Below are 56,161 nucleotides of genomic sequence, written 5' to 3' on the forward strand. Positions count from 1 at the left end.
ATCGCGAAGATCGCCTTCACCGGTGAGACCACGACCGGACGCCTGATCATGCAGTACGCGAGCCAGAACCTGATCCCGGTGACGCTGGAGCTCGGCGGGAAAAGCCCGAACATCTTCTTCAGGGACGTCCTCGCCGAGCATGACGACTTCCAGGACAAGTGCCTGGAGGGATTCACCATGTTCGCCCTCAACCAGGGCGAGGTCTGCACCTGCCCGTCCCGCGCGCTCATCGACCGGTCGATCTTCGACGACTTCCTGGACGCGGCCGCCGTCCGCACGAAGGCGGTGCGCCAGGGCGACCCGCTCGACACCGACACGATGATCGGCGCGCAGGCCAGCTCCGACCAGCTCGAGAAGATCCTTTCCTACATCGACATCGGGAAGAAGGAGGGCGCCCGCCTCGTCCTGGGTGGCGAGCGCGCCGAGCTGGGCGGCGACCTTTCGGGCGGCTACTACGTCCAGCCGACGATCTTCCAGGGCACCAACCGGATGCGGATCTTCCAGGAGGAGATCTTCGGGCCGGTGGTGTCGGTGACCTCCTTCGACGGCTACGACGACGCGATCGCCCAGGCCAACGACTCCCTCTACGGCCTCGGCGCCGGCGTGTGGACCCGTAACGGCAACCTCGCCTACCGGGCCGGGCGGGACATCCAGGCGGGCCGGGTCTGGACGAACTGCTACCACCTCTACCCGGCGCACGCGGCGTTCGGCGGGTACAAGCAGTCCGGGATCGGCCGGGAGAACCACAGCATGATGCTCGACCATTACCAGCAGACGAAGAACCTGCTGGTCAGCTACTCCCCCAAGGCGATGGGCTTCTTCTAGGCCGCCAGCCGCCGGGGCTCCTCGGAGCGCCCGGGGCTGCCATCCCATCCGCAGCCGACAGGAGACTGCGATGCACCAGGAGAGCACAGAAAGCGCACAGGTGACCCGGGTCGACGCCACGCCTGCCGCGCTCGCCATGCTGCGCCGCCTCGCCCAGGAGCACGGGCCGTTGATGATCCACCAGTCCGGTGGGTGCTGCGACGGCTCGTCGCCGATGTGCTTTCCGCGCGGGGAGTTCCTGGTCGGTGACAGCGACGTCCTCCTCGGCGTGATCGGCGCCGCGGAGGACGTCGCCGCGGAGGACGCTGTGCCAGGCGAGGGCGAGGGTGTGCCTGTCTACATCGGCGCGGCCCAGTTCGAGTACTGGTCGCACACCCATCTGACCATCGACCTTGTGCCCGGCCGCGGCGCCGGCTTCAGCCTGGAGGCACCCGAGGGCTACCGCTTCCTCACCCGCTCCCGCCTGCTCACCGACGAGGAAACCGCCCAGCTGGCAAGGCCAGCGCCGGGCCCATCCGCGACGACCCATCGGCGGCCCCGGGCCGGCAACGGCAACCTTGACGTCAACTCCTCCATAATCAAGGTTGTGACATAACCTGGACTATGGAGGATGGTCGAAATGGCTGAGCTCCTACGGCAGCGCTGGGAGAGCGATCTCGGTGCGGGCCTGTCCCGGCGAGACCGACTCGGTTGCGACTACGACGCCTACCTGCCGGACCGCCTGGGCAGCCGGAAGTGGCGTCTCGATGCCGCGACAGCGGCAGACGTCGCGGAGGCCGAGGTCGCGATCAGCCGGCTCGACCGCGAGGCCTCCGCACTACGAGGTACCGAGGTGCTGGCGCGCATCCTCCTGCGGGCCGAGTCGGTCGCCTCGTCTCGGATCGAAGGCCTCGAGGTCGGCGGCCGGCGCCTCCTTCGGGCCGAGGCAGCGCGCGGGTTCGGTGAGCCCGCCACAGACGTCACCGCAGCCGAGGTGCTGGCCAACATCGACGCGATGGTGCGTGCGACCGAACTGGTCGGTGTCGGTGATCCCATCACGGTCGCGTCTCTGCTCGACGTCCACCGGCGCCTGCTCGCCGCCAGTCGCCTGGAGCAGCATGGCGGCAGGCTTCGAACCGAACAGAACTGGATCGGAGGAAGCGGCTACAACCCATGTTCGGCCGCCTTTGTCCCACCGCCCCCGGAGGCCGTACCCGACCTGCTCGAAGACCTCTGCGCGTTCTGCGCCGACGATGCCCTTCCGGCCGTCGCCCAGGCAGCCATCGCGCACGCACAGTTCGAAACGATTCACCCGTTTGTCGACGGGAACGGCCGGACCGGCCGCGCACTGATCCACATGGTGCTGCGGCGCCGCGGTCTCGCCGCAGGCGTCCTGCCCCCTGTCTCCCTGATTCTCGCGACCTGGTCCCGGGAATACCTCGCGGCGCTTGCCGCAACTCACTACTTGGGTCCTGCCACCTCCGACGAGGCGCAGCAGGCAACCGACTCCTGGGTCGCGCTGTTCGCCGCCGCCTGCACCCGGGCGTGTGCAGATGCCGTCGACTTCGAGCAGCGCGTCGAGACGCTTCGCGACAACTGGCTCCGCAGGGCCGGCCCCGTGCGCGCCGACTCCACGCTGGAACGCATCCTGCACCTGCTACCCGCGGCGCCGGTGCTCACCGTCGGCTCGGCTGCCGCCCTGTCCGGTCGAAGCCTGCAGGCAACAAACCAGGCAATCAACCGCCTCGTCGACGTCGGCGTTCTCCGCCAGATCACAGTTGGACGCCGCAATCGTGCGTTCGAGGCCCCCGAGGCCATCGAGGCGTTCGTCTACCTTGAACGACGCCTCGCCAGCCCAGCCGGCGACACCATCGTCAGCCCGCCCAACCGCCGCGTGCCCCGCAGACCTTGATCGGCAGCTCGCCAGGTTCATCGAACCTGCAGGTCCGGAGCGTGGCGAGCCCGCCCGACGCCGGATCGTCAGGCAGCCGACTATTGGCCGTCGCCACCGCCGACGGGCAATAGGTTCGTCGCGTTCGCCCAGGATGGGGCGTTGCGTCGGCGGAGGCCGGCAGGTGGGGGGCTCGGGGATTCTTATGGCTCGTTCTGCGATGGATCGGATTCGCCGCGCGGCTCGCGGGATGCTGCCCGCGCTCGCGGTCGTCATGACGATCAGCCTGTCAGGATGCGGCTCCTCGGACGAGTCCTCGACTCCCCCAGCGAACGGCAGCCAGCCGGCGACGGCGGCGACGACCACAGGGGGAACCGGCAGCGAGAAATCGGCGGGGCCGGAGGGAAACGCGGCGGGAGTCCCGGATCCCTGCAAACTCGTGTCCCGGCAGGAGGCCGAGCAACTCGCCGGCACCGCGCTGGGCAGCCCCGAGTCCACTCCGGAGAGGTGCGTCTACACAGCACCGCCCGACGGGCCGACCGGCCAGGTGGAGATCTTCTCCGGGCAAACGGCGCAGGACTATCTCACCGCCGAGCGCGGCATCGGCCACACGCTCACCCCGTTGCCGGGTATCGGCAAGGAGGCCTACATCGAGGACTACGCGGTCTTCGTCAACGTGAACGACTTCTGGGTGTCGATCGTGCTGGCCCGCAACAACGATCCCGCCGAGAACCGCGGGCCCCTGGAGAATCTGGCGCGAACGGTGGCCGGCCGGATCTGACCACCCGCACGCCGGATCACTCCGCCGCGCGAAGGCGACCGCAGGTCAACCTGCCCCGTCTTCCGCCACGACGACGACAACCTTCCCACGGGTGTGCTCGTTCAGGAACTCGACGCAGGCACGGATGCCGTCCGCGAGCGGGTACCGCCTGCTGATCGCGGCGGGCAGCGATCCGTCCAGCGCCTGCGCGGCATGCCGGCCAGGTCGCGCCGTCCACGCCCTACGTCGCGACGGTGTCGGCGGGGGCCGGTTCGCCGGCGGGGGCGCCGCCACCCGCCGGTCTGGCCATCGCCTTCGCCACCGCCCGGGCCGGCCCCAGCAGGACGGTCAGCACGGTCAGCAGACCGACCACCACGCAGCCGGCACCGATCAGATAGCCCAGCTGATAGCCGCTCACCACCGCGCTCGCGGCGGAATGCCCGTCCTGGACCAGGCTCTTCGTCCGGCTGGCGGCCACCGAGGAGACCACAGCGAGGCCGACCGACGAGCTGAGCCAGATCGAGACATTGACGAGCCCGGAGGCGAGCCCGGCGTCGGCCGCCGGGACGTCGGCCATGGCCAGCGACAGCAGCGGGACGGTGGCGCAGGCGATGCCGACCGCGAGGATCAGCAGCGGCGGCAGCAGGCCGGTGGCGTAACTGGTGTGCTCGTCCGCCCGGGCCAGCATGAGCAGCCCGGCCAGGGCCGCGAGCAGGCCTGGGACGACAACCGGCAGCGGCCCGAACCGAAGGAGCAGCCGGCTCACGATGCCCATCGACAGAGCCGCGACGACGATCGTCGTGGGCAGGAACGCGAGGCCGGTGCGCAGTGGGCTGTAGCCACGGATCTGCTGTAGATAGAGCGCCCCGAAGAAGAACAGGACCTGCATCCCGATGAACAGGCAGCCGCGCACGACGCTGGAGCCGACCAGGCTACGGATCCGCAGGATGCGCAGCGGCATGATCGGGTTGCTCCGCCGCGCCTGGACGACGAAGAACATCACCAGCAGGATCACGGCGGCCCCGCCGTAGCCGACGGTGTGGACCGAGGCCCAGCCGTGGGTGGCCGCGGTGACGATGGCGTAGATCCCGACCAGCAGCGAGCTGGTTACGAGCAGTGACCCGGTGACGTCCACACCCCGGCCGAGGCCAAGACCGGCGTTCTCCTCGATCAGAAACACTCCGAGGCCGAACGTGAGAATCCCGATCGGGAGATTGATCAGGAAGATCCAGTGCCAGCTGACAGCCTGGGTGAGGACCCCGCCGGCCAGCAGGCCCAGCGACCCGCCACCCACGGTCACCAGGATGTACGCGCTCATCGCCCGGGCCCGCTCGGCCGGGTCCGGGAACTCGGTGACGATGATCGCGATGATGACCGACGACGAGACCGCGCCGCCGAGCCCCTGGGCGAAACGCGCGGCGATCAGCGTGCCCTGGTCGGGCGAGACGGCGCACAGCACGGAGGCGACGGTGAACAGAAGCACTCCCGCCAGGAACACCTTCTTGCGGCCGACCAGATCGCCGAGCCGCCCGGCGAGCAGCAGGAAGCTCCCGAAGGAGATCAGATAAGCGTCGACGACCCAGGTGAGGCCGGACTGGGTGAAGTCGAGATCTTTCTGGATCGACGGCAACGCCACGTTGACGATCGACCCGTCGAGCGCGTTCATCAGCATCGCCATACACACGACCACCAGCGCGATCCAGCGGCGGCGGTCGGCCCCGCCGGGAGCGGGGGCCGCCACGGGAGCCGTCGTGGGGTCAGACATCGGCTGCGTGGGCCATCTGAGGATCTCCTCCGGGCCGGTCGAGGTCGCGATCGTGGATCCATCGCGACAATCAAGATTTGTCAATCATCACGAGAGAGTGATGGTCTCGCTCACGCTACTCTAGAACGGTGTCGGACACAGCCACCACCTCGGGTCCGATCGTGTTGCTCACCCGCCTGTCCCGGCTGGTCCACCGGGCCAGCACGCCGGAGCTGCTGGGCATCAGCCTCAAGGAGCTGGCAGCGCTGGCCTACCTGCGCGATCACGACCCGACCACGCAGCGGGCCCTGACCCAGGGCCTCTGCGTCGACGCCAACTACTGCGTCCTGCTCCTGAACGAGCTGGAGGCCGCCGGTCTGGCCGAGCGGCGCCGAGACCCGGCCGACCGCCGCCGCCACATCGTGACCATGACCGAGGCCGGCCGCCGTGCCCTCGAGCAGGCCGAGCAGGCCCAGGAAACGATCGAGGACGAGATCCTCACCGGGCTCTCCCCGCAGGAACGGGCCACCCTGACCCAGCTCCTGAGGCAGGCGCTCGACAGCGCCGTGCGCCGACCCGCAGCACAGGAACACACACCGCGCTGACCGGCCCCGGTCGTCGGGCTGGCAACTACCTGTCGTGGGCCGACTGGCTGGATGGGACGGAACGGGCCACGTCAGCCGGCAGTGGCAGGCTTCTCGAAGACGAGTGACGGGGTGCTGATCCGGTCCGACCGCGGCTCGGTGGGGTTCGGGAGGCCGCGCAGCGCTTCCAGTGCCGGCTCGACGACCGACGTCCACCGGGCCGGGGGGACGGCCCATAGATGCGACCAGGTCCGCAGCTCGATCTGGCGGGCGGACTCCAGCGGGGTCGAGGGATGTCCCGAGTCGACGAGGGTGAGGCCCGCCGCGTGGCGCAGGCCGGCGTGCTCGGCGAGGCGGGTGACGGCCTCGGGGTCGTCCCGGCGCGGCGCCCCGCCGCTCAGCTCGGCCTGCATCGCGCCGACGATCTCGGCCACGTCGGATCCGCCGTGCTTCCCGCCCCCGACGAACGCGAACCGGCCGCCGGGACGCAACACCCGGGCCACCTCGGCCAGCGCCGCGCCCGGATCACCGACCAGGTGGATCACGTGCACGGCCACACAGGCGTCGACGGCTCCGGCCCGGAAGGGGATCGCGGTCGCGTCGGCGCGCAGCACCCGGCCGGGCAGCCGCCGGGCGGCGTGGGCGAGCATCCGCTCGGAAACGTCCACGCCGGCCACGGACCATCCGAGCCCGGCGAACCCGGCGGAGATCAGGCCGGTACCCACGCCGATCTCCAGCAGTGTGCCGCCGCCCAGGTGCGGCGCGAGCGCACCGGCCACCCGGCGCCCGCGTTCCTCACCGCCGCGCGTCTGGTCGTAACGGTCCGCCATACGGTCAAAGTTCACAGACTCGGACACGCCGTGAGGCTACGCGGTCGGCACCCGCACCGGGACCTGGAGTGACACGCCGGCCGAATACTTTGCCCTTGCACTAAGTATCTCGACACGGCAATACTTAGCTTCATGGCACAGTATTCGGCGGAGCTCGACGGCGTCTTCGTCGCCCTCGCCGACCCGACCCGGCGCGGCGTCATCCGGCGCCTCGGCCAGGGACCGACGAGCGTCGGCGACCTCGCCCGCGAGTTCCCGATGACCCTTCCCTCGTTCATGAAGCACGTACGCACCCTCGAGTCGAACGGGCTGATCCACACGGTCAAGTCGGGCCGGGTGCGCACCTGCGTGCTCAACCGTGAGCGCCTCGCGCTCGTCGACGACTGGCTCGGCGAGCAGCGCCGGCTCTGGGAGGCACGCACCGATCGCCTCGAACGCCTCGTCACCGAACACCTCGTCGCCGAACACCTCGTCACTGAACCCCCTGTTCCCGAACAGCCCGTCACCGAACGCCTCATCGACGACCCGGAGGAGAACCGATGAACCCCGACCTGGACCTCACCCTGGAGCGGGTCATCCGCGCCCCCCGTGCCGCCGTGTGGGGCGCGTGGACGGACCCGGCCCGCTTCGAGAAGTGGTGGCTGCCCGCGCCGACCCTGTGCCGGGTCGAGCGTCTGGACGTCCGGCCCGGCGGTGGGCTCGTGACCCTGCTCAGCGACGACGGGGTGGAGTTCGTCCCGCATATGGACGCGACCTTCCTCGTCGTCGACGAGCTCGAGCGCATCGTCTTCACGAACGCGATCGACAGCGCCTGGCGGCCCACAAACCCGGCACCGGTCGCCATGACCGCGGAGATCATCCTGGCGGACCATCCAGACGGCACGACCTACCGGGCCGTCGTCCGCCACGGCGACCCGGCCGCCCGAGCCCATCACGAGGAGCTCGGTTTCTTCGACGGCTGGGGCACCGTCACCAAGCAGCTCGCCGCGGTCGCCGAAAGCCAGGCTGCCCGGTAAGGATCGTGCGCCCGACCGCCCCGCCACACCCGCAAATCGCCCCAAATGGGCAAAGAGCCCGCCGATTCACCTGGCAACCCGCAAGAGTGAAGAATTCTGGTCGTCGGAACGACCGAAATCATTCACTCTTGCGATTCGCCAAACCGGGCTGCCGGGCCCCGGGCCACCGGGCGCGCCCGGGCCGAGGCGGCGCTCACCGCCGCAGCTGTTGCCGTACCCGCGCGGCCTCGCGGATGAGATGGTCACGCTCCGGCACACTGACGGCGGTGCGGGACGCCTCGGCGTACCGCTCGGCGGCGGTGGCGAGGTCGCCGGCGCGTTCGTGCAGGTAGGCCGTCACCGCGGCGTAGCGGGGCAGGTCCGGGCGCACGTCGGCCAGCGCTGCCAGCCCGGCCCGCGCCCCGTCCGCCTCGCCGACGGCCACCGCGCGGTTGAGCCGCACCACCGGGCTGCCGGTGAGGCGCAGCAGTTCGTCGTACCACTCGACGATCTGCACCCAGTCCGTCTCGGCGGTGCTGGGCGCGTCCGCGTGCAGGGCGGCGATCGCGGCCTGCGCCTGGTACTCACCCAGCTGGTCGCCGGCCAGCGCGGCCTGCAGGATCCGCACCCCCTCAGCGATCATGCCGGTGTCCCAGCGTGACCGGTCCTGTTCGGCGAGCGGCACCAGGCGGCCTCCCGGGCCGGTGCGCGACGCCCGGCGCGCGTGATGCAGCAACATCAGCGCGAGCAGCCCCGCGACCTCGGGATCGGCCGCCCGGGTCCGGGCCGGGCTCGGGGCCGGGGCCGGGGCCGGGGCCGGAGGCAAGGTCGGGGTCGGAGGCAAGGTCGGGGTCGGGGTCGGGGTCCGGCGCACGGTCAGGGCGGCGAGCTGGCGGGTCAGCCGGATCGCTTCGGCCGCGAGGTCCACATCACCGCCGTATCCCTCGTTGAAGACCAGGTAGAGCACCCGCAGCACGGTGGCGAGATCGCCGGGCCGGTCGAGCGGCAGCCCGGCGATCCGCCGCTTGGCCCGGCTGATTCGCTGCGCCATGGTCGATTCCGGGATGAGGTATGCCGCCGCGATCTGCCGGGTGGTCAGGCCACCGACCGCACGCAGCGTCAGGGCGACGGCCGCAGCGGGCGGCAGGGTGGGGTGCGCGCACAGGAAGAAGAGCCGCAGCGTGTCGTCCTCGGCGGGCACCGGGCCGGCGGGTGGTTCGGCGTCGACGACAAGCTCGCGGCCTCGCCGCGACGCCTCGGCGCGGGCGGCGTCGAGGAACCTGTGCCAGGCGACCGTGACCAGCCAGGCCAACGGATCGCGCGGCGGATCGTCCGGCCAGGTTCCGAGCGCCCTGATCAGGGCCTCCTGCACGGCGTCCTCGGCCGACGCGAAGTCCGCTCCGCGCCGGACGAGGACACCGATCACCGCGGGCACGAGCTCCCGCACCAGCTGCTCGTTCACCCAATGCCTGCCGTTACTCGACGCCTGCCGTTACTCGACGCCTGCCGTTACTCGACGCCTGCCGTTATTCGGTGACGGTCTTCGGCGGCTCGGTGAGGAACGGGCGGACCTCGAGCCACTCGTGGATCGGCTTCCCGCCTGGCCCGGGAGCGGCGGAGAGCTCCCCGGCCAGCTGGAGCGCGCGGTCCCTGGAATCGACGTCGATGATCATCCAGCCGGCGATGAGATCCTTGGTCTCGGCGAACGGTCCGTCGGTCACCGGCGGTCGCCCCTCACCGTCGTACCGGACGAAGGTGCCTTCGGGTGCCAGCGCCGCCTCGCCGACGAACTCGCCCGACTCCTTCAGCCGGTCCGCGAAGTCGCGCATGTACTGGATGTGCGCATCGACCTCCTGCGGCGTCCACTGGTCCATCGGTGCCCAGTCCCAGGTGGGGGCCGGGCCGCCACGGTAGTGCTTGAGCAGCAGGTACTTCACTCTCGTCCTCCTGGTACGTCGCGTGGCCTGCCCTGGCCACTCATGCCCCTGGGACGGAGCCGGCACCGGTTTCTCGACACCCCGGCGAAAAAATTCCGCCGTTCGATCACAGGGCTGTGGGCGGAACCGACGCCCCTCCCACAGCCCCGGCGAGGCTACGAGACCGGCGCTCCCCGGCTCAGGACGCGAAGCCGTAGGGGCGGGTGATGATCTCCATGCCGTGCCCGGACGGATCGAGGAAGTACAGACCGCGCCCACCGTGATGATGGTTGATCTCACCCACCTGCTTCATATGCGGATCCGCATAGTAGGTGATACCGGCCCGCCGGATCCGGGCGAAGGCTGCGTCGAACTCCTCGTCCGAGATGAGGAAGGCGTAGTGCTGCATCGTGATGGAGCCGTCGGGAACGGTGGCGAAATCGAGAGTCACGCCGTTACTGGTGGAAACCGGGATGAACGGACCCCATTCGGCTCCGACCGCAAGCCCCAGAATTTGCGCGAGGAATTCCGCTGACTCGCGCTTGTCCCGTGCATGGACAATGGTGTGGTTCAGCTCGACTGACATGACTGGAGTGCCTCCAGAGGCATCTCAGCACCTCCATGCCTCACCCTGCCGGTGACCGACACGCGATGCGTCCCTCGATCTTAGCCGACCACCTCCGGCTTTCCTGGCGTCGCACCGCCGCACCACCACGCGGGAGCGCGGAGCGTCAGGCTGTGAGCATCGCGGAGATCATGCCGCGGGCGTGTTCGAGCTGTGCGGCCTGCTTGTCGAGCCGAGCCAGCTCGCGGCGCAGTGTCGCCGAAAGCTCGGCGCACGGGACGACTCTCGGCGTCGCGTCAAGGGTGCAGGGAAGCACCCGGCGGATCGTCGCCACCGACAACCCGGCGCCGAGCAGCGCCTGGATCCGCGCAACTGTCTCCACCGCGGACTCCGGGAAATGCCGATAACCGTTCGTGCCACGGTCGGCTACGAGCAGGCCGTGCTGCTCATAGTGGCGCAGCGAGCGGACGCTCGCGCCGGATCGCTGTGACAGCTCACCGATCCGCATCCGGCACCGCCTTCACCGTCGCACTTGACCCTCACATTGGTGTCAGACTTTACGGTACGAGCCATGGACATCGGGATCTTCACCGGAATCACGGACGAGCAGATCAGGCCGGCACCGCTGGCCCGGGCGGTCGAGGAGCGGGGCTTCGAGTCACTGTTCGTCGCCGAGCACACCCATATCCCGGCCCGGCGGGATACGCCGTACCCGGACGGGGCGGAGATCCCCCGCGACTACTACCGCAACCTCGATCCGTTCGTGAGCCTGGCAGCCGCCGCGGCCGTGACGACCCGACTGCGACTGGGCACCGCGGTCGCGCTGGTGGCCCAGCGCGACCCGATCCTGCTCGCGAAGGAGGCCGCCAGCCTCGACCTGATCAGCGACGGCCGGTTCGAGCTGGGTGTGGGCGCCGGCTGGCTACGCGAGGAGATGCTCAACCACGGCACCAGCCCGGCGACCCGGGTGCCACTGCTGCGGGAACGGCTGGCCGCGGCGAAAGCCATCTGGACCACCGAGCAGGCGGAGTTCCACGGGCGTTTCGTCGACTTCGATCCGATCTTCCAATGGCCGAAGCCGGTGCAGCGACCGCACCCACCAGTGTGGATCGGAGGTTGGGGCCCGACCACCTTCGACCGGATCGTCGCTGACGGCGACGGCTGGCTCGCTCCCGGCATCGCGGTCGATCTGCTGACCCGAGGGGTCACGGAGCTGGCCGAGGTGGCAGACCGGGCCGGAGTGCCCGCACCGCCGGTGATCGCGACCCTGGCCGATCCCGACGAGGCGACCATCGAGAAGGTCGCGGCCCTCGGGGTCCGCCGCATCCTGTTCAGCCTGCTTCCGGTCACCGACGCCGAGACAACGATGCGCGCCCTGGACCGCCTGGGCACTCTGGCCCGGCGGGCCGACCCGGCCTGGTTCCAGCCCAGTTCCGGCCCAGTTCCGGTCCGGCCTAGGGGCTGACCGAGTCGGGGCGAATACTGGCCAGCAGGGCGGGGAGCTGCCCCAGCGCGGCGGCCATACCGAGGACATTCTGGTATTCGCGAAGGTGGACAATCCGCCCGTCGCGGACCCTGAGTACGAGAAGAAACGACTGCGAAGCGCGCTGGCCGGTGGTGGTCACCGTCCCGGCCAGGTCGTACTCGACAATTATCACCTCCGGGTCGGCGGTGTCGTGGATGACAACGTTGCGGAACCCCTCGAAACGCACCGGCAATGGCACGCTCTGCGCCGAGGTGAACGCCTTGAACGACTCACGCCCCTCGAAGCGATTCGGCATGCCCGGACGGGCGAACGGGAACTCGATGACCACATCATCGACATACAGCTCGTCGGCGATTTCAGGGGCGCCGCCGAGCAGCATCTCCTGAAATCGAGCAAAAGCGTCACGCGGACCGGGGTTTCGGACAACGGAAGGCGACACCACGTGCGATCCCTCCAGCTCGGTGGTGGGCGACCGCCGGCAGCACAGGGCAGCCGCCGAGCTAACATGAGTAGAGACTCAGAATATAGTGAGTCACGACTCATGTTGTCAACGCGAACCCGGGACGTCACCCATGAGCACAGACAGGCCCTCGTCGGCCCCCCGAGACGGCCGGCCGGCGAGCCAGGGCCTGCGTGCGGACGCCCGGCGTAACCGAGCACGCATCCTGGATGCCGCCGAGGCCGTCTTCGCCGAGAAGGGCGCCTCGGCGTCGACCGAGGAGGTGGCCCGACGCGCCGGGGTCGCCATCGGCACCGTCTTCCGGCACTTCCCGACCAAGGAAGCCCTGCTGGGGGCGCTCGTCGGCGACCTCGTGGAGCGGCTGGGAGCCGAAGTCGAGGTCCTGGTCGCCGAAGGTGACCCCACCACCAGTCTGTTCACCTTCTTCACGGGCATGGTCGAGCAGGCGGCGGCGAAGAAGACCGTCGTCGACCTTCTCGCCACCTCCGGAATCGACCTGCCGGTGGCCAAGCCCGTCCACGCGCTGCGGCAGCCGATCGAGGCGCTCCTCACCCGCGCCCAGCAGGTCGGCGCCGTGCGGGACGACGTCCGCATACCGGAGGTGCTTGCGCTCCTCACCGCCGTCTGTCAGGCGGCCCTACGCGGTGACTGGGACCAGGACCTGCGCACTCGAACGCTCACCGTCGTGTTCGACGGTCTACGTCCGCCCGGGATCCGATGACGCGGGCCCGATGACGCGGATCCGTCGACCTTCGGGCACGAAGAGCCACGAGAGGCCCGGTGGCGAAATTCGTTTGAGCGATCGAGACCGGTCGGCGATCGTCTCGGGCGGAGGTGGTGCATGGTGACCGCGGCGCCGACGCTTGCGGAGGAAGAGATTCAGAGCTTCGTGGACGACGGGTTCGTCCGGGTGCCCGAGGCGTTCCCACGAACGTCGGCCGACGAGGGCCGGTCGATGCTGTGGCGGATGACCGGCCTTGACCCCGACGACCCGGCGACCTGGACGAGCCCCGTCATCCGCCTCGGCGGAAGCGCCGAAGCGCCGTTCCACGAGGCAGCCAACACGACACGGCTTCGCGGCGCCTACGACCAGCTCGTGGGGCCCGGGCGGTGGCTGCCCCGCACCGGCCTGGGTACCTTCCCGATCCGGTTCCCCCACCCCGACGACCCTGGTGACGCCGGCTGGCACATGGACGGCGGCTATCTTCCACACGGTGCGACCTGGCCCTGGCTGAACATCAGATCACGTGGCCGCGCGCTGCTGATGCTGTTCCTGTTCTCCGACGTCGGCCCTGACGACGCCCCGACCCGCATCAAGGCCGGATCCCATCTCGACGTCCCGCCCTTCCTCGCACCCGCCGGCGACCAGGGCCGGGACGGCCTGGAGCTGTGCCGGGAGATGGACGCGGCCGGCAGGCTCGACAGCCCTGACCGCCCGACGGCTCTCGCGACAGGTCAGGCTGGCGACGTCTACCTGTGCCATCCGTTCCTCATCCATGCTGCGCAACGGCACCGCGGGGCCGTTCCGCGTTTCCTCGCCCAGCCGCCGCTCGACCCGGCAGGCCTGCTCGACCTGGACCGCGCCGACGGCGCCTACTCCCCGGTGGAGCTCGCCGTCCGCCGCGGCCTCGGCACCGGCGTCTGACACGTCGCACCGGTGGCGGTGGCGAGCCGGTCACAGAATGACACCGGTCAAGATCGGTAATCGACGGGCGGACCTCCGAGAGCCCGCTGGTTCGACGACCCGGTTTGACGAGTCGCAAACGTGAAGGATTTTTGTCGTTCCGACGACCAAAATTCCTCAGTCCTGGGCCGAGAGCTGGCGTCAGCTTCCGCTGGGTCGCAGTTCGGCCGTGCCTTCCTGAGCCTCCAGCAACTGGTCGCCGTGTTCGGTTATCCAGGCCGCCAGCGCCCGCATAGGTCCGTCCACGAGGCTGCGCCCCAGCGGTGTCAACGCGTATTCGACCCGCGGCGGGGCCTGCGCGAAGGCGCGGCGCTCCACCAGGCCGTGCGCGCACAGCCGACGCAATGCCTCGGTCAGGACCTTGTCGCTGATCCCACCGATCGCGGCGCGCAGCTCGCGGCGCCGGCAGGCGCCCGACTGCAGCGCCGCGAGCACGACCGGGTCCCAGGTGTGGGCGAAAAGCTCGGTCGCGGCCCGCAGCCGGCAATCCACGATCAGCCGCTCGCAGTGGTTCCCGGGCTCGCTCATCCTCTACATCGTCGCAGGATTCGCACGCACCGATCGGTGCGTGACGGATGCCTAGCGTTCGTTTTCGACGCGCGTTTCCGCGCAGAGCGCAGAGCGCGGAACGCAGAACGCAGAACTCAGAGCGCGGACGAGAGGGGACCGGAGAGCATGCGAATCGGGATTCTGGGAACGGGCGGTCTGGCCGAGGGCCTGGGGCGAGGCTGGGTCCAGGCCGGGCACGAACTGGTGATCGGCGGCCGGTCCCGCGCGAAGGCGGACGCGCTCGCCGAGCGCCTGGGCGGGCCGACCCGGGCGGGCACCCCGCGGGAGGCCGCCGCGGGCCGTGACGCGGTGCTGCTCGCCGTGCTGTGGGAGGGCGTCGAGGACATCCTGCGCAGCGCCGGCGCCGCCGACGGCCAGCTTGCGGGAACCCCACTGATCGACCCGACCAACGCGGTCGAGCACGGTGTCGGTGTGCTGCTTCCCGAACACCCTGGCGGCGCGGCCGGCCAGATCGCCGCGGCGGCCCCCGGAGCGCACGTCGTGAAGGCGTTCCATCTCTTCCCGGCCGACCAGTGGACGCGCGCTCCCGGCAACGGCGACAACAGCGGCGGCGCCCCGGGGCCGACGGTGGCGATCTGCGGCGACGACGAGACGGCACTGCGGATCACCAGCGATCTCGTCCGGGATGTCGGTGGCGTGCCGGCGGTGCTGGGGCCGCTCAGCCGGGCGCGTCAGCTCGAGGAGGTCGCCGGTTTCGTCATCGGGCTGGCGTTCGCGGGTGTTGATCCCGCCTCGGCCATCCCCCACGTCCCGTCGGGTGCCGTGGCTGCCTGATCAGGTACCCGCCTGGCCAGGTACCCGCCTGACGACGGCGGCGTTCACAGGCTCAGGAAGGCGTTCACAGGCTCAGGAAGAAGTCCCGGATGTCGGCCGCGAGCAGTTCAGGCACCTCGAGCCCGGGGAAGTGACCGCCGCGGTCGGCCTCCGTCCAGTGGGTGATCGGCAGCCGGCGCTCGGCGTACGGCCGGACCGAGCGGGTGATGTCCTCGGGCAGGACGAGGACACCCACCGGCTGGACGGTCCGCCACGACGGCGGGCCGCTGGTTTCCCGGTGCAGGCGCGGCGCGGTGCCGCCGGTGCCGGTCAGCCAGAACAGCGTCACGTTGGTGAGCACCCGGTCATCACTGATCGGGAAATCCTCCGCCGCCCACATCGTCATCACGTCGAGCAGCCAGGCGAGCAGACCGACCGGCGAGTCGTTGATCGCGTAGGCCACGGTCTGCGGCCGGGTGCCGTTGATCTGCCGGACGCCGGGCTGGGCCTGCAGGTAGGCCTCGGTCTGCCTGAGCCGCTCCTGGTCCTGTGCGGTGAGCTCGGCACGGTCCGGGTCGCCGGGAACCGCCGGGGTCGGCAGGTAGTTGAGGTGGATACCGACGACGTGCTCGGCGTCGTGGGCGGACAGCGCCCGGGAGATCGCCGAGCCCCAGTCACCACCGTGAGCGCCGTAGCGCTGATATCCCAGCCGGCGCATCAGCTCCGCCCAGGCCCGCGCCACCCGGTCGACATCCCAGCCGCGCTCGTGGGTGGGGCCGGAGAAGCCCCAGCCTGGAATCGACGGGACGACCACGTGGAAGTCGGCCGACAGCGGCCCGATCACGTCGAGGAACTCCACGATCGACCCGGGCCAGCCGTGCGTGAGCACCAGGCCGAGCGCGTCCGGCCGCGGGCTGCGCACGTGCAGGAAGTGGATTCGCTGGCCATCGATCTCGGTGACGAACTGCGGGTAGCTGTTCAGCTCGGCTTCCGCGGCACGCCAGTCGTACCGGTGGCGCCAGTGGTCGGCCAGCTCCCGGACCCTGCCCAGCGCCACGCCGAACTCGTCACCGACGCCTGGCAGCTCGTCGGGCCAGCGGGTGCGGTCGAGGCGGGCGTGCAGGTCGTCGAGGTCGCTCTGGGGTATGTCGATCCGAAAAGGCTCGATCGTCATCGTCCGCTCGATCATCATCGTCCACATCCGTTCGCCTGACTAACGTTGGTGTTCCCAACGGTAAATCGTTGGGAACACCAACGCAAGCGCCTAGGATGCAGTCCATGCCGGAGCACGACCACCACGCGCCGATCAACCCCGCCGCCGTCCCCGCGCGCCTGCGGTCACTGACCAGCCGACTCCTCGGCCGCGGCGCACTGCACGCGGAGCGGATCTCGAACGCCCATCTCGCCACCGCCGGCGCGACCCGTTGGCACTACTCGGCGCTGGTCACGCTGCGCGACAGCGGCCCGGCGAGCCAGGCGGCACTGAGCGAACGCACCGGCATCCACCGCAGCGACATGGTCGCGGTGCTCGGCGGCCTGGCTGACGCCCGATATGTCGAACGGACCCTCGACCCCGCCGACCGCCGCCGCAACATCGTCACGATCACCCCCGCCGGACGCGACCACCTGAGCGCCCTGGACCGACTCGTCGACGAGTCCCAGGAGGAGCTGCTCGCGCCACTCACCTCAGCCGAACGCGCGGAGCTTGTCCGCCTCCTACAGCAGCTGGACGATCACCACTCGGCCCGCTGAGCACCCCGACCCGTCACAACCAATCGCGACACACCCCGCCAGATCATTGAAATTAATTTCGTTTTGTGTTAGCCTGAAAAGTTGTCGGTAGGTTCATTCGCATGCCTACGGATGATCGACCCAGCCAGACCGCGCTCACCGCTGCCGCTGCCCGGGCAGCCCATCTGCTCGTCGATTCCGAACCATTTCTGTTCTCGGACCCGCTCGCATCGACGATGCTGGGCGAGGGCGCCGATGACCTTATCGGTTATCACCGCCTGTACGGCTCGCATCTGGTACTCGCGAACGCCCGTGCCATGGTGACCACCCGCGCCGGCTACACCGAACACCGACTTCGCCAGGCGATCGAACGCGGAACGACCCAGTACCTTCTGCTCGGTGCGGGCCTCGACTCGTTCGCCTACCGATCGCCGCTGGCCGCAGGCATCACCGTATTCGAGGCCGACCAGGCCGCCACCCACCGCTGGAAAATCGCGCGACTGGCCGAGGCCGGAATTCCGGTGCCGGAAAATGTCAGGTTCCTGCCGATCGACCTCGGTTCCGAGCCACTGGACGCCCTGCTCCGCGACGTCGGGTTCAGCTTCAGCCGGCCCGTCTTCGTGAGTTGGCTCGGCGTCACCTTCTATCTCACGCGCGCCGCGGTGGAGGAGGTGCTCCGAGTCGTCGGCACGCTCGCGCCGGGAAGCGAGATCGTGCTGGAATACATGCTTCCCGATGGCGTGCGCGATACCGATGGCCAGGCCTATGTGGAAGCGGTTGCACCGATGGCTGCCCAGCAGGGCGAGCCGTGGCTGACATTCCTGCACCCCGAGGAGGTCCACGCCCTGCTGGCACGCCACGGCCTCGCGATGGTCGAGGACGTCGGACCGGTCGAAGCGCTCGGGAGCAGGCTGTGGGCGAACCGGCAGGACCCGCTGCGGGTCACCGGCCTCTCCAGACTCGCATACGCGGCCGTCGGGTCCGCTACGACGGCTTCGGTCGACCGGCCGGGCAGCCATCCGGAATAGTTGCACCACGAACAGTTGTCGGCCGTTGCCTTCCCTGCGCCCCGTCGTTGGTATTTCGGCGCCGGAGACCTCCAGCGGCTCATAGCGGACCCCGCCACACCCACCGGCCATTTCGGGGAATACAGTTCCTTCGGGCCTGACCGGGATCCACCCGGCAGCGAGTGTGCCCGAAGGTCGCCGTGGCGACCCCGACAGGTGCGCCGTGAGATTCACGCGGCCCACTGACCGGGGGGCCAGCTGTGGAAGACGCATTGCCGGGAACTCTGCGGCGGATCCAGCCCCGGATTGCGTTTCGCGTCGTCGGGATCGCGCTCGGACTCGTCTTCACCAGCGCTTTCCTCTACTTCGCCGTGACAAGCAGGCTGGTGGACCTCGCGGTCTACCGCCTGGGCGGCGCCGCGGTCCTCGACGGCGCGGATCCCTATGCGCGGCTGCAGCCCGATTCCGGGCTCCCGTTCACCTACACGCCTTTCGCCGCCGCGCTCTTCGCGCCGATCTCGCTTCCGCCGCCGTGGGTCGCCCAGACTCTGTGGACCACCGCCCTGCTGGTCAGCCTCTACTTCTTCGGCGCGGTGTCGATGGACGCGCTGTCGAACGAGGCGGTGCGGCCCCGGCCCAGGTCGGATCGGCGCGGACGGATCCTGACCCACGGGGCTGTCGCCGGTTTCGCGCTACTGCTCGAACCTGTTCGCAACACCTTCAGCTTCGGCCAGATCAACACGATCCTCGCACTCATGATCATGGTTGATCTCTTCGGTCGGCTCCGGCTCCTCCCGCGCGGCACCCTGGTGGGCATCGCTGCCGGGATCAAACTGACGCCCCTCATCTTCCTTCTGTACCTGCTGTGCGTCGGCAGGTGGCGTGACGCCATGACGGGCACGGCCGCGTTCTGCGTCACCGTGGCGGTCGGGTTCGCGGTAAGCGCCGGCCCCTCGACCACGTTCTGGACGCACACCATGCTGGACGCGGACCACGTGGGCGGCGTCCCGTACGTCGGGAACCAGTCGCTGCTGGGTGTGCTGTCACGCCTGCTGGCAGGCCAGGACCAGGCACAGCCCCTCTACCTGCCGATCGCGGGGCTGTTGCTCGTCACCGGGCTGGCCGCCGCGGTGTTCCTGTGCCGCACCGGTCAGCCGTTGCTGGGCGCCTCGACCTGCGCCCTGACCGGGCTGCTCGTCTCACCGGTCTCCTGGAGCCATCACTGGGTCTGGCTGGTGCCGCTCCTGCTCTGCCTGTTCGCCGACCCGGCCAGACCGCCCTGGGGCCGGGCCGCGGCGCTGACCGGCTACTCCCTGGCTGCCCTTGCGCCGATCTGGTGGGTGCCTCGGGGCGACAACGTCGAGTTCACGCACAATGCCTGGCAGACCGCCTGCGCGAACAGCTACTTCGCGGCGGCGCTCGGCCTGTTGGCGGCGCTGCTCCTGTTCTGCTGGCGGCGCCTGTCCCGCTCACGGCGTGGCTGGGGCGATCCGCACTGCGCGGATCCGTACGGCGTTGATCCGTACGGCGTTGATCCGAACGACGGCGCCCCGCTCGGCGGTGCTCAGGAGGCCGTGACCTGCCGGCGCAGCCGGTTACGCGGACGTGGGCTGACCGTGCCCGGGGGCGGCGCCGACGGTGGCACGAAGGTCGACGGCGGTACCGGTGCCGGCGAGGGCGGTAGGCAGTAACCGTACTCGACCTGGCGCCGCCAGACCGTCAGCCGGCAGTGGTCCGCGCTCACCGTCCAGGTGCGGCGCTCGGCACGGTCCTCCACCTGGATCGGGCCGACGGTCGCCGATTCGGCGGACCGCAGGTGCGCCCAGGTATGAGCGTCCTCCCAGCCGGCGAAGGTGCCGACGAGCTCGCCGTCTCCGTCAAAAACCAGGAATCGTCGGATCATCATTGATCATCCTCGCTTCTCCCCGCCGTTCGGGCGGTTTCACCACGCATTTCACCGAGGCCCACGGACACCGGTCGGCGACAGGAAGGACAACGGCGCGACCAGGTAGTCCACGTAGTGGTTCTCGACCGCGAACGCATCCGCTTCGGATGCGGAGTCAAAGGCCAGGACGATTCGCCGTGCGCGACGCGCGCCCCCGGAGAGGAGGATCACCCCGAACATCGACGACGGGTCGAAATCTCCGCCCTCCACCGGCCGTGGCATCGCTGGCCGGACTCGTCTGCCACAGCCGGATGCGGTACGCGAATAACGATTCAACGGGACTCCAGTTCTGCTGGGATGCCCGCACCGGCGGACACACGCCGCGATCGCTGAGACGATCAGAGTGGCGGACCCCTGCACCAGCCCACCCGGAGGGCTGCACCGGCCCATCGGGGCAGCCGAAGCGCACGAGGTACCCGGGGCGCCCGGGGCCGCGTCGAGCCGTGGCTACCCAAGCCGTCCCGACCAGCACCGACGCTCCCCTTGGTAGGTCTATTCATCGACAACATCTCACCCAGGAGCTGGATTTCGCCACTCAAGGTGAGCACCGCTTCTGCAGCATGGAGCTTGCACCACGCATATGCAAGGTCTTGTGTGATGGTTTCGCTACAGATTGCGCACTATCTATGCGATCAGTTTGTGGATGCGTGACGAAATGCGTCCCCACGATCGCCACTCAGTGGGCATCGCGGACGAGTACCCCAGGAGGGCGCGGTGACAGCGAGGAACAGCGGTCCGACCGTGCGCCGTCGTCGACTCGGCGCGGAACTGCGCCGGCTGCGGGAGACCGCGGGCATCGAGGTCGAACAGGCCTGCGAAGCACTGCGCTGCTCCACGTCCAAGATCAGCCGACTGGAGAACGGGCGAATACCCGTACGCACCAGGGATGTCGCCGACCTGCTGGCGCTGTACGGGGTTCCTGACGGCGAGCACCGCGCCGCGTTGCTCGCTCTTGCCCGCGAGTCCCGGCGGCACGGCTGGTGGCAGGCCTACCAGGATGTCGTCCCCGCCTGGTTCGAGGTCTACATCGGCCTGGAGGCCGATGCCTCCTCGATCAGCGTCTACGAGCCGCAGCTCGTCCACGGCCTGCTCCAGACCGCAGACTATGCACGGGCGGTGATGCGGGCAAGCCTGCCGGAGGCCTCCGACGACGAGATCGCACGCCGGGTGGCACTCAGGCTTGACCGGCAGTCACGGCTGCGCGACGAGAACCCACCCCGACTCTGGGTCATTCTCGACGAAGCCGTGCTCCGGCGACCGGTGGGCGGGACCACCACCATGAACCGCCAGCTTCAGCAGGTCGCCCAGGCGGCCGAGCTCCCGAATGTCACCGTTCAGGTACTTCCCTTCGCTGTCGGGGCACATGCCGGGCTGGGCAGCACGTTCTCCGTTCTGAGCTTTGCGGATGAGACGGATCACGATGTGGTCTATATAGAGAAAGGGGCTGGAAGCCTCTACCTAGAACGCCCTTCCGAAATTCGCCGCTATAGAGTCAGGCTCGATCATCTGATGGCGTCCGCACTGAGCCCGGCGGACTCCCTGGTCCTGATTTCTGACGCTTCGGAGGATTTTCGGTGAATACGTCCAGAAAACCGACAGTGGCGGACCCGGCGACGCTGGAATGGATCAGGAGCCGCCACAGCGGAGGCGAGGGCGGGATGTGCGTGGAGGTGGCGCACATCGACGGCGGCGTCGCCGTCCGCGACTCGAAGGCTCCCCTCGGCGCGATGCTCCTCTTCAGCGGCGCCGAGTGGGGCGCCTTCCTCGCCGGCGTTCGGGACGGCCAGTTCGACGACCCGCCGGCCCTACGCACAGTCACGGCCATCGACCGCCCCTGAGGAGCGCTCGCCCGACGCCCGACCGGTGACGGGCACACCGGCCGGTACCTCGACGGCCCCGGCGGTTCGCGGCTGCCGACGGCCCGCCGGCAGCCGGCCCCGCGGAAACCGCCGCTTCGACCTGCACCGCACGCGGGTGCCCGGGCTGGCGGAGTCCGGAGCGTCCCGCACCGGGCAGCACCGCCACGAGGACGCAGGTGGTCGTTCATCGCCTCTTGCGTAACCGGCCACCGTCACGCACTCTGTAGATGTTCACCCGGTCATCATTGACTGAAGGTGACAAATGTTGCGGCTATGTAGCGTTGAGGATGGGCTCCGCTCGATGGGCTCAGCTCCACCACGGCGCCCATCTCGTAGCGGAGGAGCGATCCCGTGAAGGCCACCGAACGCGCACCGGCCCGACTGCGGCGCTAGCCAGACCGTCACGCCCTTTTCCTCGTAGCGGCGCGCGGTCCGGGCTGTCCGCCCACCGCCTCGCACCGCCGTAGTCGCGTCTCCACCGGGTTCCGGCGAGTCCGGGTCCGGTCGAGTCGGGGTGTCCACTCCGCCGCGGTTTTCGTAGTAGTCCGCCTGTTCCCCTGGTACCGGGAGGTGATTGCCGTGGCCACCGCCACGACCAACCTGCTGAACACTCCTCTGCCCGATCCACGTGTGGAGCGGGTACGGCGCACAGCCCTCGCCGCCTACGTCGACGGGAAGATCAGCTTCGCGCAGGCCAACTCCCGGGTCCGCAAGGCCATCGATCGCTTCACGCCCACCGCCGGCGCCCACCAGGGCAGCACGGCACTGGGCTCCGAAGCGCTGGGGCTCTGAGGCGCGGGAGCTCTGGGGCGCTCAGGTTCTGGGGCGCTCAGGTTCTGAGGCGCGGGAGCCCTTCGCGTGTCGCCGCACACCGGGTGCCGGTTCCTGAAGGCCAACAGCGCAGGAGCCGGCACCGCGGAACCATCGCAGCGGCATACCAGATCAGAAGGGGCGAGCCGCCGCGAATACAGCTCTATCCGTAGAGCCGCTCACGCGATGCGCACTTTCAGAAACTCTTGGTAACTCTCCAGATGCCGTGCGTGAGATAGTCGTCGTGGCCGGCCGCCCGGGTTCACCCCCCGATCGCCCGGGCGCCCGGCCGTCCACGCCACTGCGGTGGCAGCGAGTCAGTGCAGGGCAGGCGGCTCGGCCCGAGCCTGATCCTGCTCCAGCGCCACTCGGCTGAGCGCCGCGGTCCAGCGGTGGAAATCGATCAGAGATGCCCGCGGCTCCTGCCGCCACAGGGCCTGCGTGACATACGCCGACAGCCCGTTCGGACCCACCCGGCGCAACACGACGTCCAGCAGGTCGCTCGGCAGGCTGACGGAGACGACCTGATATCCCTGCTCCTGGTGGCCAGGATTGCCGAACCCCGAGCCGTCCGCATACATGCGACCCACCAATCCCGGCCGAGTGCGGCTCTCACCGACCGACAGAACCGCCAGACACGACAGAACCACCAGACACGACCGAGTCACCAGACACGACCGAGCCGCCGAACATTTCAGACACAAAATCCATCTTTACTCAGCCCTGCGCACTCCGCAATGGGTCGCGAACAAGTCCGAACCGGTCACCGGAACCTGCTTCGGGACCCCGTCCCTGGGCGCCCCGCGGTACCGAACCACTGCCGCCCAGGCGGGGGCCGCCCGGCGACGCCGATCCCGGCCAGCCCTCGTCGTCCTCATCGGTGCCGTCGAAACGCCGGTAGCCGCCCTCGCCCCCCATCGAGCCGTAGTTGGCACCGGCTCCCACGACGGTGTCGGCCGAGTGCCGGCCCCCGGAGCGCGCGTCGCCGCCCGGGTACGTGCCACCTGAGTGCGTGCCCCCCGAATGCGTCTCGTCCGTCGGCGCGTCTGCCGGCGCCTCCTCGTCCTCGATCGACCGGTTGGCAGCCGAGCGGTCCCGGCCGAGCGCGGCGATACCAGCCGCGACCAGAACCAGCGAGATGACGAACGCGATCAGGCGCGGGCCGTCCGGCGCGGGCTCGTCGAACAGGGTCAGCCCGAGTGTCACGGGTAGAAAGGCCGAGACCCCGCTGGTCACCGGAAAGGCGATCACCGCGGCACGCCCCTGCAGGCCTCGTTGCTCCAGCCCGAGCGCCAGCACAGAAAAGAGCACCAGGAGATACGGCGTGGGCGTCGACAGCAGGTCGATCAACGTGGAGTCACCGTTGCGGCGTTCGTTCACCGCCAGGCCGATCTGCCGGGTGGCCAACGTCGCGATGGCGTAGCTGACCCCGGCCGCCAGCCCGAAGCCCAGCGCCGCGCCCGCGATCTGTTGTCGGGCGGAGGCCAGGTTCGCACCGAAGGCACACAGCAGCGAGAAGATCAACCCCAGCACCAGGAACGCGAGCAGTACGTCGTTGCCCGCGGGACTTCCGACCTCGGCGTGATGCTGGAACGCATAGGCCAGCAGCACGACGCCGACCACCATGAGGCCCACCCCGCTCCAGCCGCCCCGGCTGATGTGCTCCCCCAGGAGCCGGCGGGCCAGCAGGGTGAACACGATCATGTCGAGCGCCATGACCGGCGCCACCAGGGCGACCGGTGCCACGGACAGCGCGTAGACCTCCAGCAGGAACGACCCTGCCTCGACGGCAAGGCCGACCAGCCACAGCGGACGGGTCGCGAGACGCGCAAGAAGCCCCAGGCCAAGCCCGGTTCCGGCCTCCTCCCTGCGCGCGGCCATCGCCTGGATCAGCGGAGCGACCCCATACAGGGCCGCGGAGACGACGGTTGTGGGCAGCCCGACAACGAGCGCCGTGTTCATGCTCGGCTCACCCCCGCAGCGTCCCATCCGCCTATGACGGCATCCGAGCCGGGGTAGGTCACCCCGACCCGGGTAACTCGCTGCCTCACCAGTTGGCGCCCAGGCCCACCTGTGCAAGAGCCGCACCGAATGCCTGCTCCCACGCCTGGGGGGTGCCGACAACGCGCTCCGAGGGCGGCTTGACCCGATCCAGGCAGGCCAACGCCGACCGGGTCAGGGACAGCGAATCCGTACTCGTCACCTCGGCGTGACCGCGGTCGAGCTCCTTCTGGAGGTTGTCCCGCCCATGCCCGGGCACGACGTCCATCAGCAGCAGATCGCGCCCGATCACACGGGCCTCACTGCAAGTGTCTCCCGAAGAGGTGACCACAAGATTACTGGCAGCCATCAGCTCAGGAATCCGGTTGGTAAATCCAAACGGGATCACCCGGTGGTCTCGTTCCGCGAGCGCGGCGAGCTGGCCGGCGAGCTTCTCGTTACGCCCGGCGACCGCGAGGACCCACACACCGGCGGCGGCAAGCGCCTCGGCCGCCTCCACCAGCGGGCCCAGGCCCCAGGAACCGGACATGAGCAGCACGCACCGGCTCTCCAGCGGAATACCGAGACTGCCCCGGGCCTCCTCCTGGGTCGGCGGGTCGTAGAAGGGCGTCCGCACCGGTGTCGGCACCACGGCGACCCGTGCCTGCGGCGAGAACCTGCGCACGTAGCGGGCAGCGGTCTGGGATGTCACGAGGAACAGGTCGGTGTTCTCCTGAACCCAGATCCGGTGCACACAGCAGTCGGAGGAGAACACGGCGGTAACCAGGCCCGGGAACTCCGGCTTGAGCCGGCTGACCGCCGCCGCCGCGGAGGCGAAAATCGAGATGACCATGTCCACCGGCTGGGCCTGCAGGTCCTCCCGCAGGCGCGGCACCAGAAACCTGCTGGACGTCTGCTCGATCGCGCGGGCGACGCGGCCCCCGGTGCGGAGCTGGGAGAAATGTAGCGCGTCGTAGACACCGGGAATGGCGATCAGGCCACGGAAGACGTTCTGCCCCAGCGCACCGTTACGACCATCCGTCATCCGCAGGCTGTCCGCCGTGCGGGTGGTGAACCCGCGGCGTTCCAGCGAGGTCGTGCAGGCCTCCGCCATCACGTCGTGGCCCATTCCAAGTGAGCCGGAGAGCAACAGCACGTTGCCTCTCCGCGACTCGGCCCCGCTTTCCGCAAGGGTCTCGCTCACAGTTCCACTGATCTCGTCCATCTTCGTCACGCTCACTCCGATGAGGCCGCGGAGACGCCGAGATCCCCGACGGATGGCGCAGCCGCCGCAGGTGGCTGCCGGTTTGCCTGATACCACTCGATGTACTGCCGAACCCCGTCCCGGAACGGCGTTGTCGGCCGCCAGCCGAGAAGGTCCGCCGCACGTTGCGCGGAGATCTCCCGGCCACGGAAGTCCCCCGGCCGGGCGGGAATGCGCTCGATCGCCACCGACGGGAAGTACGCCTGGACAGCCTGCGCCATCTCCAGCACACTCACCCGCTCGTTGCCCTCGAGCGCGATGGTCGTGTTCTCCGCGGCATCCGCGAGCGCGAGCACGTGCGCATCCGCGAGATCACGAACGTAGACGTACTTCCGGAACTGCCTGCCGTCACCCGCGACGGTCAGCGGGCGGCCGGCCATCGCGTTGTTGACGAATCTGGCAAGCACCAGCTCGTCGCGCATACCGGGGCCGTAGGGGATGCCGTACCGCAGGATCGTGAACGTGAGCCCGTAGGTCTGCAGATAGCTCTGCAGCAGCAGTTCGGCCGCCAGCTTGGTCGAGGTGTAGACATGCCCGGCGCGGGCGAGCACGATCTGGGCGTCCTCGGTGAGCGGGTCGGGTTCCGGGCCGTCGGCATGCGGCGAGGGCGGCGGGATCCGGCCGCCTGACGGGTCCGAGAGGTCGGTCAGGTCGGCGGGGTCGGCCGCGGCTCCGTAGACCCAGACAGTGCTGGCGAAGATGACGCGCCTGACACCGGCGTGCCGGGCCGCCTCGCAGACCTTGCCGGTGCCCTCGACATTGAGGCGGACCGTGCGCACCGGGTCCGCGAAGGCGAAGTCGACGTTGGACATGCCGGCGATGTGAAAGACGACCTCGACACCGGCGAACGCGTCGGTCAGCGCCTCGAGGTCCAGCACGTCGATCTCGCGGTAGACCGCGCGCGGATCCGGCCGGGAGCAGGTGGCCAGGTCAAGGGACAGGACCTCGTGGCCGGCGTCGAGCAGACGATCGACGACGTGACCGCCGATGAAGCCGGAGCCTCCGGTGACGGCGATCCTCATCGCGCCGCCCCGTCCAGTTCCAGAGCGCGCACAACCGCACGGAAAGACGCGATGACGTGCTCGACCTCCGCCTCGGTCATGTCGGAATGCAACGGGAGGCACACGTGCCGGGCACAGATGTCCTCCGCCACCGGCAGACCGGACCGCGCGAACTTTTCGAAGACCGGTTGCCGATGTAGCGGAACCTCGTACACCTCGCCTGCAAGCGAAACTCCGTGACCATCTCGCAGCTCCAACTTCACCCGGGCACGATCAGCACCCGGCGGAAGAAGGACCGGATACTTGTAGTAGTTAGTCACTCCGCCCTCGACCGCACGTGGCCGGTCCACCCCCATCTCGTCGATCGCCAGGTCGTAGCAGGCAGCGACGCCACGCCGGTGGTCCAGGAACCGGTCGAGGTGACGCAGATGCACCCGACCGGTCGCCGCGTGTACCTCACTCATCCGCCAGGCGTATCCCTGCCTGATATGGATGTTGCCGAGAAATCCAGCCTTGCCCTGGTCCCGATAGACGAGAGCCTCGTCACGCAGGCGCTCGTCCGCGGTGACGACCATTCCACCCTCACCGCTTGTAATCAGCTTGGTCGGATAGAAGGAGAACGATCCGGCGACTCCGAAGGAACCGGCGCACCGGCCGGCGAGGCTTGATCCGTGCGCGTGCGCCGCATCCTCGACGAGCACGATCCCACGCTCATCGAGAACAGCTCGCAGTTCGTCAATGTCCGGCGGAATCAGCCCACCGATGTGCACGACGACCACCGCCTTCGTTCGCGGGGTCACCGCGGCCAGGACGGTCTGGGGGCTCAACGCGAACGTGTCCGCACTCACATCGGCGAAGATGGGGGTTCCGCCCGCCCGCAGGACGGCGAAAGCAGTGGCCGCAAAGGTGTTCGTCGGCACGACGACGTCGAATCCGTCCACGTCGACACTTCTGAGGATGATCTCAAGCGCGGCCGTTCCACTGTTCACTGCAACGGCGTACGGAGCACCGTGTGCCGCGGCGAAGGCCGCCTCGAATTGTTGGGTCTGCCTGCCAAGAGTCATTGCGCCGGTCGTGAGTACCTCGGCCGCGACTGACGCGACCTCCGCACGGTCTTCCTGCGAGAACACGATGCGCGCCGCGGGGACCTGCACCAGTTCACCCCCTAGGTCAACAAGGCCAGCTGCCTGTAACCGACCGCATACGCAATGCGATCGGCTCTGCACGCTACCGGCTCGCCCCCAGGCCGGCTCGCAACGTCGCGAAACCAGACCATCCGACTGATCAAAACCAAAGGTCCGACCCGCCCGGATCGCGTGTATTTGCCCCCACCTTGCTGTTGGAAGGCTACAGACCCCGTGAGCGGCACCCGCCACGACTTTCATAGCCCGGCCGAGTGACCCTCGACCACGCCTCGCAGGTGAGCTCCACCCCCGACGCAATTCCAACCCAAAGCGACGACACATATTGCCTATGCGACGAACGAAGGCCAACGCCAGCCGAGTGCTGCCCAACCGGGGTCGACCGCATTCGTATCGTCATCATCATGATGATGGTAGGTCACCGAATGGGTTCGCCCGATCGGTGTCGTACACACGACGATCGTCACCGTTCCGACCTCCCCGCAGCGGCGATACCGAGCTGATACCGACTCGATCCTGCAAGCGGAACGGGCGACCGAACCAGTGCACATGTCGTACTGGCCGCAGCGATCGGCATGCCCGCTATCGCCGTCCGCAGCTATCACAGCCGACAGCGGTCATCCGTGTCAGGAAAAGAGCACCCTCACGTGAAGGCTGGGATCAGTGCGGCAGCTCACCATGGGCGAACCGGATGAACTCGACCAGGAGAATCGACCCGCGCGCCAGATGGCCACTCGGCGGTTCTCGCACCACCAGCCCACCGGATGTGCCATTCATCGGCACGTTTCAGCGATGTTGTGGGCTTGTTTCGGTTCCAAGGCGGGCGCAGGTCACGCGTCGGAGCCGGAAAAAGAAGAAGCCCCGGCGGGCCGAGCAACTCCTGACGTACGGGGGGAACGTAGGGTTTGCGCGGGTCTCGCCGGGACGTATATCCACCTTACGACCCCCAGATGTCAGACGCGACAGGACCAAAGTCCCCACCCTGTGGGACCAACGACATGGAGGGGTGATCCTGTGCAACTGGACACCGTGTCAGGGCCTCGTCGAGCCGTCGAGCCATCGAGTCGTCCAGCCGGAGCCTTCGGCCTGGCCCCCAGGGGCCTGGGCCTTGGTCAGGCCTCCTCGAAAACGATCTCGCCGCGATCCGCGTCGAAGAAGAGCCAGTTGCTGGGGCGGCCGATCGCCGGGCCCACGTTGACGACCGTTGTCACCAGCCCACGCCCGCCGACCGCCCGCGTGGGAACCGGTACCGGTACACCGGAGACCACCGGGACGGACCTGACCGACCCGACCCGCTCATCCGGCTCGGGCTCGTCCTCCCCCCGAGCCCCGGGCGCGGGCGCGTGGGTGCCGCCGTCACCCGGCTCGACGCCCCAGCGGATCTCGAACACCGCTCGCCGGTGCGTGTGCCCGACCAGGATGAGCGGAACCGCCGGCACGTCCTCGACGCGGGGCAGGTAGGAATCCGAGACCTCGTCGTGACTCCAGCCGATCTGGTGCCCGTGCATCCCCAGCGCGCAGTCGATGTGGGTCATCGACTGCCCGGAGAGCAGCGGCGCGAGCAGGTCCGGCGTCTGCTCGGGGGTGAGCAGGTCCCGGATCCGCTCCTCCTGGTTCCCCAGGATGCGCCGCACGGCGACAAGGTCGGACCACAGCTCGGGGTCGGGATCGACGACCTCGTCGAGTGGCCAGAACCGGGCCGGGTCGTGCCTGCGCCAGGGCACCTTCGCCTCCAGGTAGTCCCCAAGGCACACCACCTCGTCGACCCCGACCTTGTCGGCGGCCGCGAGGACCCGGCGCAGTGCCTTGCGCTTCCCATGCAGGTCTGCCATCACCGCGTACCGCATGTTTCCAGCTTGCTCCAACGATGAGGGGGCGGATGGGACGATCAACGGAAAGATCACATCGAGCGGACGGGAACTGCGCCCCGACTACCCAGAGGGGTCATCCGAAGACCAGTTTCCGGCAACGCGAGGACCAAAGGAGCCAGTGATGCGACCGGATTGTCACGTTGGCCACACACGGGAAACACCAGGGTGCTTCACTGCCACCGTGCCGCGACCGGACGTACACGATGGGCATCGACATCTCGGTGTGCTGCCGGCCCATCCCTATTACGGCGGGCCAGCGGTCCTGCCCACGGTCGGTGCCCGCGCCACCATCGCCGAGCTGCGCGCCGACCTGGACTCCGAGGGCACGTCCGCGGCGCTGGTGATCCCGAACTACGGCGTGCCCGACCCGTCGGTCCCGTTCGGGCTGAACGAGCTGTGCGTGGAGGCGGCCCAGGCGGACGAGCGGATCCTCGCCGGTCTGTGGGTGTCGCCGCTGGTACGGGACACGGCGGCCACCGAGCGGGCGCTCGCGCTCGCCGGCGAGCCCGGCGTCGCCGCGCTCAAGCTCAGCTTCCTGCTCGGCGGCGACGCGGACGACCCGGCGTGCCAGGGGCGGCTCGATCGGATCTTCGCGGTCGCGGCCGCCCACGACCTCGTCGTTCATGTCCACACCTCGCCCGGCGGCCCGGCCGACGTCGACCGGATGGGTCGGCTGGTCGACGAGTACGCCGATCGGGTCGCCGTGCATCTGGTGCACCTGGGCGGAGGCGTGAGCGGGCACATCAAGCTGATCGGTGGGCGGTTCTTCGACTGGGTCGCGGCCGGTCGGCGGGTCTACACCGACGCGAGCTGGGCGGTCGGCTTCGCGCCCCGCTGGTACGCGGCGGAGGTCGCCCGCCGCGGCTTCGGCCACGACCGGCTGCTCTTCGCCAGTGACGAGCCGTGGAGCGACCACCCCGGTGAGCTCGCGCGGCTCACCGCCGCGATCGACGACCCGGAGCTCGCGCGCAGGGTCCTGGCGGAGAACTTCCAGGACCTCTACTTCCGAAAGCGGACAGGACGACCACACCCGACGACTACTTGAAGTAGCCCATCCAGGCGAAGATGCAGTAGTCGATCACTCCAGGCCAGACCAGGACCAGATCAGGACAGGAGCACTAATGGAGCTGACGGAGCTGGAGCGCCAGAGCCTCACCGAGGTGCCACACCCGTCGCTCCCCCCGGGGAGCAACCTGTACGGCTCGACGAAGCTGTTCCCCGATTTCCAGGCCGAGAACGGCGAGTCCTACCTCACGCTCATCCACGGCATCGCGCACGAGTCCTCGGTGACCTACGTGGCCATCCTGCAGGCGACCCGGGCCCTGCGCAAAGGCTTCGAAACAGTCATCTATTTCTATGGTCCCGGCGCCATGAACTGCATGGCCACCCGGGGCTTCCCGCACACCGGCGACTCGGCGTTCGCCGGCGAGCACAACATCAACGCTCAGATCGAGACCTTCATCAAGGAGGGCGGGAAGGTCTACGTCTGCCGGTTCGGCCTGTCACTGCACGGCCTGCGCGAGGAGGACCTGATCGAGGGGGTCATCCCCGCCCACCCCCTCGACATCCAGGACTGCGTGATCTATTACACGCGCAAGGGCGCGATCGTGAACTCGACGTACATGCTCTGACGCCGCATCAGGCCGCGCCGCCCGCGCCGGACCATGCGCCTGGCGCGGGCGCGATCTCACCGCTCCACCCCGATCTCCCGCCCAGGCCCGCCGTTGGATGCCCACGCGCGCCGACGGGCCGGGCGCGGACCCCCGACGGGAGACACAGATGAACCATGGCCTGGCGACCGATCGCCGGCCGGACGAGGCGGCGGACACCCGGCCTCCCGGGGGTTTCGACCTCGCCGTGCGCAGCGCTGTCGCCGTCCACGGAGTGCGTGTCAGCGCTCCGGTCCAGCGCCGCAGCGGTGCCGGGCCGAGCGACGACGGCCACGTCGTCGTCGCGGGCCGAGGCCTGGCCCTGCCCATCGTCCCGACCAGCCCCTACTCCATCGACGCCGGCCGGCTCCTGTTCGCCGGGACGGATCTCGGCGTCGAGGCCACACCGGTACGCCGGCCGCGTTTCTACGACCTGACGACCGCGGACGGGGTGCCGTATTCGCGGCTCGCCCGCCTGCACAGCGCGGACGTCCTGGCCACCACCGTGCTGCAGACCTGCGTCCGGTACCGCGAGCCCGACCGCTGCCGCTTCTGCGCCATCGAGGAGTCACTGCGCGCCGACGCGACGACGAGGCTCAAGACCCCGGAGCAGCTCGCCGAGGTGGCGCGGGCCGCGGTCACGCTCGACGGTGTCCGTCAGATGGTCATGACCACGGGCAGCACCGCCGGCCCCGACCGTGGCGCCAAGCTGATCGCCGACTGTGTGCGCGCGGTGGTGGCCGCCGTTCCCGGCCTGCCCGTCCAGGTGCAGTGCGAGCCACCGGAGGACCTGGCCATCCTCGGTGAGCTGCGCGCCGCCGGGGCGAGCACGATCGGCATCCACATCGAGTCGCTGGACGACGAGGTCCGGCGCCGCTGGACGCCCGGCAAGGCGACCGTCAGCCTCGCGGAGTACGAGCGGGCCTGGGCGGAGGCGGTTCGGGTCTTCGGCTGGAACCGGGTGTCGACCTATCTGCTGGTCGGGCTCGGGGAGGACCCCCAGGAGCTGGTCGAGGGCGCACGCCGGCTCATCTCGCTGGGCGTGTACCCCTTCGTCGTCCCGTTCCGTCCGCTGGCTGGAACGCTCGCGGCGCGCGACGGCGCCCAGGCGCCCGACCCCGAGCTCGTCTCGGACGTGACGGCCCGCGTCGCGGCAGCGCTGGCGGCGGCCGGGATGCGTGGTGCCGATCAGGGCGCCGGCTGCGCGGCCTGCGGGGCGTGCTCGGCGCTGCCCCAGGCCGGGGGATGATCATGTACGGTCTGTTGCCGGGAGATCGCGCTCCATCCCGGAACCGGGCGGAGACGGTGGACACGCTGGCCGTCTGGGGCGACCGGCGCACGCTGGACGCGCAGCCGCCCTACCGCGTCGAACAGGCCGACGACCTGGCGACCTTCACCGCCTATGCGCGGCTGCGGCGCGAGGTCTTCGTCGACGAGCAGGGACTCTTCCCCGCCGGCGTCGCCGGCGACCTCGACGAGGTCGACACCGATCCGCGCAGCATCGTCCTGGTGGCCCGGGTGGTCGGCGGCCCGGATGACGGGGTCGTCATCGGCGGTGTACGGCTCGCACCCATCTGGCGCGGTGAGGACATCGGCGCCTGGCAGGGCGGCCGGCTCGTCGTCGCGACCGCGGCGCGCGCCCGGTACGCGGGGGTCGGTGCCGCACTGGTGCGGGCGGCCTGCGCACGGGCCGAGAACGAGGGGGTGCTGCGTTTCGACGCCGCGGTGCAGCCCGAGCGGGTCCGCTTCTTCGGCCGGCTCGGCTGGATGATCGCCGGGACGACGACGGTCGCAGGCCGCCCCCATGTGCTGATGCGCTGGCCGATCAACCGGCTGGCCGCGGTCGCCGCCTCGATCAAGGCGCCGTTGGCGAACCTGCTGGCCGGCCTGCGTCCGGGCGGCCCCGGCTTCGTCGGCGACGACGGCGCGCCGGTGCCCGGCACCGACGTCGTCGCCGCCTGCGACGCGATCATCCCGTCCATGGTCGAGCGTGACCCGTACTGGGCTGGCTGGTGCGGGGTGCTGGTCAACCTGAACGATCTGGCGGCGATGGGCGCGCGGCCGGTCGGCCTGCTCGACGCGGTCGCCGGGCCGACCGTGTCCCGGGTGGCCCGGGTGATCGGCGGGCTGCGGGCCGCCGCGGAGCGGTACGGCGTCCCCATTCTGGGCGGGCACACCCAGCTCGGAGTGGCCTCGGCGTTGTCCGTCACGGCGCTGGGCCGCTCCGACCAGCCGATCCCCGCCGGCGGGGGCCTGCCCGGGCACGCGGTCACCCTCACCGCTGACCTTGGCGGGGAATGGCGGGCCGGGTACTCCGGCCGGCAGTGGGACTCGACGTCCGCACGGCGCACCGCCGAGCTGCGCGCGATGCTGGACCTGCCCCGCCGGCACCGGCCGTGCGCCGCCAAGGATGTCAGCATGGTCGGCATCGTCGGCACGCTCGGCATGCTCGCCGAGGCGAGCGGCTGCGCCGCCGAGCTGGACGTCGCCGCGGTTCCCCGGCCGGCGCAGGCGACTGTCGGTGACTGGCTCACCTGCTTCCCCGGTTACGCCATGCTTACGGCGGACGTCGACGACCGCCCGGTGCCGGCGCCCCGCCCGGCGACCTCGGGGCGTTGCGGCCGCCTGCTCAACGGCTCCGGGGTGACGCTGCGCTGGCCGGACGGAGTCCTCACCCCGGCGCTGTCAGGCCATGTGACGGGCCTGGGCCACGCGTGAGCACGACGTGGCGCCCGGTGGTGGGCAGCGGGCGGGCGCGGCCTGCCCGCGGCCCGGTGACCATCGCCGCGGTCGCCGCGCCGTTCGGCCGTGACCTGGACGAATGCTTCGCGAGAATCGGTGCGCACATCGACGCGGCCCGGCAGCGCGGCGTGGATCTCCTCGTCCTGCCCGAGGCCGCGCTCGGCGGTTACCTGCACACGTTGCCGCCCAGCGGCGCCGATCTGGCGCCGGACGGCGGGCCGCCCGCACTCGATCCGGACGGACCGGAAATCGCCAGGCTCGTCACGCTCGCCCAAGATATGGTGGTCTGCGCCGGCTACACGGAGCGTGACGGTCCTTACCGGTACAACAGTGCGGTGTGTGTCCACGGTGACGGCGTGCTGGGCCGCCACCGCAAGGTGCACCAGCCACTCGGCGAGGGCCTCGTGTTCGAAGCCGGCCGCTCCTTCACCGCCTTCGACAGCCCGCTCGGCCGGATGGGAATGATGATCTGCTACGACAAGGCGTTCCCGGAAGCCGGGCGAAGCCTCGCCCTCGCCGACGCGGCGATCATCGCCTGCCTGTCAGCGTGGCCGATCTCCAGCACCCAGCCGGCCCAGGAGGTCGGTGACGACCGCTCCCTGCACCGGTTCAATCTCTACGACCAGGTTCGCGCGTTGGAGAACCAGGTTGTCTGGGTGGCGTCGAACCAGACCGGCGCTTTCGGGTCGCTGCGGTTCGTGGGCAACGCGAAGGTCGTCCACCCGGACGGCTCGGTGCTGGCCACCACCGGTACGGCCGAAGGCCAGGCCGTCACGACCGTCGACGTCACCGAGGCGCTACGGCGGGCACGGGGCGGGATGAACCTGCTGGCCGACCGGCGTGCCGCGACCTACCAGCCGCCGTGCCTGCTGGCCGGTGACCCGTATGACCCCCGGCGCTCCGGCGCGGTGGCCCGCTGATGCCGGACGCACTGATGCCGAGCGCCATCGTGATCGGCGCCGGGGCCTCCGGGCTCGCCGTAGCCCTGCTGCTGGCCCGCGGCGGCTGGCGCGTCGACGTCCTCGATCGCGACCCCGACGACCGGCCTTCCGACCTCGCGGACGTGGCGGACTGGCACCGCCCGGGCGCGACGCAGACCTGGCACTCGCACGCCTTCCTGGCCCGGGGCCGGTCCCTGCTCCGCGAGCACGCCCCGGAGATCCTCGACGGCCTGCGGGCCGTGGGTGTCCGGGAGACGCGGCTGAGCGAGCATGCCCCGCCGACGCTGACCGACGTCCCGCCGGAGGACGACGAGCTCGTCGTGCTCGGGTGCCGCCGCGCCACCCTGGACTGGGTGATGCGGGATGTGGTCGGCCGGGAGCCCGGTGTCACCATCCGGTCCGGTGCTCGGGTCGCCGGGCTGCTGACCGAAGCGCGCGGGTCGGGGTCCGCGTCGGGAGCGGGTTCCGCGTCGGGAGCGGGTTCCGCGTCGGGAGCGGGTTCCGCGTCGGGAGCGGAGGCGGTGCCAGGAGCGGAGGCGGCGTCGGGGGCGGGTGCGCCGCTGGTGGTTCGCGGTGTGCGCCTTGCCAACGGCAGCAGCCGCACCGCCGACCTGGTCGTCGATGCCGCGGGGCGGCTGTCGCCGGTCCGCCGCTGGCTCGTCGACGCGGGAGCGGAGCTGCCGCCGCCGGCCGAGGTCGACTGCGGCATCGCCTACTACTCGCGCTTCTACCGGCGGCGCGGCCCCGAGCCCGCCGTGGCGCTCAACCGCGGGCACACCGCCGGCGCGTCCTTCGACCGCTACTCCTGCCTGATGTTCCCCGCCGACCGGGACGTCTTCTCGATGACCTTCGGCGTCCTGCCGGAGGACGGCGACATCCGGGTGCTTCGGCACGGCGCGGCCTTCGACGCGGCGGCCCGGGCCATCGAGATGTTCGCGCCGTGGCTTGACGCCGAGCAGGTCGTGCCGGTCTCACCCGTCACCGCGATGTCGCACCTGAGCAACCGGCTACGGCCGCTGGTGGCGGACGGGCGTCCAGGGGTGCTCGGCCTGCTCACGGTCGGCGACGCGGCGATCATCACGAACCCCGCGCACACGCGGGGGGTGACGCTCGCGCTGCTGGGTGCCGTGCGGCTGGCCGAGACGGTCCGGGCGATCCGCGACCCGGCCGACCGGGCGCTCGCCCTCGACCAGTCGCTGCGCACGGAGTTCGCCCCCTGGTTCGAGGACTCCGTCCACCAGGACGCCGCCCGCCTGCTGCGGTGGCGGCCGGACAATCCGGGCGTGCGCAGCGGCGACCACCCGTCACCCACCAATGGTGCGCTGCCGACTGGATACACCCCGTGGCCGCCGAGACCCGAGTGGGGGGCGAACGCCCTGGCCGCGGCCGGGGCCGGCGTCACCAACGGTGAGGCGTACCTGGCCGCCCGCCGCGACCCCTGGGTGTGGGACCGCTTCACCCGCCTGCAGAACGCGCTGCTGCCGCCGTCCGCCGTGCTGACCGACAGCACGTTCGTCGCCCGGGTGCGCGACGTCCTGGCGACGGGCTGGCGCCCGGATCCCGTACCCGGCCCCAGCCACGGGGAGCTGATGGGAATCGCGACCGAGGCCCTCGCCCAGGAGGGCGCCGGCGCCCGTGCCCGTGGGAACTGAGCACGGCGCCACCACGAGCGGGACCGGGCCGAGCGGGATCGGGCCGCTCTCGGTGGCACTGCTGACCTACTCGACCCGGCCACGTGGCGGGGTGGTGGCAACCCTCGCGCTCGCCGAGGCGCTGGCGCGGGCCGGGCACCAGGTCGACCTGTGGACGCTGGCCCGCGGTGGCGACACGGGATTCTTCCGGCCGGTCGACCCCGCCGTGCGTGTGCGTGCGGTGCCGTTCCCGGATGCCCCGGGCGACGAGTCGGTCGGGCAGCGCATCCTGCGCTCGATCGCCGTGCTCGGCGAGGCGTTCGACGCGCACCGCGGCACCGGCACCGGTTCCGGCGCCGCCTACGACGTCGTACATGCCCAGGACTGCATCTCCGCGAACGCGGTGGTCGACTGCGTCCGCACGGTGCACCATCTCGACACGTTCACCACTCCCGAGCTGGTCACCTGCCATGAACGCGCGCTGCGCCGCCCGCGGGCGCATGTGTGCGTCTCGACCGCCGTCGCCGCGGAGCTGGCCGCCGGCTGGGGCATCAACGCCACCGTCATCCCGAACGGCGTGGACGCGGCTCGGTTCACCGCCGCGGCGGCCCCGCAGGGCCCCGCCCGGGCGGCCCGGGAACGCTGGCAGTCCCGGCTCGGCCGGTACGTCCTCACCGTCGGCGGGATCGAACCGCGCAAGGGGACGTCCGACCTGATCGAGGCGTTCGCGCTGCTGCGCGGCCGCTCGACGCCGGTGTCGCTGGTCCTCGCCGGTGGGGAGACGCTGTTCGACTACCGTGGCTACCGTGATCATGTGCTGGCCCGCGCCGCCGAGCTCGGCATCGAGCCCGTCCTGCTCGGGCCGGTGCCGGACGAGGAGCTGCCCGCCCTGGTCGCCGCGGCGAGCGTGTTCGCGTTCCCGTCCGCGAAGGAGGGCTTCGGGCTCGCCGCGTTGGAGGCGCTCGCCGCCGGGGTGCCCGTCGTGACCCGCGACCTGCCGGTGCTGCGCGAGGTGCTCGGCGCGGCCGGGAGCGCCGTGTCCTTCGCGTCGTCCCCGACGGGCTTCGCGGCCGCGTTGGACCAGGTTCTCGACGCGACCGAGCCGTGGCCGGGCACGTTGCCGGATCCCGCCCGGACCGCCGCCGGCCGGGCGGTGGCCAGCCGCTTCAGCTGGGATCTCGCCGCGTCCCGGCATGTGGCCTTCTACCGTGCCCTGCAACGATGAACGGTACGGCTGCGCCAACGCAGCGTGGCGGCAACCATGCGACCGATTCCGGAGGGTTCTGGAGCAGGTGCGATTCCGTCTCGACCGGTGAGTCGGAAATCCGACGAATCCGTCACCGAACCGGCAGACACCGGCGCGAGCTCGTCCACGGTGTTTCATCAGGGATGCGGCAGTCGCCGAGGACCACAACGACGAGCCGAACGGCAGACATGGATGTATGACGAAGCACCGGCCTGGTTCGAGGCCGCCATCGATACTCGCCCCGATCGGCTGGAAACCGAGGTCGACGGGACGGCCATCAGCTACCGGTGCTGGGGGCCGGTCGACGGGCCCGCGATCGTGCTGGTGCACGGCGGGGCGGCCCACGCCGGCTGGTGGGACCACATCGCGCCGCTGATACCGGCCGAGTACCGGGTCCTGGCGCTGGACCTGTCCGGTCACGGCGACAGCGGCCGGCGCGAAGAGTACTCGCTGAGCACCTGGGCGTCCGAGGTCATCGCGGTGATCGACCACGCGGGGATCACCTCGCCGCCGATCGTGATCGGCCACAGCATGGGTGGCTGGGTCACGATCACCACCGCGGCGGAGTACCCGGACCGGGTCGCCGGAATCGTCGTCATCGACTCGCCGGTGAAGGAGTCAACCCCCGAGGAGCGGGCGGCGCGGGAGCGGACGGCGTTCGGCCCCCTGCGGGTCTACGCGACCGCGGCCGACGCGCTGGCCCGGTTCCGCACCGTTCCCGAACAGCCGAACAGCCTTTCCTACATCATCGATCACATCGCACGGAACTCGATGGGGGCGATGCTGGGCGGCTGGGCCTGGAAGTTCGACCCCAACGTGTTCGGCAACCGGACACCGTCCCCCGAGATCCTGCGCAAGGTCCACTGCCGGGTCGTCCTGTTCCGCGCCGAGAAGGGCCTGGTGACGCCGGACATCGGCCACCTGATGTACAACCTGCTCGGCCGGGTCGCGCCAGTGATCGAGATTCCGCTCGCCGGGCACCACGTGATGCTCGACCAGCCGTTGTCACTGGTCACCGGGATTCGCACCATTCTCGCGGACTGGGAGCACTCGTCCCCGCAGGAACGCGCCGACTGACGCACTCCCCGCCCCCTCGTCACCCCGATCCGTCCCCCCCCGACCACGGTTTATCCGGCGACCGGCGGGCATCCGGGTCTACACCGATCCGTATGGACACCGCCGGAGGGCGGGTCTCCGGTCCGGTTGAGAAGGGGATGGCATGACCAGCACACTCAGCCGCCAGCCGACGACACCGGCCACACCCCCCGTGGACCGCACGGGGATACCGCCGGACGCGCAGGTCACCGTGCGTGTGCCGGTCGACGGCTCGCCCCCGGCGAACGCGGCCACCGGAGCGCGCCAGGCGAGCACGGTCGCACGGGGAGCCAGCCCGCACGGGGCCGCGACAGCCACCCCGACGGCCTCCGGTGTCGGCGCCGGCACCGCCGTTCACCCCGGCTCCGGGGCCGTCGCGGTGGGCACCGAGGCCGGGAGCATGCCCGGTGCCGGGAGCACGAGCGGCGCCGGCCTTGAACGGCGACGCCCGGCGTCGACCGGGCATCTCGTCGCCGAGGTGGCGACCGACGTCTCGACGCTGTTCCGCCAGGAGGTCGCCCTCGCCAAGGCCGAGCTGCGCGAGGAGGCGACGAAGGCCGGCAAGGGCGCCGGCATGTTCGCGGCGGCCGGCGGCGCCGGCTTCTTCGCACTCGTGTTCGTCCTGCTCGCCGTCATGTTCGGGCTCGGCTCGGTCATGGCGCTGGGATGGGCGGCGCTGATCGTGGGTGTCGTGCTGGCCGCCGCGGCGGGCGCACTGGCGCTGCTGGGCCGCCGGACGGTCAAGGCGGTGCACCCTGCACCGAAGCAGACGGTGGAGACGCTGCGCGAGGACATCCACTGGGCCCAGAACCGGCGGCGCTGACCACCCCGCGCCGGCACCCGGCACGGCAGGCACCCGGCACGGCAGGCACCCAGCATCGTCGAAAGGATGGCGCACGTGACCAGCACCAAGCCCGACGAAATCCGTTCTGAGATCGAGGCGACCCGTGCGCAGCTCGGCCAGGACCTCGACGTGCTGTCCGACCGGCTCCGCCCGCACAAGGTCGCCGGACGCACCGCGCAGGGCGTGAAGACCAAGGTCGCCGGTGCTGGCACGGCGGGGCGCACGAAGGCGACCTCGCTGGCGGTGGTGGGCCGGGACCGGGCGCGGGAGAACCCGCGAATCGCCGGCTCCGCGGCTGGCGGCGCGGCCGCGCTCGGCGTCCTGACCGCTGTCGTCGCACGCCGCCGCCACCGGCGCGGTCACACCGCCTAGCCCGGGCCCGAGGCATACCCAGCCGGGCATACCCAGCCGGATGTCAGTGCTCGGCGGCGTCCGCCGGTGGTCTCGGCGAGGCCGTCGGGCCCGGTTGTGCCGCCGCCGGTGGCACCTGAGCCGACGGTGGTGTGGCCGCGGGCACCTGAGCCGTCGGAAGGCCTGGTGTGCGCGGGACCGCGACGATGCCGTGCCGGGCACGCAGCTCCAGCAGCTGCGACTGCCGATCCGCGCTGATCTCCTCCTCGGCCAGACGTGCGTCGGCGGTGTCGGCCGTCCAGCGGACAGCGCCTTCGACGCCGTCCCGCCGCATCTGGTAGTCCTCCCATCGGGCCGCGAGCCGGGCCGCCACCGCGGGCGCGAGATCCCGCCGCTCGCGCGCGTTGTGACCCACCTGCAGTGCCTCGACCTCGGCGGATGTCTCGTCCCGCCACCGGGCGAGGCGTTCCCGGCGCCGGTACGGGCTCGCGTCCAGCCCGCGCTTGGACAGCAGTGGCGCGAGGTCCACCCCGAGCAGCAGCAGGGTCAGCAGCAGCCGCCATGCGAGCACCGAGCGGTCCCGCGTGGTCAGTCTCCAGAACGCCTTCTCCCGCATGAGCAGGTCGTTCGCCGCCACGCTGGTGCTGGCGGCGGTCCTGGCGAAGGCGGTCCGGTTCTTCTCCTGGGTGGCGCGGAACTCGTCCAGACCACGCTGGGCGGTGTCCCGCAGCCGGGTGGCGTCACCTACGGCGGCGGTGGCGGCGGCCAGCTCGGCGAGCTTGATCTGGTAGATCGGCCCGGCCCCGACGAGGCAGGACGGGCCGCCGGTGAGCTGGCAGTTCACCTCCGCGGTCTTGGCCTCGACAAGTGAGTTGGCGGCATCCAGCCCCCTTTTCTTCGCGGCCAGATCAGCGGTGCGGGCGGCCAGCTCACCCTCCTGGTTCGCATCCCAGGAGGCCATGATCCGACCGTTCTCCTCCTGCTGGATCTCGGTGACGGTGGTGGCGATCGAGGTTTCGAAGATGCGGAGCAGTATGGCCTCGCCGACGATAATTGCCCCGCACACCGCGATGAAGACCCGGACCATCACGGAGAAGCCCGGTCCGGTCGTTTTGACGCCACCCTCCGCGTCATATCGGTAGGACGACTGCGTCAGCAGGACGGAGCGGTCGATGAAGAATATGAACAGGGCGTAGAAGAGCCCGTAGGGAAGCGCGCGGGCCATTCCGGTGCCGAAACCGACGGACACCACGGTCGCGCCGGCATACGTGGCGAGTGCCGAGGTCAGCAGCATCAGCACGCCCGCGGTGACGAACCGGGCCCGGTCGGTCGGCGGCAGGAATTTCGGCTGTGCTCCGGCGAGGAAGACCAGGGTGTCACCGACCGCGCGCAGCGGTCCGCGCGACGGAGCCGCTACTTCCCCAGGATTACTGGACGTCTGCGGAGAATGTTGCACAGGACCCCCGTCCAACCGGCACGACACAGGTTTCGCGCTGCCTTCTCCACAAACGGACCGCGCGCGACGGGCCCCGCCGCCGGGCAGCGCGGTCACATTATCGACCGGGCGGCGTTCCCACAATTCGCCGGTGGCGGCCCGCGACGATGGGCTCGTGCACCGCATTTGCGGCCCCTGGGATAGTCTCGGCATTGCGCGGACGACGGCCATCAGGGCCCAGCCGAACGGACGGAGTGGCGAATGGCACGTATCAGTGTCGAGGTGGAGCGGATCGTCGGCGGGTCACCGGAGCGGGTGCTGGCCCTGCTGTCCGACTACGCGGGCACCCGGCCGCAGCTGTGGCCCGAGATGATCACCGACTATCGGGTGGTCGAGGGCGGCGAGGGCGCCGGTACCCGCATCACCTACCGGCTGCACGCGACCCGCAAGCGGGTGCGCGAGGTGGACGCGCTCGTCAGCACCCCGTCGGCCGGCAAGCTGCTGGAGGCCGACCAGCGTTCGTCACTGCGCACCGAGTGGTCGGTCCGGGCCGCCGGGGCGGGCGGCAGCACGGTGTCGGCGCACACCACCTGGGATGGCGCGAGCGGCATCGGCGGCTTCTTCGAGAAGACCTTCGCCCCGATCGGCATCCGCAAGCTGAGCAACGCCGTCCTGGACGGGCTTGAGGCCAGGCTGCACTGACCCGGCCAGCCGCCACGGGCGAGCGGCAACCCGCCGGCGGCCGGCGGACCGCGGTCACGGTCCGTATCCACGCCTGGCGTGGCCGCGTGGAAGGCCACCGGATCACAGCGGGGCACTTCCAGGGCGGGCACAGTGTGGGCCCGGTGCGGGCACAGACCTGCGCCGCGGCCCGGGGCTGCCCGAGGCTGCCCGGAGGTGGCCTACCCGAACTGGGGGACGAAGCGCGCCCAGCACGCCGAATAAGCACAAAAAGTACAGACGTGACCATGTGCGCGTGCCCGCACCAACGAGTCTCGCCGGGGCACCGTGCTCCCCCCGACCGCCACGGGCGATCGGTGGAGAGGGATTATCTGGAGTACCAACCCCCGGGAGAGGTACCGGCGGGGACGATGAGGACACAGGCAAAGGCGGTTGCGGATCGTGACGACGGCGTCCCTCCCGGAGACGGTGACTGTCCAGGCGCGGATCGCCGCGGAGCTGGGCGTACGCGAGGGGCAGGTGGCCTCGGCGATCGAACTGCTCGACGGCGGGGCGACCGTGCCCTTCATCGCCCGGTACCGCAAGGAGGCGACCGGCACCCTCGACGACGCGCAGCTGCGCGCGTTGGAGGAGCGGCTGCGCTACCTGCGGGAGCTCGAGGAGCGCCGGGCGGCGATCCTCGACTCCATCCGCAGTCAGGGCAAGCTTGACGACGCGCTCGAGGCGCAGATCATGGCCGCCGAGACGAAGGCCCGGCTGGAGGACATCTACCTCCCCTACAAGCCGAAGCGCCGTACGAAGGCGCAGATCGCGCGCGAGGCCGGGCTGGAGCCGCTCGCCGACGCCCTGCTCGCCGACCGCACCCTCGACCCGCGTACGGCCGCCGCGGCCTACGTCGACGCGGAGAAGGGCGTCGCCGACGAGACCGCCGCGCTGGAAGGCGCCCGCGCCATCCTGGTCGAGCGCTTCGCGGAGGACGCCGACCTGATCGGCGACCTGCGCGAGCGGATGTGGTCCCGCGGTTTCCTCGTCAGCCGGGTGCGCGAGGGCAAGGAGTCCGACGGCGCCAAGTTCGCCGACTACTTCGACTTCGCCGAACCCTTCACCAAGCTCCCGTCGCACCGCATCCTCGCGATGTTCCGCGGTGAGAAGGAGGAGGCGCTCGACCTCAGCCTGGAGCCGGACGCGCCCGTCGACCCGGCCGAACCGGCGGCGGCCGGCCCCAGCGACTACGAGCGGCGCATCGCCGACCGCTTCGACATCGCCGACGAGGGCCGCCCGGCCGACCGCTGGCTGCTCGACAGCGTCCGCTGGGCCTGGCGGACGCGGATCCTCGTCCACCTCGGTGTGGACCTGCGGATGCGGCTGTGGACAGCCGCCGAGGACACCGCCGTGCGGGTCTTCGCCGCGAACCTGCGCGACCTGCTGCTCGCCGCCCCCGCCGGGGAGCGGCGCACTCTCGGCCTCGACCCCGGCTTCCGCACCGGCGTGAAGGTGGCCGTGGTCGACGCCACCGGCAAGGTCGTCGCGACCGACACGATCTACCCGCACGTGCCGGCCCGCCGCTGGGACGAGTCGATCGCCACCCTGGCGCGGCTCGCCACCGAGCACAACGTCGACCTGGTCGCCATCGGCAACGGCACCGCGTCGCGGGAGACCGACAAGCTCGCCGAGGACCTGATCCGCCGGCACCCGGACCTGAAGCTGACCAAGGTCATGGTCTCCGAGGCCGGTGCGTCGGTGTACTCGGCGTCGGCCTTCGCCTCGCAGGAGCTGCCCGCGCTGGACGTCTCCCTGCGCGGTGCGGTGTCGATCGCGCGCCGGCTGCAGGACCCGCTGGCCGAGCTCGTCAAGATCGATCCGAAGTCGATCGGGGTCGGGCAGTACCAGCACGACCTGTCCGAGACCAGGCTGTCCTCCTCGCTGGACGCGGTCGTCGAGGACTGCGTGAACGCGGTCGGGGTGGACGTCAACACCGCCTCGGCGCCGCTGCTGGCCCGCGTCTCCGGCATCGGCGGCGGACTGGCCGACAACATCGTCCGCCACCGTGACGCCAACGGCCCGTTCCGGTCCAGGACGGGCCTGCTCGACGTCCCGCGGCTCGGGCCCAAGGCGTTCGAGCAGTGCGCCGGCTTCCTGCGCATCCGCGGCGGCGACGACCCGCTCGACAGCTCCAGCGTGCACCCGGAGTCGTACCCGGTCGTGCGCCGCATCCTGTCCGCCGCCGGCGGCGAGCTGGCGGCCCTGATCGGTGACACGAAGACCCTGCGCGGGCTGCGGCCGACGGACTTCGTCGACGACGCCGTCGGTCTGCCGACCGTCACGGACATCCTGGCCGAGCTGGAGAAGCCCGGCCGTGACCCGCGGCCGGCGTTCCGCACCGCGGAGTTCACCGAAGGCGTGGAGACGCTCGCCGACCTGACGCCCGGCATGGTCCTGGAGGGCGTCGTCACGAACGTCGCGGCCTTCGGTGCCTTCATCGACATCGGCGTGCACCAGGACGGGCTCGTCCATGTCTCGGCGATGTCGAAGAACTTCGTCAGCGACCCCCGGGATGTCGCCAAGCCCGGTGACATCGTGCGGGTGAAGGTGCTCGACGTCGACATCCCGCGCAAGCGGATCTCGCTCACCCTGCGGCTGGACGACGCCGCCCCGGGCACTGCGGAGGCCGGCGGCGGTGGCCAGGGCGAGCGGCGCACGGGTCGCGGTGGCGGCCGAGGCGGGGCCGGCCGCGGTGGCGCCGGGCGGGACGGCGGCCAGGCGGCCGGAGGATCCTCGGGTGAGTCGGCCGGCGGGCGCGGTGGCGGTGGTGGCGGCGGCCAGCGTCGCGGCGGCGGGGCCGGTGGCGGTGGCCAGCGCGACGGTGGCGGCCAGCGCGGTGGCGGCGGCGGCCAGCGTGGCGGCAGTGGTGGCGGCGGCGGTGGCCAGCGCGGTGGCGGGCGAACCGACGGCGCGATTGCCGACGCGCTGCGCCGCGCGGGGCTGGTGACCGGCAACGAGGTCACGCTCGGAGACACCGGTAACGACAGCAGGGACAGCCGCCGCCGCGGCCGCCGGTAGCCCGGTAGCCCGGTAGCCCGGTAGCCCGGTTTGGCGAGTCGCAAGAGTGGACGATTGTGGTCGTCGCGACGACCACAATCCTTCCTTCTTGCGGGTCGCCAGGCGGCCCTGCACCCCCTTTGTCGCCCTTGCACTAATTGTCGGCGGGGATCCCAGGATCGTCTCAGCACAGCCCGGCGGGAGCCGCCTCGATGAAGCGGTCCGAGACCACGAAGGTCGCGAAGTCCGCGTACTGGTTGATCGGGCTGGCCCAGCTCAGGTCGTCGCCGCCGAAGAAGGTGGAGAAGAAGACCCCCTCGATCCGCAGCGCCGGAGTGGTACGGAAGAGCATTCCGTCCTGGCGGAAGACCTCGCGGCCGTCCACCCAGACGACCACCGAACCGTCGGCCAGGCCCGGGGTGTTGAGCCGAACCCGCTGCTGCACCACCGCCCAGCGCCCCGGGACGAATTCCCAGGTGCCCAGGCCGAGAGTCGTCCCGTAATCCGTCGATGTCGGCAGGTAGGCATACACCTGCCCTTTTCCACCGGCGCGCCACATGTATCTCGTGGAGAATCCGTTGGTTCCGTCCGGAGTGTGCCCACCAGCCACGTGGTCACCACCGAAAAGACCTGGCAGCTTGCCTCCCCGGGCAAACTGGAAACCTTCCTGAAAGCGGACCCGGTAGCTGAGGTGGACGTCGTCGCGGGGGCCGTCCCGAAAAAGGAGATAGGCCTGCGCGCCGCCGGAGGGCGCACCGTCGCGCTCGACCGACAGCTGGCTGGCCGACCCGGCCGGGTAGCCGACCCGGATGTATCTCCACCCGCAGCCCGCGCCGGCCGGCCGCACGGCCACCCGCTCCAGGCCGTACGAGCCGTGCCGGCGGATGACCAGCCCGGGCCCGAAGAAGCTCTGCAGACGCGGGGCGACGGGCGTGGTCGCCGGAGCCAGCAGCGGCACCTCGGGAGCACGTTCGGGATCACCGTGCCGCGGACCGGACGCACAGCCCGCCAGGGCACCGGCACCGGCACCGAGCAGCGCCGCCAGCAGCACGCTCCGTCGCGACCCTGCACTCACCGCGTTCTCCCCCGACCCGCGTTTTGTCTCTTCTGCCGCTGGGCGTCACCCGTTCCCCGCGGGCGCAGGACCACATGTTGCGCCTGACGGCGGCCCGGGGCGGTGCAGGCCGCGCCCGGCTGAGCCTTTTCCATCGTCGACTCGGATCCGCGGCATCGCTGGCCGTGCACCGTGAGACGGAAAAGGCTCAGTATCGCCGGTGAAACACCCGCGGATCGGTCAGGTCAGCCGGCCAGCCGAACAAGGGCCGGACCGAGATAGGATGCCAACGCGGTCGAATACGTCCCGGTTATGTGGCTCTTGTCGTAGTACACGATGGTGTCACCGATGATCGGCGGGCACTCGTCCTTCGTGCACAGCCACGGAACCGGGTCGACGAGCATCGCTCCGCCGGCCGCCGCACCCCTGATCTCGATGGCGCGCTGCGGTTCGGTCAGTTTCGCGCCGGCGACCCGAACAATGCACCTGCGAACGTTCGTCGGGTTCCGGGCCAGGCAGTCCGGCACGTCGAAGCCCGGGTAGGGGGTGTCCTCGATGAGGACGACCTTGGCCCCGGTCGAGCGCAGGTCGCGCACGACCTTCGTCATGCCCCCGGGCCCGACCCGAATCGCCTCCGTCCGCGCCTCCGAGCCGATGACCACCAGGTCGGGCGACAGTGCCCTGATCCGGCCCAGCACGTCGGCACGCCAGGTGTTGCACTCGGTGTAGACCCGCTTGAGGGTCTCCAGGACGAAGTTCGGGTAGTCCGCCGGCGGGCAGCCGCCCTTTGTGTACGGGACGAGCCGCCAGCCGTTCCGCCGACTCACCTCGTTCATCGCGTTGAACCACTGGTTGGCGTGGGAGTCGCCGAACAGCACCACCGTCCGCCGGCCCTGAGGGTCGCCGTAGACGCAGTCCGTCGGGGTGCCGCTGGTGATCGAGGTGTAGCACCGGTTCGACTTGTAGTCGTTCGGGGCCTGCTCCAGCGACGGCCGCAGGCCCCCCGGCAGGTCGCCGAGGTCCAGCGACCGCTCGATCAGCCCGGTGAGCGCCGCGGACCGCACCGTGACGGCACCCGTGCCGGCCGGGTCGGCACCTGGGGCGGCCGGGTCGGCACCTGAGGCGGCCGGTCCGTCCGGGCTGAGCGGGCCGGGGCCGACCGTCGCCCCGACGGCCGCGGCCAGGCTGGTGGTCGCCGTCGGGCCGCCCGTGGGCAGCGCGGCGGCCTGGGCGACGAGGAGCGCGACCAGCACCGCGGCACCGGACGAGACCAGGCCGAGCCCCAGCCCCAGCGCCGGCCGCCGGGCCAGCACCGGCCTGCGCCGGATCGGATTCTCGACCAGGTGGTACGTGAGGACCGCGAGCACCAGCGACAGTGCGATGGCGGCGAGCTTCTCACCCGTGCGCAGCGGCTCCCCGGAGGCCAGCGGCCAGAGAACCAGCACCGGCCAGTGCCACAGGTACCAGGAGTAGCTGACCCGTCCCACCAGCTGGCACGGCCGCCGGCGCAGCAGCAGCTCGGCGCCGCGGCGCGGCGCGGCGCACCCGCCGGCGATGACCAGTGCCGACCCCGCGACCGGCAGCACTGCCACCAGCCCGGGGTACAGCGTGTCCTCGCCGAACACGCAGGCGGCCACCAGGATGCCGGCGAGCCCCAGCCAGGTCAGCTGTGCGGACAGGGCTGGCCGCAGCCGGCCCAGCCGCGGTGCTCCCAACGCGACCAGCGCGCCCAGTGCCAGCTCCCAGGCCCGGGTGTGGCTGCCGAAGTAGGCCCAGGGCGCCGACCGCGGGGTGAGGACCGCGCTGAGGGTCAGCGACGCCACCACCACCACGAGCAGCAGCACCGCGACCGGGCCGGTGCGCCGCCGTCGGGCCGGGCCGACCAGCGCGGCCGTCACGACGAGCAGCAACGGCCACACCGCGTAGAACTGCTCCTCGACCGCCAGCGACCAGAAATGCTGGAACGGCGAGGGCGGGCCTTCCGCCCGGAGGTAGTCGGTGCCGGCCTGGGCCAGCCGGATATTGATCGCCGACACGGCCGACAGCGCCGCGTCGACACCGGTCGAGTGGATGCGCAGCGGCGACACCCACCGCCAGGCGCCGAGCATCGTCGCCACGATCACGACCGTGGCGGCCGGCACGATCCGGCGGGCCCGGCGGGCGTAGAACCCGGCCAGCGAGATTCGTCCGCGGGCGGATCTTTCCGTGATCAGCTGCCGGGTGATGAGAAAGCCGGAGATCACGAAGAACACGTCGACGCCGACGAAGCCACCGGGAAGGGCCAGTCCGGAGTGGCCGAGGACGACCAGGATCACCGCGACCGCACGCAGGCCCTCGATATCCGGCCGGAACTTTCTGAGCCGACCAGCCGACCCGTCCGTCGTGTCCAGCCCATCGGGCCGGGCGGGACCGGCGGGCCGGGCGGGACCGCCGGCCTGGTCGGGGCTGTCCGGCGTGTCCGCGACGGGAACGGCCGGAGCGGGCCCGGTGCCGACGGGCGCGGCCGCGGTGGGCGGCCGCGCGTCGGTCACCCGCGGGTAGAGCAGGCCCGGATAGGCGAACGTCGTGCCCGGGGATCGCTGGTCGGACGCCCGTGGGCCGGGCGCGGTCGGCGTGCCTCCACCGGCGGCCAAGTCAGGTCCCGACAGCCAGCGCCGGGCGGCCGCTCATCCGGTCCCGCCGCCGGCGCGCCAGCCCGGTCACGCCGGCCAGCAGCACCACGACCAGCGGCACCGCCGACCAGATCCCGATCAGGACCCGCGGCCGCCACTGGTCGCCGTTGTCCCGCACGGCGTTTCCGGCCAGCTCGACGCCCTGGCTGGCCAGCTGGTTGCCCTCGACCGTGTTCCCGCGGACCTGGACGTTCGCACGGTCGCCCCGAGCGTGGATGCCGACCCGGTTGCCGGTGACCATGTTGTTCGCGAGCACGTTGTCCGGCGAGGAGGCGAGCACGATGCCGTCGCCCCGGTTCCCGGTGGACGTGTTGCCGATGATCCGGTTACCGGTGCTGGAGGCGTCCATCATGATGCCGTTGAGCCGGTTGTCCCGAGTGATGTTGCCTTCGACGACACCGCCGGTGACGAAGTCCGAGAAGATGATCCCGTGCCGGCCGTTGCGCTCACTCACGTTGTGCCGGACGGAGATGTTGGTGGAATAGCTGTGCGGGTCGACGCCGTAGAGCGTGTTGTCGTGGAACCAGTTCTGTTCGATCAACACGTCCCGGGCGTGGTCCGTGTACGTCCCGATAAAGCTGTGGTCCACCTCGGAATGGGTCATGCTCCCGGTGGAGCCGTCCGACCAGGCGACGCCGTAGGAGCTGTTCCAGTCCCGGCCCAGGTAGCTCAGATGGCTGCGGGTGATCGCGAGATGTGCCTGGTGGGTGGCGACGATGAACGGGCGCCGTTCGTCGACGGCGTGGCGGTTGACGTCCCCACCGGCAGTGTCCGGCCGGACGTTGACGCCGTTGAGGGTCAGCCGGCCGCCGTCGACGCCGAGCAGCACCCCACGGCGAACCGCCATCACCAGATCCGTGACCGGCGCGGTCACCGTCAGGGACCCCCCCGGTGACACGATCAGCGCCGCGTGCAGCGTGACCTTCCCGTGCCCGTCCTGGTCGATCCAGGACGGATCGTCGACCGCGCGGACGACATCCGGCAGGCCGGTCACCGGGCCCGCCAGCGGGATACTGCGGACCAGCTCACCCCCCGCGACGAGGGAGATCTCGCCCCGGCGCAGCGTGATGCCGCGGATGTCCGGCGCCGGCGCGCTGTCCCGCACGTCGACGGTGTTGGGCGGCAGGCCGAGGATCACGTTGCTGAGCGGGTCGTAGGACGGCACGTACGCATGCCGGTGGAAGAACTCGCTGGTGGACTGCAGCTCCCGGTACTGGCGCCCGACGGTGACGCTGAGCGTCACGGCGCACAGCAACGTCATCACCACCATGAGCAGGTGGACGCCGCGCCTGCGGGACCGCTCACGGCGCAGCAGGGCCGCCGCCAGCGCGCGGTTCGCCGTCAGCGGATCGTTCGCCGGGCCGGCGGCCGGGGCCGGGGATCTCGTGGTCAACGGAGCCGCTCCCCGATCGTCGAGGGAATCCGCTGGGTGTCATCCGTGGTGGAGGCACCCCGGGCTGTCGGGATGGTCGGCGCGGTGATCTGGTCATCGCGGCCGTCACGGCCGTCGCCGTCGCGGCCGTCGCGCTCGCGCTGGTCGCTGGTCGCCGCGGTCTTGGCGATGACCTCGAAGCTGCGCGGGTTGCCCATGTAGAGGGTGGTGATGAGGGCGACGATGGTGAAGGTCGCGGTGATCGGGGCCAGTACGACCGCGGCGAGCGTCTGCAGGACCCGGTTGGTCCAGAAGCTCGCGCTGCTCTGGCCGGGCCGGCGCAGCCCGGCGTTGACCCAGCCGCTCAGCCCGAAGTTCACCAGCCAGACCACGAGCGAGCACCAGAACAGCGAGTGCGCCCAGCCGGCCACCTCGATGACGTCGGTGAGGATCAGCACGACCGCGGTACCCGACGCGAGGAACGTGAAGAGGCTGAGGAAATACCGGATCGCGATCCGGATCGCCGCGCCGAGCGGCAGGACGTCCCGGTTCACGATGGCGTGGATGTTCCCCCACATCCACCGGCGGCGCTGCTTGAAGTACGCCTTCCACGTCCACGGGGAGGTCAGCTGGATGTACTCGTGGAAGAAGCCCCACCGCAGCCCGGCGGCGGCGGCGTTGCAGCCGAACGTGAGATCCTCGGAGGCGAAGATCCGCCAGTCCCAGGTGACGGTCCGCTCGGTGTGGCCGGTGATGGTCAGGCCCTCACCGTGGACGAACAGCGGGCGGCCCAGAATTCCCTGGAACGAAGAGCAGTAGGTCATGCAGTTGTGGAAGCGCAGATCGTCGATGTGGCTCAGCAGGAAGTGCGCGAACGGCCCCCGGCCGTAGTCGATTCGCGGCGCTGTCACCCCCTGGCAGATGTCGTAGTCGGCCGCATAGGCCGTCTCCAGATATTCCCAGGTCGGTGAGGTGTCATCGTCCAGGAATGTAATCTTGGTGTCCGCCGTGTCGTAGCCGAGATGCTGGCGGACGATACGGCTGAACTCCAGCGCCCGGGCCTTGTACTGCGCCACGCAGCTGAAGTCGGTCGGGACGGTGATGACCCGGTCGGCGTCGGGGTACACATCCCCGTTGCCGGGCTCGTTGGTCACCCAGATCTCGTAGTCCATCGTCATCGGGTAGGACCGGATCTCCCGAATGATCTCGTTTACCCTGTCCTGTTCCCGGCCGACGGTGGTGATCTGGATTATGTAGCGGGAGAAGAGGTCCCGGTTCTGCCGGAAGGTCGTGTGGAACCACCATTCACCGGCGGCCAGGATGAAGATCTCCATCAGCGGTCGCAGAAAGGCCACGAGAAGCAGCCACGGCAGCACGGTCCTCATCGCTGCGTACCGTCCGTCGGCTCGAGTCCGAACGGGTCCGTGGCGTGGCGCGGGATCTCGTCAGCCGCCCGGATCTCGTTGGTGGACCAGCGGACGCCGCGCTCCCCCGCCTCGGCGGCCAGCACCGCAGCCCTGGTCGCACGCCCGGTCGAGCCCAGCCCGCGGTCCGCGGCGCCGGAACGCCCGGGCAGCGGCTCCCGGAAGTAGTCGACGTCGTCGACGTCGATGCCGTCGGTCCCCTCGCTCCCGTCGAAGTCGCCCCGGTCGGTCCGGTCGGTCCGGTCGACGAATCTGGAGTTCGTCTCGATGACCGACCGCAGGATCGGCATGTCCACTCCGACCCCCGCCGCGAACCCGAGGAAGGCCATGGTGTCCTTCGGCAGGCACACACCGCCGTAGGGTGCCCCACCCCGGGTGCCGTAGGCGGGGTTGAAGGACGCCTCGGCCGACCGCGAGACCGTGTCCGCGATCGCGCCGAGGTCGAGCCGCAGCCGATCCGCGACCGTGTACATCTCGTTCCAGAACGAGATCTTGGTCGCGTTGAAGAGGTTGTGCGCGCACTTCACGAACTCGGCGGTCATCGGGTCGTCGAAGATGCGCAGACTCCCGCCGAAGGGGGCGAAGAGCTCCGCGAGCCGCTCCTGGACGCGCCGGTTCCGGGATCCGATCACGGTCATCCACGGCCAGCGGAAGTCCTCGGCCGCAGAGGCGGCACGCAGGAACTCGGGATTGCTGGCGAGCAGGAATCCGTCGCCCTGGCGAAGGCCGGATTCCTGCTCCAGCAACGGGCCGACCAGGCCATCCGTAGTACCCGGATCGACGGTGCTGCGTACGACTACGGTATGACGGCCACCGCTCACGCGCAGCGCCTGCCCGACCCCGCGGGTGCCGGCGACGAACGCCGACAGGTCATAACGGCTGCCGACGTTGGGCGTCGGCAGCGTGAGGAAGATGAAGGAATCCCGCTCTGCCCGGAGATCGAGTTCGGCCCGTGCGTCCAGGCCGAGCCCCTGCAGAAGGGAAACACGCTCCGGCGCGACGTCGACGAAGGTCACCTGGTTGCCGGCCTCGAGCAGACCTTTACCGGTGGCCGTACCCACCACGCCGGATCCAACTACAAAGATTCGCATCTTCTCAAGCTCCTTGGGGCCGCCCGGGCACTGAATGGCCAGGCGGTATCGAGCGACGGCGGACGATGACGTCCGAGACGGTGATGCGGCAGGGCACACTGCGCCGCCCCGGTCCGCGGTTGGTTTCTTCCTGATCGGCGGCTGACGTCCGCCGGAAATGGGCATGACAAACTGTGGACCTGCTGCTCTCAGGTGTTCGCCGCCCGCGCGGCCCACCCGGCCGGCTTCGCGACGCCTCCGCAATACGGCGCTCCGCCGCTGCGCCAGGTCATGCGTACACGGGGGCCCACGGCCCCGTCCGCATGCGGCGTCACACGATGCGGCGCTGTCAGTGATTCCCCCTGCGGTTCTCGGTCGGACCCCGGAACCAACCCCCCACATTTTTATCGATCGATGATTCAGCGAGAACAGAGCATCCCCAAATGCCGTTCCCGCGATTGGAATGGTAGTCGATCGACACCTGTTCCGTCCCACAGGGACGGCACCAGGCGTGTTACCTGATTCGCTCGACGGTGAATTCAGCCAGAGAATTGCGCGATAGCGATCACCAGAAATGGACCGGGTTCGCTCCCATCGGCGCCCCCACCGGCCACCCCAACCGCAGCCGACACCACTTCTTCACCTTACGGACTAATCATGAAAGGCCATGACCATACCCCGGAAGAGGAACATCAGGGCATAAAGAAAAGGTGGCGCGACCCGAGGTCGCGCCACCGGAGAACGTACTACAGATAAAGGCCGGTATGACCATCCCGGTCCGGTATGGCCGCGGGCAGCCGCCCGTCCCGCAGGGCGAACAGCTCGGCGAGGGTCATCGACGGCAGGACGCCCGTCGTGCCTCCCAGCCAGGCGACGGCCTCCTCATGCGGGAGCGCACCGACCTCCACCTGCGCCAGGCAGCGCCCCGGGCGGACGATCGCCGGGTGCAGCCGTGCCAGCGGCTCGTTGGTCGTGAGCGCGACCAGGACCTCCCGCCCCTGGCCGACCAGACCGTCGGTGAGGTTCAGCAGCCGGGACAACGCCTGCCCGGAGACGCTTCGGGCGTCACCGCGCAGCAGTTCGTCGCAGTCCTCGATCACGAGCAGCCGCCAGCGGCGCCGCGGCCGATCCGCCTCCGCCTCGGCCCCGCCGTCGTCCCGGTCGTCCTCGTCGTCCTCGTCGTCCTCGTCGTGCTCATCGCCCTCGTCGTCCTCGTCGCCCTCGTCGTGCTCCCCGGCGTCGGGACCGGACTTCCCGACATCGGGATCGGCGGCGTCGGCGAGCGCGGCTCTGGCACTCCCGGTGCCATCCTCGGATTTTCCCGCCGGGGCCTCCAACGCCATGCTCGCCCCGCTGGCGGCCTCGTCGTCGTCGCTGTCGTCCGACCCGATCGCGACCTCCATCAGATAGCCGGGGTCGCCGAACAGGGCCTCCGGGTCGAGGACGCAGTCAACCTGGCACCAGCGCCGCCACTCGTGCGCCAGCGCACGCAGGATCGTCGTCTTGCCGGTCCCTGCCGGCCCGTGCAGCAGGATCAGACGGCCCACCAGCGATTCGGGGCGCATCGTCATCAGGCGGTCGAGGGCTTCCAGCGAGGAGGCCGGATAGTTCCGCCGGATCGACGGCCAGTCCGTCGTCGCGGCGCGGCGGATGATCCGGGTCGGGCCGCGCTGGGCGGAGAGGTACCAGAACCCCATGGTCACGGTGCCTTCGGTGCCGGGTTCGGCCGCCGCCTGACGGACCACGCCGTCCAGCACCGTCCGGGCCAGCTCCTCGCTGACCGCCGTCACCAGGACCTCGGCGCTGCCGCCGCGCCAGCGCACCGCGCGGACCGTCCAGCCGTCACCGGTCGCCAGGCGGGAGTCACGCGAGTCCTCCACCACCGTGCGCACGATCTCGGCGCCGACCGGCAGCAGGCTCGCCCCGGGCCGCAGCCGGTCGATGCGCACGCTGCGGGCCCAGGGCTGGTCCCCGTTGGTGAACGGCGCCAGCGCGAGGGCGTCGACGACGTCGTAGGGCGTGTCCGAGTCGTCGAGGGCGACGACGAAGGGGAGGTCGCCGGCGCCGCCCCCGGAACGCTCACCCCTCACACGATCGCCTTTGGACGTGGACCCCTGCCGTGGAATGGACACGAGACAGATACTCGGTGAGGAGTGCTCCCAACACCACCTGGTTTCCCTTTTCCGTCGCGGAAGCGGCTGAAGATCCCCGCCGTACCCGAGTCGTCACGTCGACTATGAACGCGCGCCCGGCCCCTCAGAACCCGACGGCGCGCCACCCGCACCGCCAGATCCGCCCGCGCCACCCGCCGACTCGATCACCTGACGAAGCAGCACGATCAGCCTGTCCCAGCCGACGAGCAGGGCCGCGGAGTCCTCCTGGGCCGCCCGGTCGGACGCGAGCTGGTGCAGCGTCTTGACCACCGCGTACAGGTAGTGCGGCCGCGGCCGCCAGGCGGTCAGCTGCGGGTAGGTCTCACCGAGCGCCTGGTGCAGCACTCTGCGCAGAGGCGTGTCCGGTCGCTGACGGGCCTGGTCGGTGTGGTGCAGGATCGTCGCCGCCGCGTCGAGCTCATCGTCGTCCGGCAGCCACTCGAAGGCGACCAGCGCCAGCTCGGCCTCGGTGAACGCCTCGTCCACGGCGGCCACCGGGTCGCCGTCTCCGTCCGGCACGGGTGGCGGTGCCCAGTCGTCGTCGTCATCGGTCACCCCACTACCGTCTCCCAGCGAAGCCGGAACGAGACCTGGAGTGGCCGGACGCACAGGGATACAGAGGTCCCACCGGGGCAGGATGAAGCACACGGGCCTGGCCACGCGCAAGCCGCCCGGCCACCGCCGCTCGGGCAGCCCCGTCCACGTCACCGCAGGCCGGGTGGCCGGCGCCGCCGCCAGGACGTCCGCTCCATCGCCCGAACTCCCAGCCGGACGACTCGCCCGGTGCCCGGCGTACGCGCCCCTTCCAGCCACCTTCAGGCGACGCTCGGACCACACCCGGGCCGACGTCACCGGCCCCGTCTGGCTTTGAGAGATTCGAGTGGCTCCACCTTCCGGCGAGAGTTGGCCCCACTGGAAGGGTCGGTCGGGCTGGTTCGGTGAGTTGTGGCCCCACCTGGAGCGATGACGGTGGGTGACGGCCAGTAGGCCGGGTGTGGGCCGTCTTGCCGAGTTCGGCGCGGCGGGTCCGGGACGGCCCGATGATCGGCGTGCACGGCGGTGGAGAAGGGCCGGTCGGTGGCGCCGAAGTCAAAGGTCGAGTTGTTCGCG

At 70.5% G+C, this 56,161-nt stretch carries 53 protein-coding genes (1 of these 53 cut by a window edge); 29 read left to right on the forward strand and 24 right to left on the reverse strand.

All coding sequences use genetic code 11. The features are described 5' to 3' along the window. The 4 genes from adh to ACG83_RS24305 form a co-directional block, all read left to right on the forward strand. A protein-coding gene (gene adh / locus ACG83_RS24290) for an aldehyde dehydrogenase (protein ID WP_054568482.1) crosses the window boundary here: on the forward strand, positions 1-825 show its 3' portion. The gene continues 699 nt to the left of window position 1, outside the view; only the last 825 of its 1,524 coding nucleotides appear in the window; its start codon lies beyond the left edge, outside the window; the stop codon is at positions 823-825. Between the two features lie 70 nt (positions 826-895). Continuing rightward, positions 896-1,420: a DUF779 domain-containing protein gene (locus ACG83_RS24295; protein WP_235498139.1), complete on the forward strand. Its 525-nt coding sequence runs from the start codon at positions 896-898 to the stop codon at positions 1,418-1,420. 24 nt (positions 1,421-1,444) lie between these two features. Then, positions 1,445-2,716, forward strand: coding sequence for a Fic family protein (locus tag ACG83_RS24300; protein ID WP_054568483.1), 1,272 nt, complete (start codon positions 1,445-1,447; stop codon positions 2,714-2,716). A gap of 199 nt (positions 2,717-2,915) precedes the next feature. Next, positions 2,916-3,476 carry a DUF3558 domain-containing protein gene (locus ACG83_RS24305; protein WP_235498140.1) on the forward strand — a complete coding sequence of 187 codons (561 nt, stop codon included), beginning with the start codon at positions 2,916-2,918 and terminating at the stop codon, positions 3,474-3,476. Positions 3,477-3,696: 220 nt separating this feature from the next. Here ACG83_RS24305 and ACG83_RS24315 read toward each other — a convergent pair whose 3' ends face one another. Next, entirely contained in the window at positions 3,697-5,220 is a 1,524-nt protein-coding gene (locus ACG83_RS24315) for an MFS transporter (RefSeq protein ID WP_054568486.1), read from the reverse strand. A 161-nt stretch (positions 5,221-5,381) separates the two neighbouring features. Between ACG83_RS24315 and ACG83_RS24320 the strand changes: the two genes are divergently transcribed. Continuing rightward, a complete protein-coding gene (locus ACG83_RS24320) occupies positions 5,382-5,804 on the forward strand; it encodes a MarR family winged helix-turn-helix transcriptional regulator (protein ID WP_235498141.1) in 423 nt (140 codons plus the stop codon). Positions 5,805-5,875: 71 nt separating this feature from the next. Here ACG83_RS24320 and ACG83_RS24325 read toward each other — a convergent pair whose 3' ends face one another. Beyond that, positions 5,876-6,628 carry a class I SAM-dependent methyltransferase gene (locus ACG83_RS24325; protein ID WP_369812907.1) on the reverse strand — a complete coding sequence of 251 codons (753 nt, stop codon included), beginning with the start codon at positions 6,626-6,628 and terminating at the stop codon, positions 5,876-5,878. A gap of 117 nt (positions 6,629-6,745) precedes the next feature. Between ACG83_RS24325 and ACG83_RS24330 the strand changes: the two genes are divergently transcribed. Together ACG83_RS24330 and ACG83_RS24335 are read left to right on the forward strand one after the other, a co-directional pair. After that, the gene (locus tag ACG83_RS24330) at positions 6,746-7,156 is read left to right on the forward strand and encodes a helix-turn-helix transcriptional regulator (protein ID WP_083473501.1); all 411 of its coding nucleotides are present in this window, start codon (positions 6,746-6,748) and stop codon (positions 7,154-7,156) included. Further along, entirely contained in the window at positions 7,153-7,629 is a 477-nt protein-coding gene (locus ACG83_RS24335) for an SRPBCC domain-containing protein (protein ID WP_054568489.1), read from the forward strand. Before ACG83_RS24330 ends, ACG83_RS24335 begins: the two co-directional genes overlap by 4 nt. A 193-nt stretch (positions 7,630-7,822) precedes the next feature. Here ACG83_RS24335 and ACG83_RS24340 read toward each other — a convergent pair whose 3' ends face one another. The 4 genes from ACG83_RS24340 to ACG83_RS24355 all read right to left on the reverse strand — a co-directional run bounded on the left by ACG83_RS24340 (position 7,823) and on the right by ACG83_RS24355 (position 10,597). Further along, positions 7,823-9,070, reverse strand: a complete 1,248-nt coding sequence (locus ACG83_RS24340) for an RNA polymerase sigma factor (RefSeq protein ID WP_054568490.1) — start codon at positions 9,068-9,070, stop codon at positions 7,823-7,825. A gap of 64 nt (positions 9,071-9,134) precedes the next feature. Next, entirely contained in the window at positions 9,135-9,545 is a 411-nt protein-coding gene (locus tag ACG83_RS24345) for a YciI family protein (protein WP_054568491.1), read from the reverse strand. A gap of 178 nt (positions 9,546-9,723) precedes the next feature. Beyond that, positions 9,724-10,110: a VOC family protein gene (locus ACG83_RS24350; RefSeq protein ID WP_054568492.1), complete on the reverse strand. Its 387-nt coding sequence runs from the start codon at positions 10,108-10,110 to the stop codon at positions 9,724-9,726. 145 nt (positions 10,111-10,255) lie between these two features. Continuing rightward, on the reverse strand, positions 10,256-10,597 hold the full coding sequence (locus ACG83_RS24355) for a MerR family transcriptional regulator (protein ID WP_054568493.1): 342 nt from the start codon (positions 10,595-10,597) through the stop codon (positions 10,256-10,258). A 63-nt stretch (positions 10,598-10,660) separates the two neighbouring features. Between ACG83_RS24355 and ACG83_RS24360 the strand changes: the two genes are divergently transcribed. Beyond that, positions 10,661-11,554: an LLM class F420-dependent oxidoreductase gene (locus ACG83_RS24360; protein ID WP_054568494.1), complete on the forward strand. Its 894-nt coding sequence runs from the start codon at positions 10,661-10,663 to the stop codon at positions 11,552-11,554. Here the strand turns inward: ACG83_RS24360 and ACG83_RS24365 are convergent. Beyond that, positions 11,544-11,954 carry a nuclear transport factor 2 family protein gene (locus ACG83_RS24365; RefSeq protein WP_063793182.1) on the reverse strand — a complete coding sequence of 137 codons (411 nt, stop codon included), beginning with the start codon at positions 11,952-11,954 and terminating at the stop codon, positions 11,544-11,546. The two genes, ACG83_RS24360 and ACG83_RS24365, sit on opposite strands and share 11 nt — an antisense overlap. A 193-nt stretch (positions 11,955-12,147) precedes the next feature. Between ACG83_RS24365 and ACG83_RS24370 the strand changes: the two genes are divergently transcribed. Together ACG83_RS24370 and ACG83_RS24375 are read left to right on the forward strand one after the other, a co-directional pair. Then, on the forward strand, positions 12,148-12,756 hold the full coding sequence (locus tag ACG83_RS24370; RefSeq protein ID WP_054568495.1) for a TetR/AcrR family transcriptional regulator: 609 nt from the start codon (positions 12,148-12,150) through the stop codon (positions 12,754-12,756). Between the two features lie 120 nt (positions 12,757-12,876). Next, the gene (locus tag ACG83_RS24375; protein ID WP_054568496.1) at positions 12,877-13,680 is read left to right on the forward strand and encodes a phytanoyl-CoA dioxygenase family protein; all 804 of its coding nucleotides are present in this window, start codon (positions 12,877-12,879) and stop codon (positions 13,678-13,680) included. Between the two features lie 180 nt (positions 13,681-13,860). Here ACG83_RS24375 and ACG83_RS24380 read toward each other — a convergent pair whose 3' ends face one another. After that, on the reverse strand, positions 13,861-14,247 hold the full coding sequence (locus tag ACG83_RS24380; protein ID WP_054568497.1) for a helix-turn-helix domain-containing protein: 387 nt from the start codon (positions 14,245-14,247) through the stop codon (positions 13,861-13,863). A gap of 147 nt (positions 14,248-14,394) precedes the next feature. Here ACG83_RS24380 and ACG83_RS24385 point away from each other — a divergent pair, with 147 nt between their 5' ends. Further along, positions 14,395-15,063, forward strand: a complete 669-nt coding sequence (locus ACG83_RS24385; RefSeq protein ID WP_054568498.1) for an NADPH-dependent F420 reductase — start codon at positions 14,395-14,397, stop codon at positions 15,061-15,063. A gap of 64 nt (positions 15,064-15,127) precedes the next feature. Here the strand turns inward: ACG83_RS24385 and ACG83_RS24390 are convergent, their stop codons facing one another. After that, positions 15,128-16,216: an epoxide hydrolase family protein gene (locus ACG83_RS24390; RefSeq protein WP_054568634.1), complete on the reverse strand. Its 1,089-nt coding sequence runs from the start codon at positions 16,214-16,216 to the stop codon at positions 15,128-15,130. Positions 16,217-16,320: 104 nt separating this feature from the next. Here ACG83_RS24390 and ACG83_RS24395 point away from each other — a divergent pair, with 104 nt between their 5' ends. The 3 genes from ACG83_RS24395 (at position 16,321) to ACG83_RS24405 (ending at position 19,471) form a co-directional block, all read left to right on the forward strand. Beyond that, positions 16,321-16,794 carry a MarR family winged helix-turn-helix transcriptional regulator gene (locus ACG83_RS24395; RefSeq protein ID WP_054568635.1) on the forward strand — a complete coding sequence of 158 codons (474 nt, stop codon included), beginning with the start codon at positions 16,321-16,323 and terminating at the stop codon, positions 16,792-16,794. 101 nt (positions 16,795-16,895) lie between these two features. After that, entirely contained in the window at positions 16,896-17,801 is a 906-nt protein-coding gene (locus tag ACG83_RS24400; RefSeq protein ID WP_054568499.1) for an SAM-dependent methyltransferase, read from the forward strand. A gap of 251 nt (positions 17,802-18,052) precedes the next feature. Next, positions 18,053-19,471, forward strand: coding sequence for a glycosyltransferase 87 family protein (locus ACG83_RS24405; RefSeq protein ID WP_235498142.1), 1,419 nt, complete (start codon positions 18,053-18,055; stop codon positions 19,469-19,471). Between the two features lie 263 nt (positions 19,472-19,734). Here ACG83_RS24405 and ACG83_RS24410 read toward each other — a convergent pair whose 3' ends face one another. Next, on the reverse strand, positions 19,735-19,947 hold the full coding sequence (locus tag ACG83_RS24410) for a hypothetical protein (RefSeq protein WP_054568501.1): 213 nt from the start codon (positions 19,945-19,947) through the stop codon (positions 19,735-19,737). 492 nt (positions 19,948-20,439) lie between these two features. Between ACG83_RS24410 and ACG83_RS24415 the strand changes: the two genes are divergently transcribed. The 3 genes from ACG83_RS24415 to ACG83_RS45835 all read left to right on the forward strand — a co-directional run bounded on the left by ACG83_RS24415 (position 20,440) and on the right by ACG83_RS45835 (position 22,376). Then, entirely contained in the window at positions 20,440-21,303 is an 864-nt protein-coding gene (locus tag ACG83_RS24415; RefSeq protein ID WP_054568502.1) for a helix-turn-helix transcriptional regulator, read from the forward strand. Next, positions 21,300-21,563 (forward strand): DUF397 domain-containing protein, encoded by a 264-nt coding sequence (locus ACG83_RS24420; protein WP_054568503.1) that lies wholly within the window; start codon positions 21,300-21,302, stop codon positions 21,561-21,563. Before ACG83_RS24415 ends, ACG83_RS24420 begins: the two co-directional genes overlap by 4 nt. A 600-nt stretch (positions 21,564-22,163) precedes the next feature. Continuing rightward, entirely contained in the window at positions 22,164-22,376 is a 213-nt protein-coding gene (locus ACG83_RS45835; protein WP_054568504.1) for a hypothetical protein, read from the forward strand. Positions 22,377-22,711: 335 nt separating this feature from the next. Here the strand turns inward: ACG83_RS45835 and ACG83_RS24430 are convergent, their stop codons facing one another. The 6 genes from ACG83_RS24430 to ACG83_RS24455 form a co-directional block, all read right to left on the reverse strand. Then, positions 22,712-22,975: a hypothetical protein gene (locus tag ACG83_RS24430; RefSeq protein ID WP_006545474.1), complete on the reverse strand. Its 264-nt coding sequence runs from the start codon at positions 22,973-22,975 to the stop codon at positions 22,712-22,714. Positions 22,976-23,111: 136 nt separating this feature from the next. Beyond that, positions 23,112-24,356, reverse strand: a complete 1,245-nt coding sequence (locus tag ACG83_RS24435) for a hypothetical protein (RefSeq protein WP_054568505.1) — start codon at positions 24,354-24,356, stop codon at positions 23,112-23,114. An 85-nt stretch (positions 24,357-24,441) separates the two neighbouring features. Beyond that, the gene (locus ACG83_RS24440) at positions 24,442-25,599 is read right to left on the reverse strand and encodes a glycosyl hydrolase (RefSeq protein ID WP_054568636.1); all 1,158 of its coding nucleotides are present in this window, start codon (positions 25,597-25,599) and stop codon (positions 24,442-24,444) included. An 11-nt stretch (positions 25,600-25,610) separates the two neighbouring features. Further along, positions 25,611-26,660, reverse strand: coding sequence for an NAD(P)-dependent oxidoreductase (locus ACG83_RS24445; RefSeq protein ID WP_054568506.1), 1,050 nt, complete (start codon positions 26,658-26,660; stop codon positions 25,611-25,613). Further along, the gene (locus ACG83_RS24450) at positions 26,657-27,793 is read right to left on the reverse strand and encodes a DegT/DnrJ/EryC1/StrS aminotransferase family protein (RefSeq protein ID WP_054568507.1); all 1,137 of its coding nucleotides are present in this window, start codon (positions 27,791-27,793) and stop codon (positions 26,657-26,659) included. Before ACG83_RS24450 ends, ACG83_RS24445 begins: the two co-directional genes overlap by 4 nt. Positions 27,794-28,893: 1,100 nt before the next feature. Next, positions 28,894-29,628: a metallophosphoesterase gene (locus ACG83_RS24455; protein ID WP_054568508.1), complete on the reverse strand. Its 735-nt coding sequence runs from the start codon at positions 29,626-29,628 to the stop codon at positions 28,894-28,896. 145 nt (positions 29,629-29,773) lie between these two features. On the opposite strand from ACG83_RS24455, the gene ACG83_RS24460 reads away from it, so the two are divergent. The 10 genes from ACG83_RS24460 (at position 29,774) to ACG83_RS24505 (ending at position 40,172) form a co-directional block, all read left to right on the forward strand. Continuing rightward, positions 29,774-30,697, forward strand: coding sequence for an amidohydrolase family protein (locus ACG83_RS24460; protein WP_200931368.1), 924 nt, complete (start codon positions 29,774-29,776; stop codon positions 30,695-30,697). A 76-nt stretch (positions 30,698-30,773) separates the two neighbouring features. Continuing rightward, positions 30,774-31,283, forward strand: a complete 510-nt coding sequence (locus tag ACG83_RS24465) for an MSMEG_0572/Sll0783 family nitrogen starvation response protein (RefSeq protein ID WP_054568510.1) — start codon at positions 30,774-30,776, stop codon at positions 31,281-31,283. A gap of 148 nt (positions 31,284-31,431) precedes the next feature. Further along, positions 31,432-32,550, forward strand: coding sequence for an MSMEG_0568 family radical SAM protein (locus tag ACG83_RS24470; protein WP_076826259.1), 1,119 nt, complete (start codon positions 31,432-31,434; stop codon positions 32,548-32,550). Positions 32,551-32,552: 2 nt separating this feature from the next. Further along, entirely contained in the window at positions 32,553-34,019 is a 1,467-nt protein-coding gene (locus ACG83_RS24475; protein WP_054568511.1) for an MSMEG_0567/sll0787 family protein, read from the forward strand. Then, positions 34,016-34,963 carry a carbon-nitrogen hydrolase family protein gene (locus ACG83_RS24480; protein WP_063793183.1) on the forward strand — a complete coding sequence of 316 codons (948 nt, stop codon included), beginning with the start codon at positions 34,016-34,018 and terminating at the stop codon, positions 34,961-34,963. The genes ACG83_RS24475 and ACG83_RS24480 overlap by 4 nt, the downstream gene beginning before the upstream one ends. Further along, positions 34,963-36,636 carry an NAD(P)/FAD-dependent oxidoreductase gene (locus tag ACG83_RS24485; protein ID WP_235498143.1) on the forward strand — a complete coding sequence of 558 codons (1,674 nt, stop codon included), beginning with the start codon at positions 34,963-34,965 and terminating at the stop codon, positions 36,634-36,636. Before ACG83_RS24480 ends, ACG83_RS24485 begins: the two co-directional genes overlap by 1 nt. Further along, positions 36,626-37,840 (forward strand): MSMEG_0565 family glycosyltransferase, encoded by a 1,215-nt coding sequence (locus ACG83_RS24490; RefSeq protein ID WP_054568640.1) that lies wholly within the window; start codon positions 36,626-36,628, stop codon positions 37,838-37,840. Before ACG83_RS24485 ends, ACG83_RS24490 begins: the two co-directional genes overlap by 11 nt. 213 nt (positions 37,841-38,053) lie before the next feature. After that, entirely contained in the window at positions 38,054-38,938 is an 885-nt protein-coding gene (locus tag ACG83_RS24495) for an alpha/beta fold hydrolase (RefSeq protein ID WP_054568512.1), read from the forward strand. A gap of 142 nt (positions 38,939-39,080) precedes the next feature. Continuing rightward, a complete protein-coding gene (locus ACG83_RS42775) occupies positions 39,081-39,779 on the forward strand; it encodes a phage holin family protein (protein WP_083473503.1) in 699 nt (232 codons plus the stop codon). Between the two features lie 66 nt (positions 39,780-39,845). Next, on the forward strand, positions 39,846-40,172 hold the full coding sequence (locus ACG83_RS24505) for a DUF3618 domain-containing protein (RefSeq protein WP_235498144.1): 327 nt from the start codon (positions 39,846-39,848) through the stop codon (positions 40,170-40,172). 43 nt (positions 40,173-40,215) lie between these two features. On the opposite strand, the gene ACG83_RS24510 is transcribed toward ACG83_RS24505, so the two are convergent. Then, positions 40,216-41,607 (reverse strand): DUF4407 domain-containing protein, encoded by a 1,392-nt coding sequence (locus ACG83_RS24510; RefSeq protein WP_054568514.1) that lies wholly within the window; start codon positions 41,605-41,607, stop codon positions 40,216-40,218. A gap of 240 nt (positions 41,608-41,847) precedes the next feature. Between ACG83_RS24510 and ACG83_RS24515 the strand changes: the two genes are divergently transcribed. Together ACG83_RS24515 and ACG83_RS24520 are read left to right on the forward strand one after the other, a co-directional pair. Further along, positions 41,848-42,288 (forward strand): SRPBCC family protein, encoded by a 441-nt coding sequence (locus ACG83_RS24515; protein WP_006544117.1) that lies wholly within the window; start codon positions 41,848-41,850, stop codon positions 42,286-42,288. A gap of 420 nt (positions 42,289-42,708) precedes the next feature. Continuing rightward, a complete protein-coding gene (locus ACG83_RS24520; RefSeq protein ID WP_054568642.1) occupies positions 42,709-45,327 on the forward strand; it encodes a Tex family protein in 2,619 nt (872 codons plus the stop codon). 163 nt (positions 45,328-45,490) lie between these two features. Here ACG83_RS24520 and ACG83_RS24525 read toward each other — a convergent pair whose 3' ends face one another. From ACG83_RS24525 to ACG83_RS24555, 7 genes are all read right to left on the reverse strand, one after another. Next, the gene (locus ACG83_RS24525) at positions 45,491-46,381 is read right to left on the reverse strand and encodes a polysaccharide lyase (RefSeq protein ID WP_054568515.1); all 891 of its coding nucleotides are present in this window, start codon (positions 46,379-46,381) and stop codon (positions 45,491-45,493) included. Positions 46,382-46,605: 224 nt separating this feature from the next. Beyond that, entirely contained in the window at positions 46,606-48,993 is a 2,388-nt protein-coding gene (locus ACG83_RS24530) for an acyltransferase family protein (RefSeq protein WP_083473504.1), read from the reverse strand. Between the two features lies 1 nt (position 48,994). After that, positions 48,995-50,425, reverse strand: coding sequence for a right-handed parallel beta-helix repeat-containing protein (locus ACG83_RS24535; RefSeq protein ID WP_054568516.1), 1,431 nt, complete (start codon positions 50,423-50,425; stop codon positions 48,995-48,997). Beyond that, positions 50,422-51,789, reverse strand: a complete 1,368-nt coding sequence (locus tag ACG83_RS24540; RefSeq protein ID WP_054568517.1) for a glycosyltransferase family 2 protein — start codon at positions 51,787-51,789, stop codon at positions 50,422-50,424. The genes ACG83_RS24535 and ACG83_RS24540 overlap by 4 nt, the downstream gene beginning before the upstream one ends. Next, positions 51,786-52,919, reverse strand: coding sequence for a UDP-glucose/GDP-mannose dehydrogenase family protein (locus ACG83_RS24545; RefSeq protein ID WP_054568518.1), 1,134 nt, complete (start codon positions 52,917-52,919; stop codon positions 51,786-51,788). The genes ACG83_RS24540 and ACG83_RS24545 overlap by 4 nt, the downstream gene beginning before the upstream one ends. A gap of 725 nt (positions 52,920-53,644) precedes the next feature. Then, positions 53,645-54,988 carry a DUF5925 domain-containing protein gene (locus ACG83_RS24550; protein WP_054568519.1) on the reverse strand — a complete coding sequence of 448 codons (1,344 nt, stop codon included), beginning with the start codon at positions 54,986-54,988 and terminating at the stop codon, positions 53,645-53,647. 144 nt (positions 54,989-55,132) lie between these two features. Beyond that, entirely contained in the window at positions 55,133-55,606 is a 474-nt protein-coding gene (locus ACG83_RS24555; RefSeq protein WP_054568520.1) for a hypothetical protein, read from the reverse strand. Between the last annotated feature and the right edge of the window lie 555 nt (positions 55,607-56,161).

The organism is Frankia sp. R43, from assembly GCF_001306465.1.
In the GTDB taxonomy this organism is placed as follows: domain Bacteria; phylum Actinomycetota; class Actinomycetes; order Frankiales; family Frankiaceae; genus Parafrankia; species Parafrankia irregularis.

Coding starts and splice junctions, on each gene's coding strand:
- ACG83_RS24465 (WP_054568510.1), top strand. CDS start 30,774: ATGGAGCTGACGGAGCTGGAGCGCCAGAGCCTCACCGAGGTGCCACAC.
- ACG83_RS24390 (WP_054568634.1), bottom strand. CDS start 16,216: ATGACGATCGAGCCTTTTCGGATCGACATACCCCAGAGCGACCTCGAC.
- ACG83_RS24395 (WP_054568635.1), top strand. CDS start 16,321: ATGCCGGAGCACGACCACCACGCGCCGATCAACCCCGCCGCCGTCCCC.
- ACG83_RS24380 (WP_054568497.1), bottom strand. CDS start 14,247: ATGAGCGAGCCCGGGAACCACTGCGAGCGGCTGATCGTGGATTGCCGG.
- ACG83_RS24470 (WP_076826259.1), top strand. CDS start 31,432: ATGAACCATGGCCTGGCGACCGATCGCCGGCCGGACGAGGCGGCGGAC.
- ACG83_RS24455 (WP_054568508.1), bottom strand. CDS start 29,628: ATGCGGTACGCGGTGATGGCAGACCTGCATGGGAAGCGCAAGGCACTG.
- ACG83_RS24375 (WP_054568496.1), top strand. CDS start 12,877: ATGGTGACCGCGGCGCCGACGCTTGCGGAGGAAGAGATTCAGAGCTTC.
- ACG83_RS24305 (WP_235498140.1), top strand. CDS start 2,916: ATGGATCGGATTCGCCGCGCGGCTCGCGGGATGCTGCCCGCGCTCGCG.
- ACG83_RS24370 (WP_054568495.1), top strand. CDS start 12,148: ATGAGCACAGACAGGCCCTCGTCGGCCCCCCGAGACGGCCGGCCGGCG.
- ACG83_RS24330 (WP_083473501.1), top strand. CDS start 6,746: ATGGCACAGTATTCGGCGGAGCTCGACGGCGTCTTCGTCGCCCTCGCC.
- ACG83_RS24485 (WP_235498143.1), top strand. CDS start 34,963: ATGCCGGACGCACTGATGCCGAGCGCCATCGTGATCGGCGCCGGGGCC.
- ACG83_RS24495 (WP_054568512.1), top strand. CDS start 38,054: ATGTATGACGAAGCACCGGCCTGGTTCGAGGCCGCCATCGATACTCGC.
- ACG83_RS24475 (WP_054568511.1), top strand. CDS start 32,553: ATGTACGGTCTGTTGCCGGGAGATCGCGCTCCATCCCGGAACCGGGCG.
- ACG83_RS24505 (WP_235498144.1), top strand. CDS start 39,846: ATGGCGCACGTGACCAGCACCAAGCCCGACGAAATCCGTTCTGAGATC.
- ACG83_RS24335 (WP_054568489.1), top strand. CDS start 7,153: ATGAACCCCGACCTGGACCTCACCCTGGAGCGGGTCATCCGCGCCCCC.
- ACG83_RS24440 (WP_054568636.1), bottom strand. CDS start 25,599: ATGGACGAGATCAGTGGAACTGTGAGCGAGACCCTTGCGGAAAGCGGG.
- ACG83_RS42775 (WP_083473503.1), top strand. CDS start 39,081: ATGACCAGCACACTCAGCCGCCAGCCGACGACACCGGCCACACCCCCC.
- ACG83_RS24295 (WP_235498139.1), top strand. CDS start 896: ATGCACCAGGAGAGCACAGAAAGCGCACAGGTGACCCGGGTCGACGCC.
- ACG83_RS24355 (WP_054568493.1), bottom strand. CDS start 10,597: ATGCGGATCGGTGAGCTGTCACAGCGATCCGGCGCGAGCGTCCGCTCG.
- ACG83_RS24435 (WP_054568505.1), bottom strand. CDS start 24,356: ATGAACACGGCGCTCGTTGTCGGGCTGCCCACAACCGTCGTCTCCGCG.
- ACG83_RS24300 (WP_054568483.1), top strand. CDS start 1,445: ATGGCTGAGCTCCTACGGCAGCGCTGGGAGAGCGATCTCGGTGCGGGC.
- ACG83_RS24545 (WP_054568518.1), bottom strand. CDS start 52,919: ATGCGAATCTTTGTAGTTGGATCCGGCGTGGTGGGTACGGCCACCGGT.
- ACG83_RS24360 (WP_054568494.1), top strand. CDS start 10,661: ATGGACATCGGGATCTTCACCGGAATCACGGACGAGCAGATCAGGCCG.
- ACG83_RS24430 (WP_006545474.1), bottom strand. CDS start 22,975: ATGTATGCGGACGGCTCGGGGTTCGGCAATCCTGGCCACCAGGAGCAG.
- ACG83_RS24365 (WP_063793182.1), bottom strand. CDS start 11,954: ATGCTGCTCGGCGGCGCCCCTGAAATCGCCGACGAGCTGTATGTCGAT.
- ACG83_RS24350 (WP_054568492.1), bottom strand. CDS start 10,110: ATGTCAGTCGAGCTGAACCACACCATTGTCCATGCACGGGACAAGCGC.
- ACG83_RS24315 (WP_054568486.1), bottom strand. CDS start 5,220: ATGTCTGACCCCACGACGGCTCCCGTGGCGGCCCCCGCTCCCGGCGGG.
- ACG83_RS24460 (WP_200931368.1), top strand. CDS start 29,774: ATGCGACCGGATTGTCACGTTGGCCACACACGGGAAACACCAGGGTGC.
- ACG83_RS24515 (WP_006544117.1), top strand. CDS start 41,848: ATGGCACGTATCAGTGTCGAGGTGGAGCGGATCGTCGGCGGGTCACCG.
- ACG83_RS24385 (WP_054568498.1), top strand. CDS start 14,395: ATGCGAATCGGGATTCTGGGAACGGGCGGTCTGGCCGAGGGCCTGGGG.
- ACG83_RS24445 (WP_054568506.1), bottom strand. CDS start 26,660: ATGAGGATCGCCGTCACCGGAGGCTCCGGCTTCATCGGCGGTCACGTC.
- ACG83_RS24400 (WP_054568499.1), top strand. CDS start 16,896: ATGCCTACGGATGATCGACCCAGCCAGACCGCGCTCACCGCTGCCGCT.
- ACG83_RS24410 (WP_054568501.1), bottom strand. CDS start 19,947: ATGCCACGGCCGGTGGAGGGCGGAGATTTCGACCCGTCGTCGATGTTC.
- ACG83_RS24540 (WP_054568517.1), bottom strand. CDS start 51,789: ATGAGGACCGTGCTGCCGTGGCTGCTTCTCGTGGCCTTTCTGCGACCG.